This window comes from Sphaerochaeta sp., from assembly GCA_022482495.1.
Classification (GTDB): Bacteria; Spirochaetota; Spirochaetia; order Sphaerochaetales; family Sphaerochaetaceae; genus RUG023.
Genome location: JAKVPA010000004.1, coordinates 114,368 through 172,038, shown reverse-complemented (window position 1 = coordinate 172,038; position 57,671 = coordinate 114,368). Strand labels below are relative to the sequence as shown.

Below are 57,671 nucleotides of genomic sequence, written 5' to 3'. Positions count from 1 at the left end.
ACACCAGAGCCACCATTTTCCAAAGAGCAAAAGAACCGCTACAATATCCCCGTATGGAAAAACCGGGACGCATCCGCTATCTCCTCGCTTCTTTTCTGGTCTTCCTCCTGTGGTACCTGTTCGCCCCAGGAGTCGCACGCCTGATGCGCGCCCTTCCCCTGCCGGAACCCTACCACACGTACCTGGCATCCATGGTTCCGTCCCTGGTGATGGCATTGGGCGTCTGGGGCGTCTCCCGATGGTTTCTCCGCGCCCCCCTCTCCGGTTTGATCCGGACGGATGGTCCGCGCCCATCCCTGCTGTTTGTTCCCTTGGCTTCCTATTTCCTCGTTGCCCTGCTTTTCTTTCTTGCCTTCAAAGCGACAACCCCATCATTGTACCAAGCCACCCATCCCGAACCTGCCACGTACCTCCTGATGCTGGTGCTCATCATCCCGTTGACGACGATCCAATGTTCCGCAGAGGAGTTCATGATGCGGATCATCCCCAGCCACACCGTCACCAGCCACCTCATCTCCTCCCTGCTGTGCATGGCATTGTTCGTCATCCCGCATCTGGGAAACAATGAGGTTACCCAAGGGGCCAGCGTCGCGCTGGTCCTCCTGTACTACGCCCTCTTTGGATTCTTCGGCACTTGGGCCAGTCTGGATTTGGGAGGCTTTGAATTCTCCCTGGGCATCCACATCGCCAACAACCTGTTCATCGCCCTGGTCTGCAACTATCCCGTCACCCCGATGCAGACGGCGGCCCCCTATCTTTCGTTGGAAAAGGTGGGAGGATGGAAGGACCTTGCCGTTCTTGCCACCGCCCTCGCGCTCTCCTACCTTGTGGCACGAAAGGCCGCGCGCCGCTGACCCCTCTGTGCAAGAGCCCCGGTTCCCCCTATACTTTTGCCTATGGCGAAGCGAACACGTACATCACAGAAACGGAAAACGATCGGAAAGAAACTCCTGATCATCGTCTTGGTCATCCTGGCCCTCTGGCTGGTCCTGGTGTTGCTCACGCCACCGCCGGAGCCAACGGCCACCACCGACTCGGCAGGCTGGCCGGTGGGGATCGAACTGCCCACCCCGGTTTCCGGAGAACAGATCATCCAGCACACCGGGTACACACTGAGCTACGATGAACCGTACGAAGTGGCTTCGTACGTCGCCTACCAATTGACCCGGGACGAGGTCAACGGCGCGCTGGACCGGACGGATGATTTCCGTCCCGACCCTGCCGTCACCACCGGCAGCGCCACGTTGGATGATTACCGTGGCAGCGGCTATGACCGCGGCCATTTGATCCCCGCGGCGGACCAGAAATGGAGCGCCCAGGCAATGAGCGATTCCTTCTACATGAGCAACATGACCCCGCAGGTCGGATCGTTCAACCGGGGCATCTGGTCCAGCCTGGAAGCCATGGTGCGCACCTTCGCCAACGACAATGGGGCCGTCTACGTCGTCACCGGTCCGGTCCTGACGGACGGTCCGTACCAGACCATCGGAAAAAACAAGGTCGCCGTACCCAAACAGTTCTACAAAGTGGTGTTGTTCTATGATGGGACCAAAGCGAAAGCGGTGGGGTTCCTGCTTCCCAACGAAGGATCCCAGAAACCGGTACGTTCCTTCGCCGTCCCGGTCGACCAGGTGGAGCAGGTCACCGGCCTGGATTTCTTCCCCGCTCTCCCGGACGATCTTGAAAACACCGTCGAGGCAACGTGGGACCAGAACGCCTGGGATTGGCGCGAGTTCACCGCCGGGGATGGCCCGAAGATGGTGGTGGAAGGCACGATAGAGCGCCCTCAGACGGCCATCATCCGGGAGACGCTGTACCTGATGGTCGATGCGTTCCGTACCCAGGTGCTTCGCCTGGTACGCTCGTTATGACAGCGAAGACGGCGTGATGAGAAAGCTATAGCTGATGTCCTTGTCCGACGGGATGTGATACTGCGGTTCGACATCTGCTCCCCAGCTGTTGATGCCCCCGACGCCACGCACCGCGCCCAGCAGACAGAGCACCGTCCGGCGAGCCGGAGGCAGTTCCTCCTGATGGGTTGCGCTCTCCAGCTCCAATGCCGTATACGGCAGGGCGCTGAAGGCGAACCGTGGGCCATGCTTACGGAACTCCAACGCGGCACGTTTCCCATCGATGGTACGAAACACCTGAAGTCTATCGGTTTCCATATGCATACCGCATTCCTGGGGCACCAAATATGGAGTGACCGGAAGGCTGTCCACATGGTACGTTCCACGAACCCCACCTGCCATACGGTCAGGATAGGTTTCTCCGCTCAAGCCTTGGTAGGTGAATCCATCCGCCACTGTCGGCATGATGAACCTGATCCCGAAGACCGGCAGTTCCGGCAGTCCCCGTTTCCCCTGGTAGCTCACCGACACCTCAATCGTGCCATTGGAACGCACCAGATACCCCACCACCACATCGGTGGATGGCGTGGTACACGTAGCATAGGTGTACCGCGCTTCCACGGTACGCGGATGCCGAAGCGGGGAATCGACCAAACGGTTGTTGTCCGGGGCAAGAAATCCCTCCACCGGCTCCCCATCGGCGAAAACCTCCACCTGCTTCGTACCGATGAACAGGTCGGCGCCCATCCACATGCTGCTTCTCTCCGGGAAATGATTTCCCCGGTCATTGCAGGTCGTCGCCCGCCAGAACGTCGGCTTGGGAGCACGATACAGCCACTCCATCCCACCGACGACGAACGACACCGGGCCTCCTTCCTGGTACGAGAAGAGGTAATCGAACCCCTTGCCATGGACGCCCAGGACGACATCACCGAATACGACGTTCATAATAATGCCTCACTTCCTGCGCGCAGGGTTTCTCTTCCCTGGTGGCGAACAGAATTCCGTCTCCGGAAAACGCATAATCAGAGGGACGGTCGTCAAAGTCACCGCCGTAGCGGAGCACCATCTTTCCGGTCACCGGATCCTTGACCCAGAGCGCCTGGTCGATGAAATCCCAGATGAATCCGCCCTGGTAGCCGGGGAATTGGTCGAACAAGGCATCGTACGCCCCCATCCCGCCCACCGAGTTTCCCATGGAATGCATGTACTCACAAAGCAAAAATGGTTTGTCGGGATTGTGACGCAGATACGCCTTGATATCTTCCGGCGTAGCGTACATCCGGCTCTCCACATCGGAGATCGTCGCTTTGTACTCCGGCCTCTGGAACACTCCTTCATAGTGAACCAGACGGGAATCATCCACTTCCTTGAAGTAATCGTTCATCGCCCGGATGCACTCCCCGGCGTACGATTCGTTGCCCAGAGACCAGAACAGGATGGACGGATGGTTCTTGAATGTCTCGAAGTTGGTGCGGGCACGGTCAACCACCAGGTCCCGCCATGCGAGATCGGAACCGGGGACGTTCCAGCTGGGCTCCACGGCACCCATCTTCTGCCACGACCCATGGGATTCCATGTTGGTCTCCGCCATCAGATAAATGCCCGCTTCGTCACACAGGTAATACCAGGGGATCTGGTCGGGGTAATGGCAGGTGCGCACCGCGTTGATGTGGTTGCGCTTCAGCGTCTGGATGTCGGAACGCATCTCCTCCAACGTGATGGCCCTGCCGGAGGTGGCGCTCCACTCATGCCGGTTCACCCCGGCGATCAACAGGCGCTTGCCGTTCAGGCGGATCACGTTGTTCTTGATCTCGATGTTCCGGAAGCCGATCCGATAGGGCACCACCTCCACCACCTTGCCATCCGCTCCGGTCAGGGTGATGAGAAGCGTGTACCGATACGGATCCTGATGGGACCAGGGATGGACCTCTCCGACGGACCGCTGGGCAAACTCCAGGGTAGCGACGGATTGGTCGATTCTTGCCTGATCCAGGCAAATCGTATCACCCGAGGCGTCACGCAGGGCGAAGGAAATCTCACCGGAGAAAGGATGCTGGTAGCTCAGCTTGAGCTCCAGACGGAACGTCCCTTTGTTTCCGGAGAGCCCCGGATGAGCCCAGAAGTCCTCCACATGGGCTTCGGGCATGGCGTACAGCGTCACCGGCCGGAAGATGCCGGAGAACCGGAAGAAATCCTGGTCCTCCACATAGGCGGCTTTGGACCGTTTGTACACCTCGACGGCAAGTTTGTTCCCCGTCGGTTTGATCCACGGTGTCAGGTCGAACTCCGAGGGGGTGAAGCTGTCTTCGGCGTAACCGACAAAAGAACCGTTGAGGTACAGGTACATCGCCTCCTCAACACCTTCGAACCGGATGGCCACCCGTTTGCCCCGAAGATGCTCATCCAGGTCAAACCATTTCACGTAGCCCAGTACCGGATTGTCCACCGTGCTGATCATCGGCGGCCGGAGCGTCTCATGGCCTTCCCACGGATACATCGTGTTGATGTACTGGATCTTTCCGTATCCGCACAGCTCGGCATGGGCCGGTACGGGAATCTTCCCGAACCGATCCTGGGGATAGTCCATTCGATAAAAATCCTTCTCCCGTTGTTTGGGATTGGGAGCCCACAGGAAATCCCACTGGCCGTCGAGTGACTGGTACAGCTTTCGGGAATCCGCCTGATAATCCTCCATGTCCTCGTAGTGGAAATGGTCCGACCGGGCAGGCATCTGGTTCACCCGGAACACCGCGGGATCGGTCAACCAAGACAAACGTGGTGTCATGGCACCTCCTCTCATTCCTTCACCGCTCCCGCGACCACACCGGCGAGAATGTATTTTTGGAAGAACACGTACAGCAAGATGGTCGGGAGCATCACGATGATAATCCCTGCGGAGAGTTTCTGCCAAGAGCCCTGCTGGGAATTGGCGAAGTTCATCAAGAAGGTGGTCAACGTCCTGAGCTGATTGCGGGGCATGTACAGGTACGGGATGTACATGTCGTTGATGATGTTGATCGACTTGATGATGCACACCGTCGCCGTGGCGGGGGTCAGCAGCGGAAAGATGATCTTCTGGAACAAACCAAAGTATGAACAGCCATCCAGGATCGCAGATTCATCCAGAGAGACGGGGATGCGGGAGATGAACTGGCGGTAGATGTACAACTGCATCAGGTCGCTGGCGATGTAGATGACGATCGGGGCACCCAGCGTGTTGTACAGGTGCAGTCCGGAGATGATCTTGAACCGGGCGATTTCCGTAACGAAGCTGGGGATCAACATCCCCATGAAGAACAGGCCAACGACCAGTTTCTTCAGACGGAACTGGAAGCGTTCGACGACGAACGCCGTCACCGTGCCGAACAGCACGTTGAAGAACAGGCTGACGATCAAAATGACGAACGTATTGCGGAAACCGATGAACAGGTACTTGTCCTTCCAGACAGCGGAGAAGTTCGCGAAGGTGATGCGCGAGGCGGGCGGAAGCCACAACGGGGATGTCCGCACCATGTCCGCCTTGGTCTTGAAGGCGGCGAACAACGTCAGGAGGATCGGGGCGAGCACCAGCGCCACCATCCCCAGACAGAGGATCTGTTTGAGGAGCTGGGTGAAGAACGCGCGGGGATGTTTCATCATCTGCCCTCCCGGAGGATCACCCGGTGGATCAGGAAATTCTGGATGAAATAGATGATGATGATCATGAACATGATGGCCACTGCCATCGTCGCTGCCAGACCAAAACGGGAGAACTTGAACGCTGTGTTGATGGTATACAACGTAAACGTGGAGGATGCGTATCCCGGACCGCCGTTGGTCATGACGAACGGGATGTCGAACACCTGAAGCGCGCCACGAATGTTGTCGAACAGGACGAAATCGACCATCAGCATGATGGATGGGATCTGGATGTATCGGAACCGTTGCCACGTATTGGCGCCGTCGACCAACGCAGCTTCGTAGATGTCCTGGGGAACGGACTGCAACGCCGCCATGAACAGGATGACATGATAGCCACTGAACCGCCAGAGGGACACGGAAGTGAGCACATAGTTGACGATGCTGGCGTCGGAGAGCCAGCTGCGGATGAACCGCTGCATGTGCAACGCCTTCAGGATGGCGTCAAACGCGCCGTTGATCGGCGAATAGAAGTAGGAGAACGCGTAGCTGATGGCTACGCCGTTGATGATGTACGGCATGAAGACCATCGTCTTGTAGAACCGGGCGCCTCTCAGTTTGCTGGTCAGCAGCACGGCGAAGGCAAGTTCGACGGGGATCATCAACAGGTGGATGAAGAAATACACCGAGTTGTTCTTCAGAGACAACCAGAGATCCTTGTCATGGAACATCGACACGTAGTTGTCCCATCCGATGAATTTCATGTGTTTGGACAAGCCATCCCAATCGGTGGCGCTCAGCCGGAACAAATCCAGACCTGGCACGACGACGAAGGCGACCAGCAACACCATCGGAACGAGAAGCGAGATGACGATGAACTGGGTTTTCTGTTTCTCCAACAACCCCATGCATTCCCCCTTTTGGCTTCAAAGAGCCGGCAAGGCATGCCGACAGGCACACCTTGCCGTATGAAAGAAACGGAACTTATTTGATACCAAGCTTCGCCCGAGCCGCGGCCCATTTCGCATTCAGATCGGAAAGGGTCTTGTCAAGGTTGAATCCCGGAGTCAACATCTGCGCACCGAGCTTCTTGTAATCGAACGAGGTCTCGTTCTGGATCGCCGTAAACGCGTCGCCGCCACCATCGTACATCACCAGTTTCTTGCCAGGATTGTTGGTGTCCGACTCTGCCAGAATGGGGTTCTTCTCCTTGGGGAAGGTCGACATGGAAGAGGCGGAGGAAACGTAGTTGATGTAGTCAGGATACCAAGCGTCGGAATAGAACCATTCAACGAACGCCTTGGCCAGCGCAGGATTCTTCGAGTGGGTCGTCACGCCCATGAAGCTGTCACCCTGCACGATGACGTTGTACGGATCACTGGTGGTCTCACGGACCGGCAGATAGAACGTCCCCAGCTGGGAAAGATCATCCGTACCGTTGGAGATGTTCTGCAACGACCAGTCGCCGGAAGCGAAGATCGCCACATCCTTGACGGCGAACAACGAGGTGATCTGGTCATTGCCCAGACCAAGCGGATCTTTGCCGAGAACGCCACTGGTGAACAGGTCATACACCTTCTTGTAGGCGGTGTACACGTCGGTTCCCTTGGAGAACGGCGCATCCTGCGTGGCCATGGTGTTCCAGTTCTGGCCGTTGCCGGAGATCAAGGCAGGCATGAATTCCATGAACGGATAATCAGGCCACTCGTCCTTCAAGCCAACGCCCAGGGCGATGAAATCGGGATTGTCCTTTCCGTAGAACGCCTGGAGTTTCTTCGCCGCGGCGACGAAAATCAGGCCATGTGGTGGGAACTTCCACCCCTGCTTTGGCGAACAGATCCTTCCAGTAGTACACGTACTCGTACCCGGAGGTCATCGGAACGCCAAGAATCTTGCCGTCGATGGCATAGCCGGAAGCGAGCATGTTGTTCTTCGCCGCCTGGGTGTCGGACAGATCAATCAGGAAATCCTTGAAGCGGGAGAGGGTGAACGGCTTGTTGAACATGACGTCCGGCAATTGGTTCGCCGACGCACGCATCTTCATCGAGTTCCAGTACTCGCTGTCGTCCTTGATCTTCTCCACTTCGACGGTGGCGTTGGGATACGCTTTGCGGAATTTCCCCACCATGTCGTTGGATTCGATGAAATCATTGAGGTTGTTGTCCCAAATGGTGAACGTGATGGTCCCGGACAGGCCATCAGACGCCTTCTCTTCTTTGGTTCCGGCTGAGAACGCAGCGGTGAGGCTGCATGCCAGCAACACGACCAAAGCAACTGTGAAATGTCTCTTTTTCATCAGAGCACCTCCCTTTCGATACCATCAGCTTAGGGGTCGTTTCGCAAAACGCGCTATAGCTATTACGTCACAATTCTTGATGTTTCGTCAGTTTCTCCCGGAGATTCTCCCGATTTATCCACGCTTTTTGTTGTTGTATCTTCAGAAATCTGGTCATTTCGATAGTGATGGGGACTCATCCCCACCTCTTTTCGGAAGATGCGGTTGAAGTGCTCCGCATTGGCGTACCCTACCATCTGTGCCACCTCATACATCTTGAACGTCGTGGTGCGGATCAATTCCTTCGCCTTCGCGATACGCAGCTCGGTGACGTACGACTGGAACGTCTCCCCGGCCAAGGCGGAGAATTTGGTGGTGAAGTATTTCTCATTCAGTCCGACATACCCGGCAACATCCCCCAGGGAGAGATCCGGCCGCATGTAGTTGTCGGCGATGTACCGTTTCGCCTTGGTGACCACGTCCTGTTGTCCGAGATCCAGCGTCCCCACCGCGTACTCGAACACTTTGGTGATGAAGTTGTTCAGCCAGAGCGCCAGAGAACGCACGTCGGCACAGGATTCGATCCGCTGGACAAACGGCACGTACCGGCCGAAGGCATCGGAAAGATCAGCGAGATTCTCATGGAAGCGACGGGAACACGCCAGCACGAACCCCAACACCACCACCTTCCCCTGTGCCAAAGAACCATCCCGAAGCTGGGCGGAAAGCGCCTCTCTTGTCTGGGCGACCGTTTTCTCATCGGCGATGTACAGGGCGGCGGCAGCCGCGTGGAACGCGTCCGACTGGGACAGAATGAGATCAAAATCCGGCCTGCTGTCTAACGAAAGGATGGAATCCTGGCCATACAGCGGAAGCAACACCCGTTTGCGGGACAGATCAGCCAACACCGGACGGAACGTCTCCCATCCCTCTGTCGGAGCGGAGATGATCACCGAGACATCCACACCGTACTCCTCGTTTCCCGTCTTCACCACCATCTCCAACATTTCCTGAAGCTTGTCCCGACGCAAGGCGCGATCGATCCGATAGTAGGCAACCAAGAATCCCGGCTCGATGGTCGCAAGCGTACAGCGAAGCGCAAAACGAGGGATGCGATCAAAGCTTTGGGATATTGGAGGCTTTCCTTCCCAAGTGGCTTTTCCGCCTTCAGGGACGGTGATCACAAAGCCGATCAACACATACGGGTCGTGGAAGAAATCAACTCCCCGTTCACATGCTTCCTTCGGGTCATCCTTGCCATCCACCAGATCCTGCAGGACCATTTCCGGGGTGCGGGCCCTCTCCCGCATCCTTACCTGGTGCTGGTAATCGGTGATCAACGCCTTGATCCGCCGCACCATGGCGTTGAACGAATGGATCATCGCCCGGATCTCCCCGTTTCCTTCCGGGGCGATGTGCGTCTCCAGATCTCCGTCCTCCACCTGTTTCATCCCTTCCCGCATCCGGGCGATGGGGTTGATGATGTTCTTCAGGAAGAACAGGGAGAACAGGAAGAAGAACAGCAGGATGGCGAACACCACCAGGACGATGACCAGAGCGACGGTATTGAAATCACGGGTCAGATCCCCTGTTCGGACCAACGTGGCAAGCTCCCAATCCGCTCCAGGAAAACTCACCGGAGAGGTCAGGAACGTATATCCTGCCGGAATGGAACCGGAGAGGGCGGAACGCAGCAAATCCCGGTCAATTTCACTGGCATACTGGACAGCCCCGCTTGTCTTGTCCACCAAGGCAGTACACCCGAGGCTGTTCTTTCCCGCAAGGTACGCTTCGTCGTTGCGTTGGATGATCCGTGAAATGGTGGAAAGCTCGTACAGGGTGATCAACCCGATGCGCTCTGAACGGTCCGCCCGCACATCCGGAACAAAGCCCGCCACCAACATCAACGCCCCGCCCGCCGAGCCGGTGTAGATGTTGTGGTACTGGTCCGTGTTGAAGCCTCCGACGCCAACGATGTTGGGATGTTGCGTCGCGTACTGGTACATCGCTGTTTTGGTAAGGTCCTTCCATGCGATGTTCACCTCGCTTTTGTACATGACGGTACGTCCCGATTTCATGTAGAACCCGACGGAGACGATGTCGGACAGAGGGACCAGCGCAAGCCGGGAGGCTTCATTCAGCCGGCTGGTGTACCGGTATCGCTCATCCGCGTCATCCGTATCCGTCCCCGCGGCGAGATTGAGGATCTCGTTGTCGTTGGTGTAGATCAAATGGGACAGGCGCATCGACATCTCGGCGACCTCTCCGGAGAGGTTGGCGATGATGTTGGACTGGGCCAACGTGATGTTCTCAATCGCCTGCTTCTTCACGATGGAATGGATGACCGGCAACGAGATGACGAACACCGCCAAAATGGGGAGGACGACCAGGCCGAAAAACGAGGTGAAATAGACACGGATCAGGGATGCTTGTTTGCGGATGCCCATGCATCCATCCTACACCCTTTTCCCCGATTTTCCCACGTCACGGGATGACGAAACTCGCAGAAGTGGGTCGTGATATCAAGCGTCTTGGCTTTTCCCCTGCTGTTTCATCAGCCTTGACGCCAATGTTTCCATGTCGGGAAGCAGTTCGTCAAACAGGCGCTGGTAGCTTTTGCAGAAGCGGAACGTCCCGTCTTTGCCACGGAACCGTTTGCATCCACCCCGACAGAGATTCCGATATCGGCAGGTAATACATGACTCAGATGTATTCTTACTGGCAGTGATGAAGGAAAGCTCATCCCGCTGGGCATCAATCGCCGCCAACGATGTCGTGGTGATGGATCCGAGATACCAGGGATCGGTGCTGTAGAAATCACAGGGATAGGCCGCCCCGCCCCCTTCGATGACGTATTGGACGGAACAGACGCCACGCATGTCGCATTCCTCCACCGGAAAACCGCAGAGCATTGCCATGAAATTGTCGAAGAGCCGGATGGAGACAGGTTGCCCGGTTGAGAATGAGGTAATCCATTTCCTGCCAAGATTGACCAGAAACTCCCCATAGGCGTCAGCGTCCAGATAGGTGTCCTCCTCTCCGATGGGATCGATGCAGGGAATGTACTGCTGGTACAGGAATCCTTCCGTCCGGTAGAATTCCCAGATTCGGTCCAGATTGTTCGCCACGTCCCGCGTGACGACGGTCAGGACATTGAACGGGACATGATGACGTCGCAGGATATCGACGCCCTTCATGGTGGCATCGGCGCTCCGCTCCCCGTTTTGGGTTCGCCGATGCAGGTTGTGGAGCCGGGGAAACCCATCCAACGATACGCCGACAAGGAAGTGGTTCGTGGCGAAGAAATCCCCCCATGCGTCATCCAGCAGCGTCCCGTTGGTCTGCAGGGCATAGGATACCGGGATATGGCGGGTATTTTTCTGTTCCACCGAGGCGACGAAACGCTCGAACCAGGGAAGGCCAACCAACGTCGGCTCCCCCCCCTGGAACGCATACGCCACGGCATCGGAATCCGAGAGGCTTTTCTCCAGAAGCGCGTCCACCACCATCCCATCCATCATCGGATGGCACGGGACGTCCCGGTGTTCCGCTTCATCGCGATAAAAGCAGTAATCGCAGGCAAGATTGCATGCGCTTGAAGCCGGTTTGATCAAAAAAGAACGGTTCATGCTGATACGGAAAGGGCCGCATCACTGCGGCCCCCGGTTTCCGTTACTGCGAGATAAGCATTGTCTTGGGATCCAGGTCCACACCCATTGGCTTGGACAGATCCTCCCCGCCCTTGCGCACGCAGGTCATGATGACTTTGTCTTTCTTGTCATCATACTTCAGACCGATCAGGACGTCGATCAGCCTGACGTACTTCTGCATGGTGCTGGGAATGCCATATTCGTCGATCACCACATCCGGGCGAACCGGCGAGACACTGAACCACACTTCCAGATTCATATCCTTGGCGAATTGTTTGATCGCCTGCACATCCTCTTCCGCGGCGATGGTCAGCTTGTATCCATCAAACAGGACCGCATCAGCCTTGAACGAACCGTGTTTGATCAACGTCTCCAGACTGGACAGTACCTTTGCGACCGGAACATCGTCCTGACTGAAGTTCATCACCACACGATTGGAAAGAATGTTGTTGTATACCGCTGCAGCGTCATCAAGGCTTCTGCCTTCCGACACTTCACGGAACACTTCCTTGTACCAGTTGATCACATGTTCGACGTTGCCGTTGAAGGAAACATGAATCACATGCTCCCCGCGAAGCAACTTGTCGGTGGCCAAATGCACCAGGCACGCCGTCTTTCCGACGCCCCTCCGTGAAACCAGAACTCCGAGATTCCCACGTCCGAGACCTCCTCCGATTGACTCGTCGAAGACTCTCAGTGGGCTCAATGCGTTCAACTCTTGGATCTCCATGTGCGCTTACCTCCATTCAATGGATAGAACCTGTTACACCTCTAGTATACCATGATTGCTCAGCTCTTCCAAATAAAAGCGTACGTCTGGACAAAAGGAAAGCCGCACTGGAAGATCCAATGCGGCTTTTTGACCATCAGAGAACTGCTTATTTCTGTTTCTGGGCGGCTTTCTTCTCGTCCTGGAACTTTTTCTTCAGCTCTTCCGCGACACTGACAGGCACCTTGCCGTACTTGGCGAGCTCCATGGTGAACTCTCCTTTCCCTTGGGTAAGGGAGCGAAGCACAGTGGAGAAGCCGAACATTTCGGCGAGCGGCACTTCGGCGTCAACGGTGCTCATGTTGTGATCCTCAGTGGAACTGATGATCACGCCACGGCGCTGGTTGATGGCGGCGAACATGTTGCCCTGATACTCCGTCGGCGCGGTCATCTCAACCTTCATGATCGGTTCCATGATGCACGGTTTGGCTTTCTCGTATCCTTCACGGAACGCGCCGATCGCAGCGGTCTGGAACGCGATGTCGGAAGAGTCGACCGGGTGCCAGGCACCATCGTTGATCACACAGCGCACTCCCATGATGGGGAATCCGATCTGCGTGCCCTTCTCCATGGCCTTCTGGAAACCTTTGTCGCAGGACGGGATGTATTCGTTGGGAATCGCGCCGCCCTTGATCTCATCGACGAACTCGTAATCCTTCCGCTCCTCACCTTCGGCGGGATCAGGGATCGGCTCCATGTATCCGGCAACCCGGGCATACTGGCCGCTACCACCGGTCTGCTTCTTGTGCGTGTAGTTGAACTCAGCCCGCTGGGTGATCGCCTCACGATAGGCAACCTGAGGCTGCCCGGTGGTGACGATGGCGTTGTACTCACGTTTCATCCGTTCGATGTACACGTCCAAGTGCAACTCACCCATACCGGCGATGATCGTCTGGCCACTCTCCGGATCCACATAGCTGTGGAACGTCGGGTCTTCCTTGAGGAAGCGGTTCAGCGCCTTGCCCATGTTGTCGCCGGACTTCTTGTCCACCGGCGTGATGGCCAGCTCGATGACCGGATCAGGAACGTACATACTGGTCATGGAGTAGTTCAGCTTCGGATCGCAGAACGTATCACCACTGGCACATTCGATACCAAACAACGCGGCGATCTCACCACAACCGGCTTCGTCCAGATCTTCCATCTTGTCGGCGTGCATCTTGATCAGACGGCCGATGCGGAACTTCCGCTTGGCGCGGCTGTTGTACAACTCATCGCCCTTCTTGATCTTCCCCTGGTACACACGGATGTAGGTCAGCTGGCCATACTGCCCGTCTTCCAGCTTGAACGCCAGAGCGACCGGCGGCATATCCTCGTCCGCCTTCAGAATCACTTCCTGCTCGTGGTTATCAAGATCAAGAGCCTTGTTGGTGACCTGGGTGGGATCCGGCAGGTAATCCACTACAGCGTCGAGAAGCGGCTCGATGCCTTTGTTCTTGTACGCGGAACCCATGAAGACAGGGCAGAGCTGCAGGGCGATGGTCGCCTTGCGGACCGCCTTTTTGATGATCTCCGGCGTAACCTTCTCTTCCAGCATCGCTTCCATCAGCTCATCGCTGCACAACGAGACGCCATCCAGCATCTCCTCACGCTTCTTCTGCGCCTCATCCACCAGTTCGGCGGGAATCTCCGCCGCACGGGCATGAATGCCATCGGCACCGGAATCGAAGTAATAGGCTTTCATCTCCACCAGGTCGACCACGCCTTCCAGCTTGTCCTCAAGCCCGATGGGGATCTGCATCAACACGGCGTTCAAGCCGAGTTTCTCGATCAAATGCTGCTTGACACGGTACGGGTTCGCACCGGCACGGTCACACTTGTTGACGAACGCAAGCCGGGGTACGTGGTACCGCTTCATCTGACGGTCGACGGTGATGGACTGACTCTGCACACCAGCGACGGAATCCAGCACCAGAATGGCGCCGTCAAGCACACGAAGGGCGCGTTCCACCTCAATGGTGAAGTCGACGTGTCCCGGAGTGTCGATGATGTTGATCTCATCGCTCTTCCATTGCACGTTCGTCGCGGCGCTCTGGATGGTGATGCCCCGTTCCCGTTCCAGATCCATGAAGTCCATCGTGGCGCCGACACCGTCTTTGCCATGGACATCGTGGATCGCATGAATCTTATTGCAGTAGTAGAGGATACGTTCCGAAAGCGTAGTTTTGCCCGAGTCAATGTGGGCTGAAATACCAATGTTCCTCATGTGTTGCAGGTCAACCATACTGTTTTCCTCTCTCAAAATATAGAATACAAAAGCTCATTTCCTTGATTGCGTGCCGCCGTGGGTGCGGCCGACTGCAAAAAATGCCACCCAGCGGGTGAACCGAAGTGATAATAGAACAATTTGGTCGGTTTATGCAAGACGTGGAGCTGCAAACTGTATGCGTGATAAACACTTGACGCACAATCCCCCAAGGTTTCCTGTTTTTTTCGCATCTGCGCCTTCCATCGCTCTCCGCAAAGAGAGGTTTCCGCTTGAGGTTCCCCGCCATTGGTTATAGAATACAAACTGAGGTGAACGTATGGAAAAAACGGTGTTTTCCCGCATCATCGATGGGGAGATCCCATCGGTCAAACTCCATGAGGATGACCAGTGCATCGTCATCCTGGACATCAACCCGGTTGAAAAGGGCCACGCGTTGGTCATCGCGAAACATCCGTATCCGACTTTCTCCGACTGTCCTGCCGCAACACTTTCCCACATGATGGAAGTCGCCAAGCAGGTGGACGCGATGGAACGAAAGATACTGAAGTGCGACGGCACCAATATTTTGATCAACAACGGCAAGGCAAGCGGCCAGGAAGTACCCCACCTGCACATCCATGTGATCCCCCGTTACTTCAATGACGGGCAGAGCTTTGGATTTCACAAACAGACGTATCAAGACGGCGAAATGGCCGAACTGGGGGGGAAGCTTTCCTTCTGATACCATGAGAACCTGTCATTTCTGCCATGCTCCGATCGATGACGACCTGTTCATCGGCCCGGAAACATTATGTGAGAAATGCCACATGCCGCTGCATTCCTGCGTGAACTGCACCTACTATGAACCCGGGGCATACCACGATTGCCATGAAGGTGTGGAGGAAGAGCAGCCGGACAAGGAAGAAGAGAACTACTGCGACAGTTTCCAGTTCGGGGACGGCGGGTCCCAAAGCCGGAAAGATCCCAAAGCCGCCAAAGCGAAGGCGGAAGCCTTGTTCAAGTTTTAGGAGTTGTATGAAGAAGCACATTGTCCTGTTCCTCCTCTGCACCCTCTTTTTGTTCTCCTGCGCCCATTACACCGGGCAGGAGGGGCTGAAGAGAATCCAACCGGAAGCGCCGTCCACCACGGTGACCAACTACACCATCCTCACCCGTGAGCCGGAAGTTCCGGTGGACAAGGACAAGGTGATCACCACCCTCCAGACGGAGAACACCTCGCTGAAGAATGAAAACACCACGCTGAAGGCGTTGAACACCGACCTCTCCGCCACGGCCAAGGAGGTCTCCACCCTCCGGACGACAAACGCGTCCCTTACCGAAGAGAATGCCGCCCTGAAAACGCAGAACGAACAGCTTACCGCCACGAACGGAGACCAAGCCTCACGCATCGCCTTCTACGAAAGCAGGATCGCCACGATGACCAACGATCTGGTCACCCTGCAGGCACGCTCTCGCTTCCTACACATCCAAAGAAACCAAGGAGAAGGAAGCCCAGACTCAGGCTCAGGCGGAACGCGCCACCCTGCCACCCTCTTGCGTCCCTTTCGTATCCCAAGGTGTATCGGACAGGAACGCCCCTGCAAAGCGGTATTACGGACAGAATCAACGTGCTGCTCATCCCCCTCGGCCAAGGTCTCCTACTCGGAAAACGAAATCTCCGAGATTGCCGGCTCGGTGGCGGACATCAACGCCCAGATCTTGCTGGTGACCGGCAGCAAGGAGAACGTCTACCTGCTGGCCAAAACGATCAACCGCAGCGCGGTGTTTACGGAAATGGGCGCGGTGATCAGCGACTACGAGCTTTCCGGGGATCCAGACGCCTGGGGCGTGCGCCTGAAGATCGATTCCCAGCGTACCGTCCGGCTCGCCGTGGCCGAAATGCCGGAATATACCGTTTTCAAGACCTTCCTTGCCGGCGGAGACTGGAAAGCCAGCGTCAACGCGGACAAGGAGAAGCGACTCTCCACCATCAAGGACCTGCTTTCCAAAGACAGTCCTTCGGAAGCGTCCGTCGTAGGCGCGTCGCTGTATGAACCTGCGACCAGCGACTGGAGCACGTTAAGCCCGGTGGATTACCGCAGGCTTGACTACAGCTGGCCGTTGGCCGATGCCGTACTGAACGGCGGGTACCTGGACACCTACCGCCAGACTCATTTCAGTGAAGCCACCGACGCGGGGGATACCTTGATCGAACAGACCCTGAAGGAACGCACCGACTACCTGTTCGCCAAACGGGTGCTGCCGCTTTCTTCCAGCGTCATCACGCTGGGACCGGCTTCCGTAGAAAAAGACGGATACGCCCGTATGGGAGTGCTGGCAAGCTATCTGATCCCCTGAGCCCCCTCTGTACAGGGATGTTCCAAATATGATACTACCCCTTCAGAGGTGTACGGTATGCGCATGGGAATGGTACGGAAAGACACACGGACCCACTACACGGGGACGCTGTACTGCACGAAGGAAGCGTTTGACGCCAACCGGGCGGAGCTGAGGGACATCACGGACAAACAGATTCCCGAGACAACCCGGGAGAAGAGCATCGCACGGGAGAAAGGCGACCTTCGGGAGAACAGCGAATACGACGCAGCCAAACTAAAACTGGCCCAGCTGTACGCCCGTCAACGGGAAATCGCCGAACGGATCAAGAACGTCGCCGTAGTGTTTGAGGAAGCGATCCACACCGACGTGGCAGGTTTCGGCACCCATGTGACGCTTCAGGCTGAGGATGGATCGAAGAGCGGCATTACGTTGGCCGGAGAGTGGGATGACATGCCGGAAGCGAACATCATCAGCATCGCTTCCCCGCTGGGAAAGGAAATCCTGGGAAAGAAAGTCGGGGATTCGGTGACGTTTGCAGGACACACCTCACACATCACTGCCATTGAAAAAGCCAAAGATTTATTCGGTCACTACCGGGAACACCATCCGGTACACGTGGAGGAGCAGGAACAGGCCAAGGATGCTTCACCAGCGACACCGGTGATCTCCCCCAACCAAGCCATCGAAACGGCATTCTCCATGATGGTCGCAGGGAAAGAGAAAGACGAGGTGTCGGCGTTCCTTTCCGGCTGCGGTGTTCCGTTCAAGACGATCCAGCCACTTGCCGTGGATTACCTGGTCGCAAAAGCCTCGGATGATTCCGTCCGGAGCGCCGCCATCATGACGCTGAACGTCATCAATGACGGGCTGAGGATGGAACAGGCCTGATCACTTCTTCTCGTCAAGCACTTCGACGTTGGTCGCCAAAAACTCTTTGTCCAGCTTCCGGACACGGAACGCCCAGAAGAACAGCGCCAGCCCGGAGACGACCAAAATGCAGGCGATGACCGCTGCGATCAATTTTCCGGTTCCGGAAGGGAAGACAAACAGGACGACGGCGATGATCAGCGCGAAGACGGCATCCGTCACCAGACTGGAAACGGGGAACCCGGTCGTCCGTTTGACGATGATGGCATCGTACAATCCAATCAGGGCGGAGACCGCCATTTGGGCACCCATCAGATACATCAACACCTTCAGGCTTTCCTTGCTGTACAGGATGGCGACGATGCCCAACAGGATGGAGACCAAGGATTTGACGATGGCCAGCGTCCGTGCCTTGCCGGCGAATTTCACCTGGGATTCCTTCAGATCCCGGCTGAGGGAGAAGAGCACCTCCAAGGTGGACAGACCGCTGAACACCAAGCCGATACCCATCAGAATGACGAACAACCGGCCTCCGGTCGTCAGCATGGCGATGCCGAAGATCACCAACAAGACGCCAAGAGTCATGGTTACCACCAAATGTTTCTTCAAAAATGACCGTTCCGACATGAATCTCTCCTTCGCTACGAAACCGGTACTGTACAGGATGAGCTCTTTTGGCGAAACTATCCTCTATGTACACCTATCTGCTGTTCGACTGCGACAACACCCTGCTTGATTTTGACCAAGGCGAACTCTTGGCGTTCCAAGCGCTCTGTCAGGATTTTGGCATCGACGCCGGTTCGTATCCCCTGTATCATACCCTCAATCAGCAATGTTGGAAAGAACTGGAGCAGGGAAAGCTCGACCAGCAGGAACTCCGTGCCGAGCGGTTCCGAAGATTTCTTCCGTTGGTAGGATGCGCCGTCTCGCCTCAGGCAGCAAGCGACCGGTTTCTCCAGGAACTGTCGCGCCAAGGGATCCCGTACCCCCAGACGAAGCCTTTGCTTACGGAACTCCGGAAGCGCGGATACGTGCTGTACCTTGCTTCCAACGGCATCGCCTTCGTCCAGAGGGGACGGTACCAGGCGTGTGATCTGCTCTCCTATCTGGACGGTGCCTTCGTCAGCGAGGATCTGGGTTTCCAGAAACCGGACCGGAGATTCTTTGATGAAATGCTCCGCCGCATCGGCGGCCCCGACCGAAAATCCTGCCTGATGATCGGTGACAGCCTTTCCAGCGACATCGCAGGCGGGAATGCCGCTGGCATTGACACCGTCTGGCTGAATCAGGAGGGAGAAACCATTCCGAAAGTTCAGCGACCGACCTACGTGATCAAGAATTTGACGGAGGTATTGGCATTGCTACCGCCACGATCTCAATCTCAATGACCAATGCTTGATTGGGACCGATCACCCCATTGCCCTGCGCGCCATACGCCAATTCCGGAGGAATCCATAGCAGGTAGTGCCCGCCTGGCCGCATCATCTCCAATCCCTGTTTGACGATGTCCTCCGTGATGTCCGACACTTTGACCGTTTCGGTGTGTCCCCGTCTCCAGGTGCTTTCCACCACCGATCCATCGATCAACGAGACGGAATAGTTGACCGTCACCACATCATCTTCCGTAATCAACGGGCAACTGGCATCACCCGGGGAAATCACTTTGTACTGCACCCCGTTGTCCAATGCGACCACCCCATCAGCCGTTTTGTTGGACTCCAGGAATGCCGTGGACGCGGCAAGATTCTTTTCTGCCTGTTGTTTCTGTTCCTCGTTGGCCTGGGCGAGCATCCGTTCCTGCACCTGCTTGAGGATCGCCGTCATCTCTTCCTGGGTGAAGAACGCAGAGCCACTTACGGCATCCACCGCGCCTCGGGCAAAATAGGAACCATCCAGATTGGAGAACTGGTTCTTCAACGTGAGGAACAACATGTATCCATAGGTGTAGCTGAACTCATCGGTGAGTGTGGTCGGTTTCTGCAACTGTGAGATGGCGTTGAAGCCCGTTGCCGCGTCATCCGACGGGGCGGGGGCAGCCGGCGTCGTCACCTGCGTGATGGTGGTTTTCTCCACCGTAACGGCAGCACTCGTTTTTGTTTCCTGTTTGTGGCAGGATGCAAGCAACGCCAACAAACACATGGGGTACAGCAACCCATACGCAAACAATCTTCGCATACGTCTCCATCAATCCGCTACGGTCCGGCGTCACCCCATGCCACGCGGACGTTGATCGGTTGTTTCATTGGTCATGGTATCGCTGAAACGCACGAACGTCCAGTAAAAAGATCAGAAATGAAGGAACAACCGCCGTACGGCAGCCATCAAGCCCAGCCCGGTGGCCCCTCCGATCGCATCGGCGGCCACATCGGCCAGTTCCAGATACCGGCCAAACTGAGGCTGCACCAACTCAAGCAACACCCCAAACGCCACGACGCACACCAAGGAAACCGCAAAGCCCTTCCATCCCCGCGTCCTCCACATACCAATGGAAAAGCCCAAGGCGCAGTACGCCACGGCATGGGAGCCTTTGTCAGCGAACGGAATCCAGGAAATGGACGGCACGGAGGAGGAATCCTCCAATGAAAACAGGATGATCAACAGGACGACGATGACCGTCAAACCGATTCCGACACTCCTGACGACCTTATCCACAACAATCTCCTTGGACGGTATGATCTTCCTCCATTTTGGCGCGAAGCGCGTCGACAAACGCATTCTTGCTGATGAACTGCCGTGGCGCAGCCAGGCGATGGGACGGCGTCTCGCAGACGAAGCGTTCCACCACCATTTGGGGAGGGATATGGCGAAGAAAAAGTTCCGTCGCCTCCAAGTGCCGGGCCGCCGAAGCCACGGCAACCTCCCCCTGAAGAAACTGGTCGTACAGCATTGTGCCCCCACAGATATCCAGGTTATGGATCTTCACCGCCTCACTGTCAGCCTGGCTGACAACGCGCGCCGTCTTCAGATACTCCGGGAACCCTTCTCCGGGAAGCCCGAGGATCACATGGGTGCAGACGGAAAGACCATAGGAATGGAGGAGCCGGGCCGCCTGCAGATACTGGGCGACGGTGTGCCCCCGATGGATCCGGGAAAGCGTCGCGTCATTTCCGCTCTGCAGTCCCAACTCCACCCAGACGCGGGAAACCTTGTTCCGATACGAAGCGAGAAGCGCCGCCTTTTCGTCATCGATCTGATCCGGGCGGGTGGATACGATAAGTTCACAGAACGGCATGACATCCAGCGCCGCATCGTACACCGCCTTCAATTCGTCCACCGTCCCGTAGGTATTGGTCCATGCCTGGAAGTACAATGATACGTTCTCTGCATGGTAGCGGCGGCGGACAAACGCGTTTCCCCTGAGGATCTGGCTTCGGATGGAAGCGATCCGCTCTTCAAGCGGGACGCGACGCCACAACACCACCGTGCTTGCCGACGCGTCAAACGCGTCGCTGTGGGCCAGCTTTCCTTCCGGACGGAGATACGCCGCCTTGCTTCCCGTCCCATCGCAGTAGATGCAGCCCCCGCTTCCATCCGGATTGCGGTTCGGACAAGAGAACAGTCCATCCACACCGATCCGGTACACCCGGCATCCGTAGGTCTCCTCCAACCAGGAGCCATACGAGGAGAACGGACCGTCGCTCAATCATACACTCCAATGACCAGGGAGAACTTGCCTTTCACGGAAAGCCCCAGTCCAACGCCGTAGTTGCCCAGCGGCGTCTCGAACGCCACCCCGCTGAACGCTCCAACATCCCAATCGATTCCTGACGAAAACACTCCGGAAGAAAGCACGGAATCCTGGAACGGATCCTCCGGATTGAACAGACCACCGGAAAGGGATTCGACAATGAAGAACGGACTGCCGAATATCGTCCCCAGGCGAAGATGCCAGGAAACGGAAGCTGTCAACGAATCCTGCCGGAACGTCGCCAGACTGTAGCCGGGGATGCCGCACAGACCGCCAATATCCACGTACGAAGCGCTTAATTCCGGTTGCATCCGCATATGGTTTGCCGACAGGGCCCACCGAAGCCCTTGGTGTTCCGGCTTCAGGACGACGTCTTGACGGATGGAGACGCGTGACTGATACCGATTGGTTCCTTCTCCACCCCACCCATAAGAAGCCAAGACATCCAAACGGATGCCTTTACGGGTGAACGCTTTCTCTCTGGCAGTATCCATCACCATACCGACGGACAGATACGGCATGAACAGATGCGATCCACTTTGGTTGACATACACCCACTGGAGCCCGCCGTCCAGATCAACCCCAAGAATATCCGCATACCGGTAATTGGCACCGGTTTTGATGTCCACCCCTTGGTCCAACGACGCATACCGATTTCCATAGGCATAGTTTGTCTTCAAGGAAAGGCCGCCGTACTTCAGCTCCACGGAAGAATGCATTCCAAACGACTGTCCGCCCTTGGAGAAGAACGGCAGGGTGACGCTCGCTCCCAACGCACTTGCATTCTCCTGGTGGAACCACAATCGCACATTCAGTCCCTTTTCAGTCAGGCTGGTGAGATCCAGATTGAGCATGGCGTCAAACAGGAACCACCCCACCCCGCCCGGGGTATTGTTGGAAACTCCTGCGCTGGACCAGCTTCCCAAGGTCAACCGATATTGCGGCACCTCAAAGGTGTGGTATTCGATGTTCAGGACGATATGCTGGGAATCCGACCCCATCGTCACGTTGTACGTGATGGAAGAGAGTTGGTAGCTGACCCGTATCCGGTCCAGATAGGCGGTCAATTCCTTCCGCTCCTGGTCATCAAACGATTTTCCGATGAAGTTCTGGAAGTTCGCTTCGGTCGGGGCTTGTTCTGTTGTCGTAGTGGAACGATTCCGCACCACCACCTTTTCCACCGTCCGGGGAGCGATGGTGACGTACGAACCGGTACGTTGCGGATCCTTGACCTCCAGCGTTCTCCCTGCCGCCTCCACCTCCTTGGCAAGATTGCGGAACGCCTCGTCATGGGCATCGCAGATATCACGGCCTTTCTGCAGGATGTACTCGTACCGGTCAAAGGCAAGCGTCCCGACATCCCCTACCTCGGGGAACAACAGGATGTCGGCGTATTCGTACTGGGAAAGCGAATTGGTCTGGGTAACCAACACCAGACTTTGGATGGCGACGGCGCTGAACGTATTCATCTCTTTGGGCGTTAGCCGTTGCAACGCGTTGACGTCCATGGCGACGATGAAGTCCGCGCCAAGCTCCTTGGCCAGCTCAATGGGAAGATTGTCCGTCAGACCACCATCCATCGCCAGGCTTCCGTCATCCTGAGGATATGGCGCAAACACCATGGGAAGCGAAATGGAAGAACGCACCGCCGTCACCAGCGAGCCATGGTCATAGACGATCCGCTCTCCGGAGATGGCGTCCGTCGCCACAGCGCGGAACGGTACGGGAAGCTGGTCGAAATTGGTGATGCCTTCCACATTGGCATATAATTCATTGAGCAGGGCGAGCAGTTTCTGGTCCCCCAGCACTCCGGGGGAGCTTCCGATCCCATCCTTGGAAAAGCCCAACGTGAAGATGTTGTCACGGCGAGGGGCGAACGCCGAGGGCAACGGAAAGGGATCCTCAACCGGCGCCTGCAGCAGGATATTGGTAAGGTCGTAGCTCCTCACCAGCGCATCAATCTCCCCTGGCGTGTAGCCCACGCTGTACAGACTCCCCAGCAAAGCACCCATGCTGGTACCCAGCACCATGTCCACCGGGATGCCATATTCCTCCATCTTTTCGAAGACGGCAAGCTCGGCGAATCCTCGGGCTCCTCCACCGGAGAGCACCACCGCCACTTTTCCTCCCGCTCCGAACACGGAAGCGGCCAACAGCAGAACAAGAAGCGTCACAAGGGCGCGTTTCATTCGGTAGGACCTCCCAGACGGGATCCCACGATCGCGGCATCCCCGTTGACGAACGAAGCGGCGTCCATTTCGTTTTTCTGCTGCCGCTGCAGCCGGGTCACCCAGAGGATTCCTTCCCCGGTGGCGATACCCAGTCCTTTGGTTTTGTCTTTTGCGAACACCGTTCCCGGAGCAACGCCTTGGGGGACGGGCATCATCCAGTCGGGATACACTCCACAAAGAAACAGCGTGCGTCCCTGATAGCTGGTATATGCTTTGGGCCACGGAAACAAGGCCCGCACCTGTGCGTTGATCGCCCGGGCGCTGTTGTTCCAATCGATCAGGCCATCCTCCCGTTCCACCAGACGGGTGACGCTCACCGGTCCTTCCTGGGGGTGGGGGTGCAGCGGGGAAGCCAGCGTGGTGACGGCCAGATCCGCCGCCAGCCGGGATACGGCTTGGGACAACGACTCGGTCGTCTCATCCCCCTGAAGCGGAATATGCGTCTGCGCCACGATATCCCCGGCATCCATCTCCAACGCCAGCGTCTGGATGGTGATGCCGGTTTCCGGCAACATCCGGAGAATGGCGTTCTGGATCGGCGCGGGACCGCGGAGCGCGGGAAGCAGGGACGGATGGATGTTCAGCGCGGCGTAGGGGAACAACGAAAGAAATTTGGGGCCGAACAGCTTGCCGTAGGCGAAACAGACCAACGTGTCGCATCCCCACGATGAGATGACACGCCGCTCCTCCCCCCTGAGATGTTCCGGCTGGAACACGGGAAGCCCCAACGCCAGCGCCTCCTGTTTGACCGCCGAAGGCACCAACGTCTTCCCACGTTTGCCTGGTTTGTCCGGGCTGGTCAGCACCCCGGCCACGGTATACCGTGCGGCCAGGGCGGCCAGCGTGGGGACGGCGATCTGAGGAGTGCCTGCGAACAATATTCTCACGTCACACCTTTCTTTTCTTCTTGTCCTTGCGATGCTTGCGCTGATAGCTTTCGACGACCTTCTCTTCCTCCGCCTTGTCCAGATGGTCGATGAACAACACCCCGTTGAGGTGGTCATACTCATGCTGGATGGCCCGGGCATACAGCCCGCCGGCCGTGACGGTGAACGGTTTGCCGTCCACATCCTGCGCCTGCACGGTGATCTTCTCCGGCCGGGTGATGTCGTGCCAGATTCCCGGAATGGAGAGGCATCCCTCCTCCATCACGCAGGTCTCCACCGACGTCTGGATGATCTGGGGATTGATGAACACCTGTTTCACCTCGTCCCGTATTTCAATGACGAACAGCCGTTTCAGCACGCCGACCTGCGGGGCGGCCAATCCCACGCCGTCCGCTTCAACCAGCGTCTCGAACATGGCGTCCACCAACATGCGCAGGGCATTGTCGAACGTTTCCACCGGGGTGCATTTCTCTTTCAGCACCTCATCGCCTAAGGTAATGATATCCAACATGCCATCAATGATACCAAGAGAGAATCAGGCGGTCAACGGAACGCCCTACAGCATCTGCAGGGGATCGATGTCCACCTCGATGTAAATGCCACGGGGAGGCTTGTATTGGGAAAGGGCCCGGGCGGCAAGCACCTGCACCGCCGAGGGATCCTGGCTCTCCAGAAGCAGGTGGTAGCGGAAATACTCCCGTTTCTTCTCGATGGGGCACTCCCCGTTGCACATCAGCTGGAGCGACCCCTTGGACGGGATGGTGGGGATCAGAGATTCGATCACCTGGGCAAGCTCGTCACAGGCATGAATCACCGTCGCCTCGCGGTGTCCCCGCACCACCAGGTTGACCAGTCTGCTGTACGGTGGGAACCCCGTCATCTCCCGGTTCTCCAGCTCCATCCGGTAAAATCCTTCCAGATCCCCCTTTTGGGCGGCGATGATGGCGGCGTTGTCCGGATGATACGTCTGGATGACCACCCGTCCTTTGTCGTTGTACCGCCCGGCCCGTCCGGAGACCTGGGTCAATAAGGAAAACGTCCGCTCCTGGCTCCGGAAATCAGGGATGTTCATCCCGCTGTCAGCGAGTACGATGCCCACCAGCTCCACCCCAGGAAAGTTCAATCCTTTGGCCACCATCTGTGTCCCCAACAGAATATCCGTCTGTCCCTGCCGGAACGCCTCCAGCACCGGCCCCATCGTTTTCTTGTCCACCACGGTGTCGGCATCCAGCCGGGAGATCGACGCCATCGGAAACTGCGCCTTCACCGCGTCCTCCACCATCTCTGTTCCGAAACCGCTGTAGCCGACATCCAGTGAGTGGCATTCCGGGCAGACATGAATCGGCCGGGTATGGTAGCCGCAGTAATGGCAAACCATCTCGTTCTTGTCCTTGTGATAGGTAAGGGAGACGGAACAGTGGGGACAGCGCATTTCATAGCCGCAACTGCGGCAGTGGAAATAGTAGGAGAACCCACGCCGGTTGAGGAACAACACCACCTGCTTTCCTTCCCCGAGCACCTGGCGCATCTGGTCTTTCAGCTCATCGCTGAGCACCCCTTCCTTTCCCTTCATGTCCACCACCTGGATGCGGGGCAGCGTTCCTCCCGCCACCCGGCGCGGCAAAATGAGCAGTGGCATTTTTCCATCCTGGGCAAGCTTCCACGCCTCCAGGGAAGGGGTGGCCGACCCCATCACCAACGTCGCCTTCTGATGATGGCACCGCCACTGGGCAACCTGACGGGCGTGATAGCGCGGCGTCTGGTCAGCCTTGTAGCTGTTCTCATGTTCCTCATCAATGATGATCATCCCCAGCTTGTCCGCCGGGGCGAAGACGGCGCTCCGTGCCCCGATGACCAGATCCACTTCGCCGCTTTTGATCCGTCTCCACTGGGTCATCCGCTGACTCTCCGTCAACGCGCTGTGCAAAATGGCCACCCGGTCATGGAACCGACGGGTCACCAGCCTGGCAAGCTGGTGGGTCAGCGTGATCTCCGGAACCAGGTAGATCACCTGACGCCCCTGGGCGATCACCGCCTCGGCGGCACGGAGGAACACCTCGCTCTTGCCGCTACCCGTCACGCCGTACAGGTAGTACATCGGCGCGTCATGCGAATTGATCCGCTCCACCGCCGCTTCCTGTTCCGTCGTCAGCGTCTCCACCCGGTCGGTCAATGGATCTTCCTCGACATCCAAAGGCGGCATGCCGCTGTCCCGTTTTCCTCCGGGGATCATCAGGCTGATGGCCTCACCGGCGCTGCAGAGGTAAAACCTGCTCATCCACTGGGCAAGGTCGATCTCGTTCTGTCCGAACACCGGCTCCTTGTCGATGACCCGCTTGATGGGAAGGATTTTCAGTGTGGGATCAGCCTGCTCTTGCACCTCCACCACGTACCCGGTCAATTCGGTGTGGCTGAATGGCACACGGACACGCATGCCGACCTCCACCGTCTGGTCATCCGCAATGGCATAGAGAAACCCCTGCTTCAAGGGTCTGTCCAACAGTACCGTGGCGTACATCACTTCTTCCCTAAAATCGGAAGATCCAGCATATGGGCGATCCGCTTCATATCCTCCCATACCGGCCTGCGATACTCAGGATTGCGCAGCACCCCTGCGGGATGATAGGTCACCACGACAGGAATCCCTTCATAGTCAAACGTCTGCCCACGCAGTTTTCCAACGCCTTCAGGACGACGAAGTATGGCATGGGCTGCCGTGGATCCGGAGAGAAGAATCAGTTTCGGCTGGACCAGTTCGATTTGCCGTTTCAGGTACGGCAGGCACGCCTCAATCTCATCCGGTTCCGGCGTACGGTTCTGCGGAGGCCTGCATTTGACCACATTAGCGATGTAGACGTTGGTATCCCGGGACAAGCCGATGGGCGCCAGCCATTTGTCCAGATACTGTCCCCCACGCCCGACAAACGGGCGTCCGCTTGCATCTTCCTCCGCTCCCGGCCCTTCCCCGATGACCATCACCAGCGGATGGAGCACCCCTTCCCCGAAGACGGTATGGTGCCGCTCTTCACAGAGGCGGCATTTTCTGCAAACAGCAACCTGTTCCTGCACTTCCTTCCATGGATCGGCCGGAGGCGAAGACAGGCGGACCGCCGCCTGGTGGAAATCCAGCTCGGTGTGGACGTACGGCCCTCCGCCGACCACCGCTTTCGCCTGGTCGCACAGATCAGAGAACTGCCGCATCAATGCTTCCCGTTCATTCGTTTCCATGAGCATCCTCAAACCATTGGTATTCCTCAGGATCATAACTGATCCTGGTCAGGTACAGGCCATGCGGGCTGGCCGTCCTGCCGCATTGCGAGCGGTCCTTGGCATCCAACGCCGCCTGAAACGCTTCCACCGGCCGTTGTTGCAGGGCAAACTCCACCATTGTACCGACCAGGGACCGCACCATGTGGTACAAGAACGCGTTGCCGGTGATGCGGTAGCGGAGGAGGTCATAGCCGAAGGGATCCTTCATCATCGTCCACCCGCTTTCATAGATGTCCCGCGCCTTGGAAGGACACTCGTCCTTGCTGCTGCAGAACGTGGTGAAATCATGCGTCCCCGCGATACACCCGGCGTACTCTTGCAACAGCCCAAGCGGGGGAAGTTCCTTCAGCGCCCAGACATGACCGCCATCGAACGCCGTCATCTGATCGATCCGCTTGATGAAATAGGTGTACTCCCGCGCCATCGTGGTGAACCGGGCATGGAATGTACCATCCACTTCCGCGGCATCCATCACCCGGATATCCGCAGGCAGCAGGCTGTTCAACCGAGGACGGAACGCCTTGGCCGGAACGGCGGAGGTGATGTCCACATGGCACACCTGCCCGATGGCATGCACTCCGCTGTCCGTCCGGCCGCTCCCTTGGACGGAGACAGGGGTTCCCAGCATGGCAAGGAGCGCTTCCTCCAGCTTCTGCTGGACGCTCACCCCATTGTGCTGGGTCTGCCACCCCTGGTAATGAGCGCCATCATAGCTTACCGTCATCCGGATCCGCCGCATCCCCGGAGGAAGCGGCTGCAACGCCGGACGCTTCCAGTCACTGCGGGCCATCAGAGCCGTCCTGGAGCAGGACAACGGCGATGGCCACCGGATTGTCGTGGGAGATGGAAAGAAGAATCTTCTTTTCCCCTACCATGTGTTTCACTTCCCCGTACACGGTGATGTACGGTCTTCCGTTGGCGTCATTGGCCGTGTTGATATCCACCGGAGAGAGGCCGAGCAAGCCACATCCCAACGCCTTTCCCAACGCTTCCTTGGCGGCGTACCGCCCGGCAAGGTACTGGTTACGCGCCGAGGACACCCCGGACGAGATGGAGAGTGCCGTAGCCAATTCATCCGAATGGAACAGCCGGGAGAGCGCCCCGCTGGACAGCTTGGCCATCCGGTCGATGTTCACCACATCAATACCGATTCCCTCAATCATGTTCCCTCCCCGTTCGCCTCTACGAACAACACACGGAAACTGGACGGCTCCGCCTCAAGGGTGATGCCACCGTTGATGAACACCTCTTGGTTATACCCCAGCTTGACCGAGGAAATGGCGATTCCCGGCCCCTGGACGTAGGAGAAGTCAACGGTCGCCGTAATGTAGGTCGGGTCGACCAGATAAATCACATCGTCATCCCCGCGGATACTGACCTGCACGGTGCTGGGGAGCGTGGAACCCGCCAGCACATTGGTCGGAAGTTTCACATCCACCGGGATGTTGACGATCCGGGTATCCAGATTGGAATACGCGCCGAACAGATACAGGAGCAACGCAAGGATCAGGGCGCAGATTTTCGCCGCCCAGTTGTACGTGATGGTCTGAAGCACCTTATTCCGCCTGATCATCGCCACCCTCCTGCTGCAGTTCATCCGGCGTGATGTCATGATAGCTGAACAGCGCCATCACCAGCCGTTTGATCGTCGCATCATCCATGTCGTAGTACAGGTTCGCGTTGTACGCCAAGGAAATGGCGCCGGTCTCCTCGGAGACGACGATCACCACGGCATCCGATTCCTCCGCCAAGCCCAAGGCGGCACGGTGCCGGGTACCGAACGACTTGCGGATGTCCGTCTGCTCGGAGAGGGGCAGATAACACCCGGAAGCGACGATCCGTCCATCCTCGATCACCATGGCACCGTCATGAAGCGGCGTGTCATGGTCAAACACGGTGAGGATCAAAGAGGTGGAGATATCCGCGTCCATCCGTGTGCCGGTATCAATGATGTTCTTGATGCCCATTCTCCGGGGGAAGACGATCAACGCGCCTCGTTTCTTGTTGACCAGCACGTTGCAGGCGTTCAGCACGCTGTCCAGCTGGTCGCTGGTGGTCGTCTGGCCACCAAGGTGGAAAAGCCGTCCGTGCCCGCTCCACAGCTGGGAGAACGCACGGCGGATTTCCGGTTGGTAGATAATGCAGATGAACACCCACAACGGAATGAAAACGCCCCGCAACACCCATGTCAGGACGGAAAGCCGGAGCGTGTAACTGACGGCATACAGCGCCGCATACGTTACGATCACCCGGACGATCTGCTGCGCTTTCGTCTGCACCACCGCCTCATAGAACTGGTAGAAGACCCATGCCAGGAATCCCACCTGGAGCACCATCTTCACGTAGTCCATCGGCGAACTCATCGTCAAACCCATCGGGCCACTCTCCCTTCCCTTACGGTGTGTCTCCACTCTTCCAGCCCAGCGTCCGGCTCACCGCTTTCCGCCACAACCGGATCTTCCGCTGTCGGTTCGCATCATCCATCTTCGGTTCCCATCTCCGCTCTTCCTGCCATTGCTTCTGCAGTTGGGTGAAGTCCTGGAACACCCCGACGGACAAGCCCGCGGCATACGCAGCGCCCAGCGCCGTAGTTTCCACTATCTTAGGACGAATCACAGGGATTGCCAACAGGTTGGACTGGAACTCCATCAACGGAGTACTGTTGGTCAGCCCCCCATCCACCTTCAGCGTCCGCATCTTGATGCCGCTGTCCATTTCCATCGCCTCGAAGATGTCGTTGACCTGGAATGCCGTAGCCTCCAGGATTGCCCGGCACAGGTGGGCACGGGTCACATATCCGGTAAGGCCGGCGATGACACCGCGGGCGTCACTGCGCCAGTACGGGGCGAACAGACCGGAGAAGGCCGGGACGATGTACACCCCGCCGCAATCCGGCACGGACATGGCAAGCTGGTCCAACTCCTGGGGGGAGGAGACGATCTTCAGATTGTCCCGGGCCCACTGCACCAGCGAACCGGCCACGGCGATGGAGCCTTCCAACGCATAGCGGGGTTTCTGTCCCGCCATCTGATAGGCGACGGTGGTGATCAACCCCATCTTGGAGGTGACTTTCTTCTCCCCGGTGTTCACCAACAGGAAGCACCCTGTCCCATAGGTGCTCTTGCCCATCCCTTCGGTGAAGCAGGCCTGTCCGAACAACGCGGCCTGCTGGTCCCCCAACGTCCCGCATACCGGCACTTCCCCCATGCAGGGCCCGTCCAGAATGGTTTTTCCGTACACCACTCCGCAGGAAGGCACGATCTGGGGAAGCGCACGGCGGGGAACGCCGAACAGGTCCAGCAGTTCATCGTCCCAACCCAGCGTATCAATGTTCATCAGCATGGTGCGGGACGCGTTGGTCACGTCGGTGACCAACGTCTTTCCCCCGGTGAGGTTCCAGATCAACCAGCTGTCCACCGTACCGAACACCACCTCCCCTTTCTGGGCCGCCACCTTGAGACCCGGCACATTCCTCAGAAGCCAGACAATCTTGGACGCGGAGAAATACGGGCTGATGCGCAGCCCTGTCTTTTTCTGCATCCACTCGACGGACACCTTTTTCTCCACGTCCTTGACGATCTGGCTGCCACGAAGGTCCTGCCAGACGATGGCGTTGTGATAGACGTTGCCGTTGTGGGGGTTCCAAGCGATGATCGTCTCCCGCTGGTTGGTGATGCCGATGCCCCGCAGGGCGCTTTTGGGCACTCCGGACGACTGAAGCGTGGCAGAAATGCAGGTACAGGCGTTGGCCCAGATCTCGTAGGGATCGTGCTCCACCCATCCCGGCTGTGGATAGATCTGCCGATGCTCCACCTGGTGGCTTGCGACAATCTCTCCTTGCTGGTCGAACAGGATGAAACGGGTACTGGTCGTACCTTGGTCCAATGCGCCGATGTACTCCATGGGAACCTCCGGATGCCCCCAGTATAAAGCAAAAGTGTCCAAACGAACAGAAAAAACCGGTAAGGGATTCGCGTGTCCGTTGTTGACAACAACCCCCAAGCATGGTATTTCGATTTTGTGGGGAGAACCATATGAGCATCAAACTGCCACCGTTCTGCAAGGGAAGGCTTTGCAAATACTACGTGACGCTGGGAAGCACACCGTTCTGTACGGTCAATCGCGCCCGGCAATCAAACTCCGTCATCCCGCTTTCCGTGATGAAACAGGAGAACTGCCATTACCAGGAACCAGAAGGCTTGTCGGACAAAGAGAAGAAACGTCAGAACGTCATGGCCTCGGAGACCTATTGGAAGATCATTGAAGCAGCAAAAAAACGGACAAAGGACGCCCTTGCCTACGACGGGAATCCCAAATACGTCGACATGGTGGTCGACCAATTGACCGATGACCTGCTGGATGAGGACGAGAGCAATTGGGAGACGTACACCGAGGCGAACATTGATGAGATCATCCGGGAAGTCCAGCATGAGAAACAGATGGACTCGGCATTCCAGAAGATGAACCGTGAGGATGACGGGGACGCGGTGGATGACGACCCGGTGGATGATGATGACGATGATGGGGAAAAAGACGATTCGTCGTACGGAGATGGCCCTGATGAGGACGAGGAAGAGGAACCGTACGAGGATTCCGACGTCTGAGCCGGCTCCTTCCCTCCGTCAGATCTGACGGATTATGAAACCAGGGAAAGAACCTGCTTGGACCAGATCATCGAGACGACGGCCGCATTGGCAAGGATCAACAGGAAACGGGTCACTTTTGATTTGTTCATCGAAGCGGTGACGTAACAATATCTTGTCAGATAATACGATGCAAGCGTTTGCAAAAAGATCATGCTCGTTACTCCTTCTTCTTCCAAGATAGGAAAAAAGGAAATGACCGGCAACCTTGTTTTCCTTTTTTGTTTTCGCTAAGGTAACAATCATGGAAACGGTGCGGGATATCGGATTGGTGTTTGCCGGGGGTGGCGCCAAAGGCGCCTACCAGATCGGCGTATGGAAAGCAATCCGGGAATTCGGTCTGGAAACCTACATCACCGCGGTGAGCGGAACATCCATCGGCGCGATGAACGGATGTCTGTATGGCTATGGAAGCCTGGAAAAGGCGAACGAGATGTGGGGACATATCTCCAAGGACGACATCCTGTATTTCGACAAGGAAGCCCTCCGCACACTCCGGGAACAGATCAAAGTGGAACTCCCCGCGCTCAGGCCGGGCAGACAGGGTGAAGGGAAATGGCTTGGACCGACGAGAACGCAGATGAGCCTGTTCAGCCGACAGCGGCTGGAGAAGATGATCCTCACCGCCCTGACCGACCCCGTGCTGGAACACAGCCCGGTGAAGTGTTACGCCACCTGCTGGGGCAGCAGGACCCAACGGCCGTACACGTTTCTGCTGAACCATCTTTCCCGCACCGACGGCGTCCAGATCCTGACGGCCACCAGTGCCATCCCGCTGGTCTACACCCCGGTGGAAATGGAAGGGGAGAGTTTCTTCGATGGAGGCCTGGGGGACAACGTCCCCGTACGGCCGCTGTATGAGCGGGGCTACCGCAATTTCATCGTCGTCTATCTGGCGCAGCGGGACTACGTGGACAAATCGGCATTTCCCGGCGCCCACTTCGTCGAAATCGTTCCTTCGGTCAGTCTGGGGGATTTCTTCTCCGGGACGCTGAATTTCGACCAGGAAGCGATTGACGGGCACGAGCGCCAAGGAGAGGCGGATGCCGTTGCCATCTTCTCCAAATACCACAACGTCGGGGAACTGTTCCTCGGGGAGCGGGGATCCCAGCCACTGGACACGGAACTCAAGCTGAAGAAATACACCAAGATGTTGATCGGGCACGCCATCAAAGAGATCGTCAAGCACTGAGGAACCGTTGCGAAAAACCCCAATGCACGATACGCTGAAGTCATGTTGCTGAAGGATATCATTCGCCTTGTCCAAGGCACCTCCCTGACCGGGGATCTCCACGCTGAGAAGGAGATATCCTTGGAGTACACCACATCGATGATGAGTTCCGTGCTGGTGCTTTCCCGCTTTGATGCCTTGATGGTCACCGATCTGTGCGGCATTCTGGTGGTTCGCACCGCCCTGATGAGCGACATCCCGGATATTCTGATCACCGACGGGCACCAGCCCACCGCGGCGATGATCGCCCTGGCCAAGGCTTCCGCCATCTCCCTGGCCACCACGGCGATGGATCTCTCTTCCGTCACCGACCTGCTCTCCAAGAACGGTGTGAACAGCCTGTATCACTGACCGGTTGTTTTTCTCACATCATCTCTGTTTCGTGCTATACTTCTTTCCATGAAATTCCGTGAAGTCATCCAGGTTACCGGAGCGAAACTGGTGTGCGGACAGTCCCACCTTGACCAGGAGGTGCGGCTTGGGTTCGCCAGCGACCTGATGAGCGATGTGCTGACCCTTCTTGAGGACGACATCCTGCTCATCACCGGGTTGTCCAACAACCAGAGCATCCGCACGGCGGAAATGAGTGACATCGCCAACATTCTTCTGGTCAGGAACAAGTTCCCCAGCCAGACGATGATCGCGATGGCCAACGAGCTGGACATCGCACTTGCCTGCACCCCGTATTCGGCATTCAAGTCCAGCGCGCTTCTGTACAATGCGGGATTGAAGCCGGTGTATTGAGATGCATGCGGAATATGCGGTACCGGCGAAAGACTTCTCCGTGGCAGGTGCGGCGGCAAGCGCCATCAAGCAGATCCTGAAGAAACTGGGCATCAACCCCCTGGTCATCAAACGGATCGTCGTCGCCACGTTCGAGGCGGAGGTGAATGTCATCGCCCACAGTTACGGGGGAAAGGTGGTGCTGGATGTGGATGAGTCCGGCGTGACGGTCCAGGTGATCGACACCGGACCGGGAATTCCGGACCTGAACCTCGCCATGCAGGAGGGATGGTCGACGGCAAGTGATGAAGTGAGGGCGTTGGGATACGGGGCTGGCATGGGGCTGCCCAACATCAAGAAGAACGCCGACAAGCTGGACATCGTCACCAAGGCGGGCGACCATACCCATATCACGATGTTCTTCAAGATTGCCTGAAGGAGGAAATGATGCATCATAGTCTGACCATCGACCAGGATGTGTGTTGGGGATGCACCCACTGCATGAAGCAGTGCCCCACCCAAGCCATCAGGATCCATGACGGCCATGCCCACGTGCTCTCCGGACTGTGCATCAACTGCGGGCAATGCCTGCACGCCTGCCCCCATGGGGCGATCCGCATCGAACAGACACCGTTCGGAGAGGTCACCCGCTACGCGCGCCGGGTGGCCATCGTCCCGGCCATCTTCTTCGCCCAGTTTCCCGACACGTACACCATCCCCCATATCTGCCAGGCGATCCGACAACTGGGATTCACCGACCTGTACCTGGCCGAAAGCGGCGTGGATGTCCTGAACCAGCTCTCTCCCCGGATCATCCCCAAAACAGGACTGACCATCAGCAACTACTGTCCGGCGGTGATGAAACTGATCCAGATGCGCTATCCCCTGTTGCTTGAGGATCTGACCCTTCGCAGGCCCCCGTCGCAGATCATGGCGATGTTCGCCCGTGCCGAGATCCTTGCCGAAGGTGTGGACGCCCAGACCATCGGGGTATTTTATTTCACCCCCTGCGCGGCGAAAATCGCCCAGATCAAGACCACCGGCAGCGATGAAAGCAGACTGTTCCAAGGAGCCATCAACATGGATACGGCGTACAACAAGGTCAGGGAATACCTCTCTTCCCACAAGACCCCGGATCCTTCCCTTCCCGATGGCTTCACCTTCCCCGGATGCACGGCATCCGCACTGCTCTGGTCCACCGTCAAGGGGGAATGCATTGGCGTCACCGAGCGCGCCATGGCGGTGGATGAAATGCACAACGTCATCGACTTCCTGGAACAGCTGGAGGAAGACGAGAACACCAACCTGAATTTCCTGGAACTGGACGCCTGCGCCGAGGGATGCGCCGGCGGCGTGCTTACCGTACGCAACCGGTTCCTGGCCAACGAACGGCTCCGCCACTGGGCGCAAAGCCTGCCGTCCGAACTGGATGACGCGCTGCAGGAGCGGATCGACCAGTACCAGGACATCATCAGAAACGACATGGAGATGGAACGCCCCATCCCCTCGGAGGCACTGGTCTGGGACACCGACACGTCCAAGGCGATCCACAAGATGGAGAACTCCCGGATGATCGCGAACGCGCTTCCCGGCATCGACTGCGGACTGTGCGGCGCGCCGACCTGCAGGACGCTGGCCGAAGATATCGCCCGCAGCGAGGCATCCATCCGCCAGTGCGTCGTCCTGAAGCTCAAAGATCCCAAGTTGATGAACCAACTCTCCAAAATCTGGGGCGATCGTTCCTTGGGAAAAGGACTTTACAACGGAAGCGACGTCAGCTGAGCGGGGAACGCGCCATCCTTCTGCAGCATCTTGCGGGAGGTGAACACCACCAGACTCCGCTCGGCGTCCAACTTCGCCAGCAGGCTTTCCGCCGCCTGACGAAGCATCGCGCCGTCCACGGAAAGCAACTGTCTTCGCCGCGCCTCGCGCATCACGTCATCGTACCGCATCAAAATCCGCTTGAATGAAATCGTCGCCGCCTGACTGGGGCCCAGCGGCTTGAGTTCCAGGCCGATCAACGAAATCTTGGCGTTCTCGATCTCTTCCTGGGAAGGCTCCTCTGCCGCATACCGTTGCAACACCGTCCGGTAATCCTGGAAACTGCCGCTGATGCGGGGATCCCGGTAGGTGATGAACTGGAACAGCTGGTCGGACAGATTGGTACGGGCATCCACCCCGTACGCCCCGCCTTTCATACGGACGCTGCTCCACAGGTCATTGGTCGTCATGATCTGCCCCAGCACCATTTCGGCAACCTGGAGCGGGCTGGAGAGGGGATCACTGCGATGCACCAGGGCGCAGTAGCTGACGTTGCTGGGAAGCGAGAACGCCCGGTACCGCACTTCATCCGGAGCGATCAACGGCTGGGTGCGACGGACTGCCGGCACCTGCCTGTCCGGAAAGGAACCAATGAACCGCTCCATGGAGGGAAGCAATGACACGGGGTCATCCCCGGTGAGGTGGAAGACCATCCTGCTGCGGGATGCAAGTTTCTCCTGGAGCCTGCCCATCATGGCGGAGACGGCATCCAAGTGTTTCAGGCCGGTGAGGAACTCCCACTGGCTCACGCCACCCACCTCCTCGCTCTCCCACCCTGCCTGGGTGAACGGAGCGGACGCGTACAGGCTGGCGAAACTGCTCGCCCCATAGGTGACGCTGTCACGGTAGTCCCCTTTCAGATCCCCCAACGCCACATGGATCCGCGCCTTGTCGGTGACATGGGCGGAAAGCCACAGGTCGGTGGCGAACGCCAACGCCTCAGGCAGATCCTTCTTCAGCATCTTCAGCCGGACCGTCACCGTGGCATGAGACTGATGGTCCTGCATGTCGCTGTCACTGTCCACCAGAATGGCCACGCCCCCAAACAGCCGTTTCATCGTCAGCGCCGCCTCTCGGTCATTCAGTTTCCCCACCCCGGTCTCCAGCAACAGCCGTGTGTACAGGGAAAGATACCGGAACTCCTCGTCGGGCAGGTCGTCCACCAGGACGGCGATGGAGAGGTAGACGATGCCGTTGCAGAACTGCTGCATCGTATACACCGGCCGATCCAGACAGAGGTGGGTCTCATACCGGTTGGGTTTGATGTCCACCGGCAGGTCGGCGATGGACAGACGGGGAACGCTCCTGTGGGCTTCTTCACCATCCGGCGTATTCTCGTATTCCAGAAAATGGCGGCTTTCCTCGTCCAACGTGGCGTCGGCCGTCACCGCTTTCTCCGCCTGTTGGGCAAGATACTCCTGCTGGTGCTTCAGGTACGCTTCATCAGGGTACAGCGAGATGACGACCCGTCGGGGATTGTCCAGCAGGTTTCGTTCGATCCAATGCTCAAAATACCGGGGATCTTTTGCCAATTGCGCATCCAACGCGTCCAACGCCGGCCCCACCTGCATGGTGGAGAACGGACCTTTGCCGTTCATCCAGCCTGCCATGGCGCGGTCCATGATCCTCAGTCCCTGGGGAACGGAGCCCGCGATCTCCTGCTGTTTGAAGCGGGAACGCTTCATCCTGCCTTGGATGGCTTCCTCCCCGATTCCTTCCTTGACGATGGAGCGGAGCGTCCGGTCCACCAGCTCCACCACTTCGTCTTCCTTTCCCGGTTTGATGCCCTTGAAGCCGGCCATGAACGGCATCTGGGGAAAATCGGCCACCATGCCGGACTCCGGGGAGATGTCCTCCCCCAATCCGGATTCCAGCAACGCTTTGTACAACGGGCAACTGGGATCATCCAGAAGCAGGTCGGAGAGCGTGTCCAAGGTGGTCACTTCCAAGGGATCGGACGCGTCGGTCGTCCGCCACGCCACAAGGATCGACGCGCCGTTCTCCTTGCCTTTCCCTTCCAATGGTCCGGGAACGACCTTGCTCGCGCCATGCCAGGCGGGATCCAAGGAAACCGGAGGAAGCGTCACCCCCCGTTGGTAGTCTTTCAGATAACCGTCCTGCAGGAAGGACAACAGGGCGGGAATATCATTGTCCCCGTAGACCAAAAGCCGGCAGTTGGAAGGATGGTAATGGGAACGATAAAAATCCAGATACCCCTGGTAGGTCAGATGAATGATGGAACAGGGGTTCCCGCCGGAATCAAAGCGATAGCAGTCATCCGGATACAGCGCTTTGATCACCTGACGGGCAAGCACCTCGTCATGATCGGCTGCCGAGCCCAGCATCTCGCTGAACACCACCCCTTCCCAGCGGACGCCTTTGGCATCCTTGACCAGACGGATCCCCTCCTGCTGGAACGCTTCCTTGCGAAGCAACGGGTGGAACACCGCGTCGGTGTACACGGAAAACAGGTTGGAGAAATCCTTGGAGAGCGGGGAGGCGGCAAGATAGATCGTCTTGTCCGGATAGGTCATCGCGTTGAGATAGGTGTTGGTCGACCCTTTCTCCAAATCCATGAATGGATCATGCACCGGGTACTTCCTGCTTCCGGAAAGCGTGCTGTGTTCCAGAATGTGGGGCACTCCGGTGTCATCGGTGGGGATGGTCCGGACGATGTAGCTGAAGAACTGCTCGGAATCCTGGTTCTCCACAAAGCAGACTTCCATACCGGTGACATCATGGACGAACAGGTATCCCTTCGCCTGGTAATCGGGAAGGTCGCACACCTGACGCAACGTGAACTGGGAAACCGAATCCCCTTCTTTGAACTGCTGGTCACTCATACCGATCCAGCATATCGTTTTTCCCGGGAAGAAGGAACAACGTACCGTGAGAAGTTGTCCTTTCCCTTCTGAGACAGTATCATACAGGCATGGTATACATCGGTTGTCACACCCACATCGCGGGAGGGTTGGAGAACGCCGCCATCCAGGCGCATGATCTGGGGGCCAATGCGTTCGCCCTGTTCACCAAGAACCAACGGCAGTGGACCGTCCCCCCGCTTACGGAAGGGCAGATCACCGCGTTCCGTTCCACCGTGGAGCAATTGGGTTTCTCTCCCAAGGCGATCCTCCCCCACGACAGCTATCTGATCAACCTGGGCAGTCCGGTGGAAGAGAAACTGCGTTCCGCCCAAGCGGCGTTCCTTGAAGAGATGCGCCGGTGCGACGCCCTGCATCTGGAAAAGCTGAACTTCCATCCGGGTTCCCATCTGAACCAGATCAGCGTGGACCAGTGTCTCCGCCTGGTCGCCCAGTCCATCGATCTTGCCATCGAGCAGGTCCCGACCGTCATGCCGGTCATCGAGACGACGGCGGGGCAAGGCACCAACGTCGGATCGACGTTCCAGGAGATCCGGGACATCATCGGATACAGCAACCACCCTGAGGCGATCGGCGTGTGCATCGACACCTGCCACATTTTCGCAGCGGGATATGATATCCGAACCAGGGAAACGTACGAGAAAACGTTTGAGACATTCGGAGCGGTCATCGGGTTTCCCCGCCTTGCCGGCATGCATCTGAATGACGCGATAAGCGCCTTCGGCAGCCATGTGGACCGCCATGCAAGCATCGGGGAAGGAGCCATCGGAAAGGAACCGTTTTCCTGGATCGTCCAGGATCCCCGTTTCCAGGACATCCCGTTGATCCTGGAAACCCCGGATGAAACAAAATGGAAAGAAGAGATCGCCCTGCTCTTCTCCGCCTGCCATGCGGATCACGCCTGATCATTTTCTGCTGTTCGGACACCGGGGATGTCCGAACGAGCATCCGGAAAACACGCTGCCGTCGTTCCAGGCGTGCATCGACCACCACATCCCCGGCGTCGAACTGGACGTACACCTGACCCGGGATGGAAACCTGGTCGTCGCCCATGATTTCTCCCTCGCCCGCACCGCGCATACCGAGCTGCTCATCGAGGAACAGGATCTTTCCACCCTGCAGAAGGTGAATGTCGGCGCCTACCAGGACCGGCAGGAACGCATTCCCCTGTTGGATGAGGTGCTGGAACTGGGAAAAGGCAAGCTGTACTTCGACATCGAGATCAAGGACAACAGCCTGCGTGGCCGGGGTCTGGAACCCCTGCTCTGGAAAGCCATCCAGACCCATGGCATGGTCGATTCCGTCCTGGTCAGTTCGTTCAACCCGCTGTCCGTCCGGCGTTTCAACCACGCGTCAAAAGGCAAGTTGGATACCGCGGTGATCTACAGCTCAGAAAAAGGGATCCCCAAGATCATCCGGAACGGAAGATGCCGCCACGTCGCCCGGGCAACCTACCTGAAGCCGGACTGGCGTTACGCACGCCCGTGCCATCGCTATCCGATGGTCGCGTGGACGGTGGATGACCGTTCTTCCCTCCAGGCGATGCTTTCGCTGGGCGTCCGGGGAATCATCTCCAACGACGCCCCTGGCATCCTACAGATACTCAGAGAAGAAGGAAGCGGCTACCGCGGCAATCTGTGAGAACGCCGATTCCTGGTCCTCTCCCGTCGCTTTGATCTCCGTCGTGTCGATCACCACGTTGCCGGTGGCAAGATCATACAGACGCATCTGTCCGCTGGCCACCACCAACCTCGTCTGTCCGACCATGGGGTATTCCACCACCCCAACCGTTCCGTACAATAAGTATGGACTGTCAGGATAGCGCGCACGTATTTCCTTTGCCAAATCCACGCCATCGTTGGTCGCGCTGGTGTCAATGAGGGAAGTGATGCCTTCCGTCGTGAGATACGACACCATCTTGTCCTGAACCTCATGGCGGTCAAGCAACGTTCCGTCAATGGAATACTCCTGGATGTTGACCACCATGGGATGAGAGGCATAGGGAGAAACAAACGCATAGGAGAATGAAACGGAATGGGCTTCCACCGCATCCACCAGGCTTTGGTACACATCAGCGGAAAGCACCGGCTTGAGTTTCTCCAACCGGTCCTGGATGTCGATGACGAATGATATCTCCCCTGCGTTGATGATGCTGGAGATATACGGATGGAATTGGAATATCCCACCGCTCCCTGAGTTGAACAACAGGCGGTCCTCAAACCGCCCTTCCTGCAGATTTTCGCTGAGGAATCGCGCCGCGATCGGGGCGTTCCGCACCTTGGGGGAGAACAGCAGGCGTTTGCGGTCGACACGGACTGTCGCCGTCGCATGGGCCGGATCCACCGAGGAAAGCCGGAACCGTATCGCGTCAATGTACTTGAGAGAGCGTTTGAGCAACGTGTCGGCATCGTAGGAACTTGGCTCCGTCACGGCGGCATACAACGCATCCAGCCCGTACTGGATCGCCTGGACGTCCTGGTTGTCCCGGTATGCCTGGTCAGTCTGGGAGAGCAGGGATGCGATCAAGGCGTCCTGGGCGTTCCGTTTGTTGACCAGATCGGTTCGTTGGGCGGCCAGAGCCTTGGCGTCTCCTTCAGCCATCAGATAGGTGATTTCCTCCACCCTGGCTTCCCGGACCACCGTCACTCCCAGCTCCGCGATGGCATCCGTGGTGGTGAACTCACGGTAATACCGTTCCTGGACATCCTCCCCAACAGAACTGGAAATCTGTTCCAGAATGGAATGCATCGCTTCCAAGCGCGCATTGAACGGATTGGAATCCGTCCCCTGACCGACAAACGTCTCCTTGCCGGAACGGACATCCGGTTGGGACACCCAGAGCGGTACGCCCTGCAATCCCGTCTTCACCAACGTCTGGAAATCAACGCAGGAACAGAGCAAAAGGAGGCAAAGCACCGTAATACCCGCTTTTTTCGCTACCATGTGTACCCTCCTCCCACCAACAGCAGATAGCCGCTTTCCATCTTGGCTCCTTCTGCAAGGGTCGCCTGATACATCCGCCTGCCGGCGATGGCCAGATGAATCCGTGGCGTGAGCATGTACCGGAATGTCACCGTCGCGTCCGCGCCGATGGTCGCCGGCAACAAGCCAACCGAAGCGCGAGCCGAAACAGACAAGGAACTGTTCTGCAGAAACCAGCCCTTCCCCACAAGCGAGAGGGGCAGTACGCCTTCAATCCCCAACGAAAGGAACGGACGACTGGAAAGCCAGCTCACCGCACCAACCAAGCGGAACGGAGATGGATGGTTGAGGTATCCCGCGATCTCCCCACCCCAATACGAAGAGCCGCCGTACATCAGCAACCCTTCCACCTGGATGCCCTTCGCCTTCTCCAACGATTGTCCTGTGGCGATGCCATGATTACTGTACACGGACAACAACGCGACATCAGAGAGGATGGTATTCACGGAAAGCAACCCTACAGCCCCATCCCCGCCGTGGGCAAAGAACAGATCCCCGGTACGAAGGCCATCCTCACGTTCCATGGCATACTGGCCACGATACCCACTGCCAAGCACCCGCTTCCCTGAGGGGGGGGAGCAATGTCAGAAGGTCATGATCCAGCATGAGGCCCAGTTGATCGGCGAAACGTTGACCCAATCCCTTTCCGGAGGAAACCGCCAATTGTTCCTCAATCCTACGATCCTGATACGACAGGGACACCACCAATGTCGCCACCTGTCCATCATCCTGAAAGGAGGAAATGGCCAAGGAAAACGCTCCATCCGGTTCATCATCCAGACGGATGCGGCGTCCAAGCCGCTGGACCGCCGTCCGGGTGATGGCGCTGGTGGTCTCCGGGTCGATGTCATCAGCCTGCACCGCCACCGCCTGTCCGAACATGGGCAGCACCATCAGGAGGATCAACATGGATGCGAGGGTACGCTTCACCCACGCGCTCCGATCTCAATGATCCGGGAGACCAGCTTGACGCTGTCTTCCATCGCAGGCAACGCAGCCCATTCATACACCGAGTGGAGATTATGCCCGCCGGTGAACAGGTTCGGGCAAGGGATGTGCCGTTCATTGGCCATCCGCGCGCCATCCGTACCACCACGGATCAAATTCTCGAACAGCGGCATGCCCAGTTCTTTCCCTGCCTGCCAGATGGATTGCACCACCGCGGGATGCTTGTTCGCTTCCTCCACCATGTTGTAGTACTGGTGTTTGACCACCACGTCGATGGTGCAGCCATAGGCCGATTCCATCGCGCCGGCGATGCCCTTGACCACTTGGATCCGTTTCTCCAGATTCTTCAGGTCGAAGTCACGAAGCACAACGTTCAGCTTCACCTCTGCCAACGCGCCGCTGACTTCCAGCGGGCAGTAGTAGCCGAAACGGCCGTCCGTCGCCTCCGGGCTCTCCGCCTGGGGAAGCGCGTCGATGATCATGCCGGCCACCTTCACCGCGTTGATCAGTCTGCCCCGTCCGGCACCCAGATGATAACTCACCCCATGGATGTCCAGCCGGACCACGGCGGCGTTGAAGCATTCCGTCTCGATGCAGTACCGCTCTCCTCCATCCACCGTGTAGCAATAGTCGCAATGAATCTTGTCATAGGGGAAATGATCCATGCCGCATCCCGTCTCTTCATCCGAGGTGAAGTACAGCTCCACCGGTCCATGAATGCAGGATGGATCATGGAGCAGACGGTCCGCAACCGTCATGATCTCCGCGACACCCGCCTTGTCATCACTTCCCAGAAGCGTCGTTCCATCGGTGACGATCAACGTCTGGCCAACGTACTTGGGAAGTTCCGGGTTGTCAGAGACCTTCAGCGTCACCGTTTTGTTCAACAGGATGTCTTTCCCGTCATAGGAAGGAATCACCCGGGGTTTCACCCCATTGCCCTGGCAATCATCCGCCGTATCAACATGGGCCATCAGACCGATGGTCGGCACCTTCTTCGTGGTGTTTGCCGGAATGCGGGCGATCAAAATTCCATGCTCGTCCATCTCCCGGTCGGTCACACCCATCGCCGCAAGTTCCGTATCCAACAAACGGAGCAGATTCCATTGGATTTCCGTCGAAGGATGGTTTGTTTCGGCGAGCGCTTCATCGCTCATCGTATCCACCTTCACATACCGCAGGAACCTGTCCAGTAATGCATCCGCCATTTCGTACTCCTCCCTGCCATTAAACCACACCGCGGGAAACTGGGCAAGAAATGACGGGCGTGCCGATCAGAAACTGAAATCGTACTTGGTCAACAGCGGTTTCACGTCATCGATGACTTCATAGATGGCGAACACGCAGATGATGATCCCCGTCACCACCGGACTGCGCTTGGCCGCCGTGCCGATGGAAATGATGCTGGTAGCCAATGCATAGGCGCTCTTCGGCTCCGTCGTCACACTGGTCAGCCATTCAGAGAACGATTCCCCTTTGTCACCACCGTACTGGTAGTAGCGGATGATGCTCATCAGAGTGGAGGCAACCACTCCCGCAGCTACGGAAACAGCCGCCGCCGCGGCGATCTTTCCCCACCAGACGGCATAGGGGACCATGGCGTACACCACCCCGGCGGCAAGCAGCACGGTGCTCTTGACCACCAGTTTCTGCATGTCTTTCCAGAAGGCCGCCCTCTGGCTGGGTCGGAGCGCCTTGGCAACATCCTCCGCCTGGGAGAGCAACAAGGCCTTGTTGTCGGCAAGCTTCGCCTCCAATGCTTCCATCTCCGCTTCCGGGAGCAGATCACGGGCATACTCCAGCACCGCCGACGCGTCTTCATCCGTCGATCCGTTCTGCACCATGTAGCAGAATTCCAGGTATTCCCTGCCGTTTGCTTCAGAAAGCGCGCCCTCCACCACTTGGGAACCTTGGAAATCAAGATCGCCTTTCAGCCCAAGATCATCTCCGACATACGACGCGATGACATCCCGCTCTGCGTCGATGATGCCGGTGACGGCAGGCAACAGCTCTTCGTCGCTGATCATCTCCCGTCTCCGGACAGCCAGCGCCTGGTCACATCCGGAAAGCGCAAGCACCAACACACCGACGACCATGACATTGGCCACATTCCTCATGTTCATCTTCCCAACCCCTTCCCCGCATCCATCACTCCGTCCGTGGTTCCGACGGTGAAGCGGAGGCGAGGAACTCCCACCCTACCAATACGGAAAGACGGACCACAGGATAGTCCCCCAACGCATCCTCCAGAACGCCATACTCCGTGGAAAACACTCCGCTGGGATCCCGAACCTGCAGTTTTGGCTCGATGAACCAGTGGGGTGTGACGTGCCAGGTGTATCCGACGTCCAGTCCGTTGAGCAGACACCCTTCCTCTTCCGGGCGATCCTTACCCAGGAACCAGCCCCCTTCGACAACGCCAAAGCTCACCACGAGTCCATCCCCGAACGGATAATAGTCCAGGGACAGTCCCGCCGTGAGCATGGAGACGTCATACGCCCCCAGTCTCCGTACCCAGGAGACCGGGAACCGTATGCCAAATCCATCGTCTAAGCGCACTCCCGTCTCTGCGCGAAGAGTCAACTGGCCACTCCAAAGCGCATCAATAGCCATGCTGTCCACGGCAACCCACGGCGTCACCGCAGCAAGCGGGAAACACAAACCAAGGGAGCACAGGCATATCCATACAAAGCGTCTCATGGCATCACGCTACCATGAGACGCACCGGGTTCCCATTCCCTGAAAAGAGTAGTTATTTTTCTGAAGGAAGATCTTTGAACGATGGAGCATCTGCGGCGGGACCGCCCACCGTCACATCCATCGGTTTCTGTGGAATCTGCGACCAGCCCAACGCTTTGAGAATATCTTGTTTCCGTTTTTTCGCGGAGAAGCTTACGAATCGGACATCCCCGTCATCCAGATAGAAGATCAAACCGGAATAGCGGGAAAGCACCTTGCCAAAGCCAAGGCTCCGCACCTGGGATGTTTCCAGGCGCCAGGCGAGCACACAGGATCCTTTTTCCGAACCTTCCGCCCGCCGATACAGTTCCAACGCCTCCGGGGTAATGACCAATCTGCCACGCACCAGATCCCCACTGCCGGAACGGGGAACCATCCCCACCTGCAGGGAAAACGAAAAAGGATGGGAACAGACGCCGCGCACCATTTTTTCAGATACGGCATATCCCACATGAAACCACACCCAGACGCAAAGGAACATCACGCCAAACAGACTGAAATACAGCACCGTCCCGATCTTCGCAGGAGTGAAGAACGTAACGGCGAACACGCAGACCAACAAGATCGCTTTGGCAAGAGTTTTCATGGGTTCCTTCCTCTTGTATCATGGACGGTAAAAAATCTCAAGCATCCACACAGGTTTGGTGGTAGTGGGATCGGAGGCTCACTATGACACGAAACAAACGCTTGCGAACAGCCTTGGCGCTTTTCGCCCTCACCCTGCTCGTCTTCTTTGGATGCTCATCCGAAGTGGAGGAGCGTTCGACGCTGACCCTGCACATGGAAACCAGTGCGTATTCAGCGAAAACGATCGCTCCGTTGGATGTTCCGCTGGAAGTCACCCAGTTTGTAATACGAGGAAACGGACCAGACAATTCACGTTTCTCCACCACGACCACCAAACCATCGGTGACGGTCAGCGGCCTGTTGATCGGCCAATGGACGATCACCGCCGTGGGACAGAACGAAGATGGTGTGGACATCGTGGAAGGATCGACCATGTTGCAACTCAAACCGGAAGCGACCACGGCGACGCTGACGCTCGATACACTGAAAGGTACCGGAGCCATCGACCTGACGATCAGTTGGGACGCTTCGTTGATCAGCAATCCGGGATTTGAACTGACCATCACCAGCCAAAATGGCGCCACCACCGTACCGACACTGGACACCTCGACGCTGGAGAGCGGATACATTCGCTTCCTCAGCACGACGCTGGCAGCCGGTTCCTACCAGGTATCAGGGAAACTGTACTCGGGAACCCAGAAGATCGCAGGGTTCGCCGAAGCGGTCAGAGTGGTGGATGGAGTGAGTGCCGTCGCGGAAATCACCGTCAACCTGCAGAAGACCAACAACGTACCATCAACCATTACGCTGGTCAACCAAGCGGGGACGCCGGTGGAATGTACCATCTCTGGCATCGACAGTGAGATGGCAGCCGGCGTTCCGGTGACGGCAACCGTCAACGCCACCGGTGACGAACCGCTGGACATCACCTGGTTTCTGGACGGAGAGACGGTAGGAACGGGTTCCACCTATACGTTCACCCCGGAACTCGGCCCCCATCGGCTGGACGTGATGGCCAAGGGTGCTTTGCTGGGATCCACCGGTTCGGCAGGCATTGAATTCAACGCCGTACTGCAGGGAACCACAGGAGCGCCGGTCTTGATGAAGCAGATCGCCAATGGGACAGACAATCTGAAGATCGGCGGCAAAACCCAAGCGGCATTCCTCTCCGACGGAAAGTTCCTGGTTTGGTCTGAAGACACCAACACGTTGCAGCTCTGCCAGCTCAACCGCAATGATGTCCAGGTAGTCACCACCTATTCCGCCTCGAACAGCACCTTCACACTGACCAACATCGTGGACATCGCGGTGGATACCGACCGGGATTACGTGTACATTGCCGACAACAACGGTCCCAAAGTCACCAAGTATTCCTATTCCCCAACCTCGTCCACGCTGACGAAAATCTGCGAGTCCAACAACAACGCATGGGAGTATCCAAACAGTACCGGACCGTTTGATACGATTGTGGAACTGGGACGCATCGCCATCGACCGGAAAGATGGTTTCGTCTATCTTTCCACACCAAACACCACCCCGGCAGAGCCCAATGTCACCACCGTCTATCATCCGGACGCAACGACCACAGAGACGATGTTCTATACATCCGCCTATTGGGCAAAAGACGTTTCCAATGTGGACAAGACCCAGACGATGCGGCCTTCATCCTTTGATGAGGTGAATGTATCCGCGGACAACAACTTTTTGACCGCGGTGGACACCTCCAAGGACCTGGTGATCGTTTCCAAACGGTACGAAGAAATCCTCTCCCTTCTGTTGCAACCCCTCTCCACCTTCCACAACGGACTCCTCGGTCTGGAAGACATTACGGTGGCGACGATGGTCGACTCCACCACGCTCCTTGTAGGAACCGAAACGACGTTGACGATGATTAACGCCGATTTCTCCTCCCCCATTACGGGATTCTCCAATGGAAATCTCTATATGGGTGGAGATTCCGAGCTTGGGGGCCAAGCCCTGCAAGGGGTCACCCAACTGCTCCAGACCCCGGATGGAGAAACACTGTATGTCCTGGCAACCGGCAGCGGAAACCTGCTGGCATGCAGGTATGCCAACGGAGAGCTGGGATTCCTTGGTTCCATCTCACTCGGCTCATTCGTCCCCAACGAAATGGTGCTCTCCGCCGACCAATCGGTCATGTTGCTCACCAGCGACAGTTCCGACACCCTTTGGGTGCTCCGCATCCCAACGGATTCCGAGTAACACCTCAGTCAGCGTGATCAAAAAAGGGGCTGCCGATCGGCAGCCCCAATATCTTGCTTCTTTCCTGTCACGCTTTGTACACAGGCACCTGTTTGTATGCCGTGTGCAAATACTTCTCGCTCAACTCGGAAAGCGGAGCGCCCAGGAACTCCTTGTACAGCTTCTTGATGGAGGGGTTGTCATGGCAGCAGCGTACCGGATCATCCGTATCATCCTGATACAGACCCGCCGCGCGCTCCTTGCGCACCTCATCATCCGCACCGTACGGTTGTCCGCCACCAGCCACACATCCACCACGGCACGCCATGAATTCCACGAAGTCATACGGCGCCGGTTTGCCGGCTTTCTTGCACTCCCGCACTTCCTCGAGGATTTCCTGGGCATTTACCATGCCATGGACGACCGCCACCCGAACCTTCCGTCCCTTGATGTCCACTTCGCCTTTCTTCACTTCCTTGATGCCACGTACCGAGGTGACGTTGACGTCCTTCAGGTTCTCTCCGGTGACGGCGTAGTACGCCGTGCGGATCGCAGCCTCCATCACACCACCGGTGGCTCCGAAGATCGTGCCTCCGCCAGAGTATTCCCCAAGCGGATCATCCGCCTCGGTCTCCGGAAGATTGTTGAAGTCGATTCCCGCCGCCTTGATCATCCGGGCAAGCTCCCGGGTGGTCAGCACCAGATCGGTATCCTGATACCCGCTGGAATACATGTGATCATCCCGCACCGCCTCAAATTTCTTCGCTGTGCACGGCATGATGGCCACCGTATAAATCTTCGCGGGATCGATTCCCTTCTGTTTGGCGAAATAAGTCTTGGTGATCGGCCCCTGAATCTGCATCGGGCTCTTCGTCGAGGAAAGGTTCTCGATCAAATCGGGATAGTACTTCTCCGCGTAGTCCACCCATGCCGGACAGCAGGAGGTAAACTGGGGAAGCACGCTTCCCGGAGTGGTCAGCCGATGCACCAGCTCGTACCCTTCCTCCATGATGGTGACATCCGCGCCGAAGTTGGTGTCTTCCACGTAATCCACCCCAAGCCTGCGGAGCGCCGTGTAGATCTTCTTCGTCGAAAGCGTTCCCGGCCTCAAGCCGAATTCCTCGGAGAGGCTGACACGGACGGACGGCGCGATCTCGGCGACCACGATCTTCTCGGGATCGGCGACGGCGGAGATCATCTTGCCGGTGTCATCCTTTTCATAGATCGCTCCGACCGGGCAGTGCGCGGCGCACTGTCCGCATTTGATGCACGGGCTGTCATTCAGCGAAAGCATCGCTGCCGGCGCCATCACCGTGTTGGACCCACGACCGATGAACTCCAACGCGAAGGTTCCCTGCAGGTCCTGGCAGACCTGGACGCACCGACCGCACTTGATGCACTTCTTCGGATCCAGCACGATGGACGGGGTTGAGTCGTCCACCGGCGCCTGGATGTTCACCCTGGGCTGGTACGGCTGCTCGCGGATGCCAAACTCCGCCGCCATGTCCTGCAGACTGCATTTCCCGTTACGGATGCAGGTAAGACAGGTGGACGGATGGGTGGAGAGCGTCAACTCCAGGATCGTCTTCCGTACAGAGTACAGTTCCGGATCGTTGGTGATGATGGACATCCCTTCAGCAACCGGGGAGGCGCAGGCGCGAAGGATCTTCGAGTTGCCCTCCTGTTTCACGATACACATGCCGCAGCTGCCAAACGCCTTCAGGTCCGGATGGTAGCAAAGCGTCGGAATTTTCGCACCTGCCTTCTTTGCGGCGTTCAATACACTGGTGCCCTCTTCGACTTCGACGGGAACACCGTTGATTTTCACATGCACACTCATTTTCTTCCTCCCACTACTTGACCAGGATCGCGCCGAACTTGCAGGTCTCACGGCAAGCGCCACAGCGGATACATACCTTCGGATCGATCACATGCTTTTCCCGAACGGCGCCGGCAATGGCTCCGACCGGGCACTTGCGGGAACAGGCTCCGCAACCGATGCACTTGTCCGGGTTGATCACATAGGTAATCAACTTCTTGCACTTGCCCGCAGGGCACTTCTTGTCGATGATGTGCGCCCGATACTCCTCAGGGAAGTTCTTCATGGTGGACAACACCGGGTTGGGGCTGGTCTGACCCAACGCGCACAGCGAGCCACGCTGCATTGCGTGCCCAATCGTCTTGATCGCCTCCACATCGTCCATCGTTCCCGCTCCGTTGGTGATCTTCTCCATCAACGCCAGTATCGACTTGCCGCCGATACGGCACGGCGCGCACTTGCCGCAGGACTCATCCACGGTGAACCCAAGATAGAACTTGGCCACATCCACCATGCAGTCATCCTCATCCATGACAATCATGCCGCCGGATCCCATGATGGAACCCAACTTGGTCAGAGCGCCGTAGTCGATCGGGGTATCCAGATATTCCTCGGTGATCACACCGCCGGAAGGACCTCCGGTCTGCACGCCCTTGAACTTCTTGCCATGGGCGATACCGCCGCCGATATCGAAGATGATCTCACGGAGCGTCGTGCCCATCGGGACTTCCACCAGGCCGCTGTTGGCGATCTTTCCGGTAACAGCAAACACTTTGGTTCCCTTGCTGTCCGCCGTCCCGATCTTTGCGAACCATGCGCCACCCTTGTCGATAATCACCGGCACGTTGGCCCATGTCTCGACGTTGTTGATCACCGTCGGCTTGCCCCACAGACCTTTGGTCGCAGGAAATGGCGGACGAGGCTGCGGCATGCCACGCTTGCCCATGATGGACTGCAGGAGCGCCGTCTCCTCACCGCAGACGAACGCGCCTGCGCCCAAACGGATCTCGATGTCGAAATCAAAGCCACTGCCCAGAATATCCTTGCCCAGCAAGCCGTATTCGTGGCACTGCTTCATCGCCACTTCCAGACGATGAATGGCAAGCGGATACTCGGCGCGGATGTAGATGTACCCCTGATGGGCTCCGATCGCCTTGCCACAGATGATCATCGCTTCCAGGACGCTGTTCGGATCGCCTTCCAGCGTGGAACGGTCCATGTACGCGCCCGGGTCCCCTTCATCCGCGTTGCAGACGACGTACTTGACGTCTCCCGGCGCCTGTTTGGTGAAGTTCCACTTCATCCAGGTGGGGAAGCCCGCGCCGCCACGGCCACGCAGTCCGGAAATCTTCATCTCGTTGATGATGTCATCCGGAGTCATGGAGAACAATGCCTTCTCCAACCCCTTGAATCCATCACGGGCGATGTACTCGTCGATGTTCTCCGGGTTGATGAACCCGCAGTTGCGAAGCACGATGCGGAACTGCTTCTGGTAGAACTTGATGTCCTCCACCTTGGCATGGGCCTGGCTCTGCGACTTGTCATACAGAAGCCGCTTGACCTCACGGCCTTTGATGATGTGCTCGCTGATCAACTCCTTGGCATCCTCCGGCTTGACATGCACGTAAAACGCTTCCTCGGGGAGAATCTTGACGATCGGCCCCTGCTCGCAGAAACCGAAACATCCCGTCTTGACGATCTGGACCGCATCCGCGACCCCCTGCGCCTTGCTCTCATCCACCAGTGACTGGTAGATCTGGTCTGAGTGGCTGGATTCGCAACCGCTGCCACCACACACCAGAATATAGTTTCTGAACGCCATTCCTTGCCCCCGTTACTTTTTCATGATGTCGGCAGCTGGCCGGTCATAGATATGATCAGAGATCAACTGCTTGCCAATGATATGCTCGTCGATGATCTTGTCGACCATCGCCCTATCCACTTTGCCATAGATCACATCAGGCATTCCCGGAACGATCACTTCCACCGTCGGCTCCACATAGCAAAGCCCCATGCACCCCGTCTGGGTGACGGACACGTTGGAAATGTTCTTCTTGTCCAATTCCGTCAGAAAGGTATCAAGCACCACTTTCGCCCCGGCGGCAATCCCGCAGGTGCCCATACCGACGATGACCTGGACATCCTTTCCACTGGTGTCCCGCTTCTCCATCGCCTTCTGCTTGTCCTCACGCAACTTTCTCAATTCCTCAAGCGTCATCTTCTTGTCTCCTCTTTTGTTTCCCATTGTTCCAGCGGATGATCCACCATGTACGGTTTCAGCGCGTCTTCCTGTGATTGCAGGAACTGCCGAAGCAATACCAGCGAACCACTGTCCGTCAAACTTCCCAACGCCTCGACCAGCTCCCCTCTGCCCACCTGGTACGACCCGGAACCCTTCACCGTGGAGAGACTCCGTTCCACGGAAAATTCCTTGGCACCTGGATGATTGAACAGCAGAAGCAACGTTCCCGGCAGATCCCCCATCGGCGGGGTGTCCACGTTGTCAAGATCGAACACGAACCTGACCACCGTCCCCTTGCCTTCCTTGGATTGCAGATCGAACGTCCCTCCCGTCTCAAGTACGGTCTGGGAGAGAAACGGCAACCCAAGCCCGACGTTCCGCTTTGCGTGCTTGATCCCGTCCGTATAGAACGGATCCAGCACCCGCTTCTGCACCTCTTCGCTCATCCCCTTCCCGTCATCCTTGACGGTGCAATCCAGAAACTGGTCCGATTCCTTCAGGACCAACGTGACATGGACGGCTCCCGCTTCAAAGGAATTCTGGACGATGTCCAGCAGGAAGTCACAGATGAAGACGTGCATGCATCGTTCAGCTGTATTTTGCCAGGATGCCTGGAAGCTGGTCCTTGGTCACTTTGCCGTACACCTCTCCGCTGATGGTCAAGCATGGCGCAAGCCCACAGCACCCCAGGCAACGGACGGCATCCAAGGAAAACAGACCGTCATCCGTAACTCCACCCACATCCAGATTGATCGACGATTTCAGCTCATCGATGAGAATCTGGCTGCCCTTCAGATAGCAAGCAGTCCCCAGACAGACCTGGATGTTGTGCTTGCCGGGCTTCGTCAACTTGAAGAAATGATAGAACGTGATGACTCCCCAGATCTTGGCAAGAGGCACGGAAAGCATCTCGGAAACCTGGTTGGCGGCCTCCCGAGAAATATATCCCTGCTCTTCCTGGACCTTGTGAAGCACCATGACCAGATTGCCCGGTTTGTCTTTCCAACTGTTGATGTAATTCACCAACACTGGAGAGAACTTTTCTGCAGTGTTTTCTGACATGAAACCTCCCAATGCGATACTACACGGTTTTGTGGTAGTATATCAAAAACAAAACGGTTTTGTACACTGATTTCCGCCTTCATATTTTCCTACAGCGAAATAACTTCGAATTTTATTGACCGTTTTTTCAGTTTCATGTAATATGATTCACATAAACAGGAGGCAAGAACGTGAATAACGAGCAACTTGTACGAATCACCCGATACTACAGGGCCCTTAATAGACTCCGGACCATCGGTCTCGAAAAAGTGTTTGCGCATAACCTTGCCGACGCCGCAGGCGTCAGCCCCGCCATTGTGCGCAAGGATTTCTCCCAATTGTCCATCCACGGACAGAAACGGGGTGGGTATGAGATCCCCGAACTGGTCGCCGTGCTGGGCAAGATCCTGGGCAAAGGCAAACCGCAGAACTGCATCATCATCGGATGCGGACGCATTGGAAAGGCGTTGATGCACTACGCCGGGTTCGAGCCGGATGGCATCCGAGTCGTCGCGGGATTCGACAACGATCCCAATGTATATACGGATGCATCCAGCCCGATCCCGATGTACTCTCTGAACCGTCTGGAAGAGATTGTCAGCGCGTTGAAGGTCCAGGTGGGGATCATCACCGTTCCGGAGATCGCAGCCCAGGAAAGCTACGACCGTCTGCTGAAAGCCGGCGTCCGTGGCGTGCTGAACTTCAGCCCGGTGACCCTCAAACCGGAAAAGCAGGAAGATGGCAGCGTACCGGTCGTCCACAACATCAACATCGCGCTGGAACTGGAGCAGATCTTCTACGAACTGAAGTTCCCGCCGCAGGCGTCTAAGTCCCGATCAATCGAATCCTGATGGGGAAATGATCGCTGTAGCCGGACAGGAGCGTCCTGTCCCAGGCAAACGGCGTTCCATCAGCGTTGCACACCAGAGGCTGGGAGAGAATGGAGAAATCCAGGAAATCCCAGCCTTTACCGTCAAAAAGCGCTCCCTGCCCCAGCATCTGGTCGAACCGGTGCCAGACGGACTGGTAGACGTAGGAGCCTTTCCCCAGATCCAATGAGGAATCCAGATACGGACTGTACCACACCGGCCCGGAAACCCGGCTCCGGTTGCCGGTCACGGGGAGCGACCCGTTTTGGGTGTACAGCGCCGTGGAAGGAAGATCCAGCAGCACCAGCGCCGTCTGCTCCCCTGCCGTCCGTGAGACATCCGGATCCTCATTGAAATCCCCGCAGACCACCACCAGCGCGTCGTTCCACTCTGATGCCGCCGACGCCACGGTCCGCGCCATGTCAATCCTCGCCTCCTCCGTATCCGTCCCAATCTGGCTCTTGCCATGCACCCCGTACAGGATGATCCGCTGCCCCCCCACGGAAAAGGAAGCCTCCAGTATCGGGCGTCCAGTGTGCCCATGATGGGAGCGGACGAACTCCGGCTCAACCTTGCTGGCGATGCCGATGCCGATCGGAGAGGAGGGATCCTTGACCACGGCAAAGTACGTCCATCCAGAGCGGGAGAGATGGAGGCGCATCAGATCTTCCATTACGCCCCGATGTTCCACCTCCTGGAGGACCAGGACGTCGGCATCACGGATTTCCGATGTGCGAAGCACCTGGGAAAGACGGGACAGGCGCGCCTTGTACGCGGCATCCGTCCACCCGCCATCCGGGGTATACTCGGAATACTCCGTTCCATCCAGATGGGCGTCCATCAGATTCTGGACGTTGTACGAAACGATGGTGAACAACTGCGGCGCCGGGGTTTCGGCGCCACAGGAGAAGAACAGGGAGCAAAACAGGGCAAGCAGCAACAGACGCATGCATTCCCTACCACCGGATTCCCCCAGCTGGTCGTTCAGGCGGAATGGGAGTTCTTTTCCAATGAATAACAGAAGTACAGTTCGGCAAGCGCGTCCTGCACGTCAAACAGGGCGATATCCATCTCCCGCGCCTTGAGGAGTCCCTTTCTGAGGTTCTCGAACCGAGGATTATACGTGACATCACAATCATCCAGAAGAGACAGGCAGAAGGTACGCACATCCATCCAGTTCTCCGTCTCGAACATCTCGAAGATATCGTTGTAGTGCTGGTCGATGGCGGACAGATCCCGCGCGTCAGTGAGGAAATCGGAGAGGAAGTCATCCACGTCCCCGTTGTTCATCAACTCATACAGGTAGGCAAGCCGGGGGGAGCCGAACTTCAGGAAACTGGCGAGGACGGCGTACCGGGTCTGACGGAACGTCGCGCTGCGCTGTTGGGTGACGGACAGGAAGAAATCCTGGTAGAACGTCCCCTCCTTGTCGATCTCCCGCTTGGCGATCAGATAGTCGATCTCTTCATCGATGTGACGGGTGTTCAGGGAAAGCCTGGTGATGATGTCCAGATACCGGGAATCCCCGCCGCTCTGGCGGGCCAGGGAACGGCTGGCCATGGAGCGCACCGACGACCAGTGGCCTTCCAGAAGTCCTTCCAGCGCGGTACGGGCTTTCGGTCCACGATACGACCCCAACGCGCCGATGGCGTTCAGCTGCACGTAGGAATCGTCATCCTCGGCGATCCGTATCAAATCGTCCAGCAACGCAGGCCGGGGCTTCTCCCCCAAGCTTCGGATGGCATCCTCCGTATCCGGGGAAAACGGATTGGCCAGGATTTCCCTCAGCTCGCTGGTGGCCAGGTTGTTCAGGTTGCTGCCCAACGAAAGCAACAGTTCCCGTCGTTTGGTCGGATCCTTGGTCTTCTGCAATCGCTCGATCATCGAGACGGCCTGGATCCCATGCAGGGAGAAGACCACCCCGGCGGCATCCTTGGTGCTGTACGACCCCACCTCCTGAAGCCGGGTGGAGATCACCACCACCACAAGATCCATCACCATGGCGAACAAAAAGACCAACGTGTAGGGGTTCCCCGCGCTCTTGCCACCCAGCACGAATATGTTCTCCGCCAAGGAGGAGAAATTGGCCATCAATCCGGAAAGGAAACCGGCCGCCAAGGCGAACAGGGCGATGACGAAGTTGACCATGGCGTTGAACGGCACGGCATCATCATCCGGCATCACCTGGGCGATCAGGCGCACCACCAGCAGGTTGACCGACGAAAGGAAGAAATTGGTGACGAACCCCAGAAAATAGTACCACAGAGGGTCGACGTTCACCGGAAAAACCGCCCAGAGGAACAGGCAGAACAACGACGCCACCCCAGAGATGAAGACCAGCGGTTTGGAACCGATCCGGTCGGCCAGATCCTTGGTGGCAAGGCCGGCACACACCACGGCCAGCCCCAGGGTGACCGAATAGAACATTACCCAGCTGGAGGAGAGGTGAAGCACCACCCTGAGATACGGCACGGTCATGTTGAATACGATGATCGCCACGGTGGAGAACCACCGCAGGAACAGGCGGCGGCGCAGCGAAGGATTCCGCATCGAGGCACGCACCTGATAGGTGACGCCATGGCCTTTGGTGTACTGCACCGTACTGCGGCACGGAATCTTTCCGACGAACCGGGAGGAGACCAGGTTGGCCGCCACGCCGAACATCTGCAGGCTGACCATGCCCAGCACGGTGGCGAAAAACTGCAGGGTCAGCACCACGCTGGTGATCAAACGAAAGAACATGGAGGAAAGCTGGTAGGCGATGTTCACCTCGGAGACGACACGCCCCCGGTTGGAGACGGATGAGATGCTCTTGACGGTAAAGTCGTTGAACGCGATCCCGATCATCCGGAACACGCAGAACAACGTGAAGACCACCAGCAGGACGATGCGCGCCCACTGAGGATTGAGAAACAGGACGGCAAGGTACCCCAGCGAGCAGAGGGAACGGGCGTACCAGGCGAACGCCTGGCATTTGATCTGGTTCTTTCCCTGGAAGATCAGCGGGACGATCGGCAGCACGATGCCGCCGATGTATGCCGCCGAGGAGATGTATCCCAGCGCGAAGTTCCCCGCTTGGAACGCAACGGCCAGCAGGTAGACCAACGTGTCGCCGAGGAGCGGGAACGCGATCCCGTTGATGCTCTCCTCAATGACCATGCACCTGCGGCCGTACTGCTTCTCGGTCTCGCTGAGATATTTGGTGAACGGCATGGACTCAGGCCAGTTCCGACCTGCTTGTGATGATGTGTCCTACCAAACCATAGGTCAGGGCCTCTTCGCTGGTCATCCAGTGATCCCGTTCGGTATCCTTGGAGACGACGGAA

The 57,671-nt window shown here is 57.5% G+C and carries 56 protein-coding genes and 1 pseudogene (1 of these 57 cut by a window edge); 17 read left to right on the top strand and 40 right to left on the bottom strand.

Going from position 1 to position 57,671, the window contains the following annotated elements; all coding sequences use genetic code 11:
* Window positions 1-53 precede the first annotated feature (53 nt).
* Together LKE28_06235 and LKE28_06230 are read left to right on the top strand one after the other, a co-directional pair.
* On the top strand, window positions 54-854 hold the full coding sequence (locus LKE28_06235) for a hypothetical protein (protein ID MCH3907838.1): 801 nt from the start codon (window positions 54-56) through the stop codon (window positions 852-854).
* A 42-nt stretch (window positions 855-896) separates the two neighbouring features.
* On the top strand, window positions 897-1,871 hold the full coding sequence (locus tag LKE28_06230; protein MCH3907837.1) for a DNA/RNA non-specific endonuclease: 975 nt from the start codon (window positions 897-899) through the stop codon (window positions 1,869-1,871).
* Here LKE28_06230 and LKE28_06225 read toward each other — a convergent pair.
* From LKE28_06225 to fusA, 9 genes and pseudogenes are all read right to left on the bottom strand, one after another.
* Window positions 1,866-2,798, bottom strand: coding sequence for a beta-galactosidase small subunit (locus LKE28_06225; GenBank protein MCH3907836.1), 933 nt, complete (start codon window positions 2,796-2,798; stop codon window positions 1,866-1,868). The two genes, LKE28_06230 and LKE28_06225, sit on opposite strands and share 6 nt — an antisense overlap.
* On the bottom strand, window positions 2,779-4,638 hold the full coding sequence (locus tag LKE28_06220) for a hypothetical protein (protein ID MCH3907835.1): 1,860 nt from the start codon (window positions 4,636-4,638) through the stop codon (window positions 2,779-2,781). Before LKE28_06220 ends, LKE28_06225 begins: the two co-directional genes overlap by 20 nt.
* An 11-nt stretch (window positions 4,639-4,649) precedes the next feature.
* Entirely contained in the window at window positions 4,650-5,492 is an 843-nt protein-coding gene (locus LKE28_06215) for a carbohydrate ABC transporter permease (GenBank protein ID MCH3907834.1), read from the bottom strand.
* The gene (locus tag LKE28_06210) at window positions 5,489-6,379 is read right to left on the bottom strand and encodes a sugar ABC transporter permease (protein ID MCH3907833.1); all 891 of its coding nucleotides are present in this window, start codon (window positions 6,377-6,379) and stop codon (window positions 5,489-5,491) included. The genes LKE28_06215 and LKE28_06210 overlap by 4 nt, the downstream gene beginning before the upstream one ends.
* A 76-nt stretch (window positions 6,380-6,455) precedes the next feature.
* A pseudogene (locus LKE28_06205) lies at window positions 6,456-7,599 on the bottom strand (ABC transporter substrate-binding protein).
* Between the two features lie 230 nt (window positions 7,600-7,829).
* Window positions 7,830-10,193: a helix-turn-helix domain-containing protein gene (locus LKE28_06200; GenBank protein ID MCH3907832.1), complete on the bottom strand. Its 2,364-nt coding sequence runs from the start codon at window positions 10,191-10,193 to the stop codon at window positions 7,830-7,832.
* Between the two features lie 75 nt (window positions 10,194-10,268).
* On the bottom strand, window positions 10,269-11,375 hold the full coding sequence (locus LKE28_06195) for an SPASM domain-containing protein (protein MCH3907831.1): 1,107 nt from the start codon (window positions 11,373-11,375) through the stop codon (window positions 10,269-10,271).
* A 43-nt stretch (window positions 11,376-11,418) separates the two neighbouring features.
* On the bottom strand, window positions 11,419-12,126 hold the full coding sequence (locus LKE28_06190; GenBank protein ID MCH3907830.1) for a hypothetical protein: 708 nt from the start codon (window positions 12,124-12,126) through the stop codon (window positions 11,419-11,421).
* Between the two features lie 148 nt (window positions 12,127-12,274).
* Window positions 12,275-14,389 carry an elongation factor G gene (fusA, locus tag LKE28_06185; protein MCH3907829.1) on the bottom strand — a complete coding sequence of 705 codons (2,115 nt, stop codon included), beginning with the start codon at window positions 14,387-14,389 and terminating at the stop codon, window positions 12,275-12,277.
* Between the two features lie 301 nt (window positions 14,390-14,690).
* Here fusA and LKE28_06180 point away from each other — a divergent pair, with 301 nt between their 5' ends.
* Genes LKE28_06180 through LKE28_06165 form a run of 4 tightly spaced genes read left to right on the top strand, consistent with a single transcriptional unit; the run spans window position 14,691 to window position 17,581 of the window.
* Window positions 14,691-15,095 carry an HIT family protein gene (locus LKE28_06180; GenBank protein ID MCH3907828.1) on the top strand — a complete coding sequence of 135 codons (405 nt, stop codon included), beginning with the start codon at window positions 14,691-14,693 and terminating at the stop codon, window positions 15,093-15,095.
* A gap of 4 nt (window positions 15,096-15,099) precedes the next feature.
* On the top strand, window positions 15,100-15,381 hold the full coding sequence (locus LKE28_06175) for a hypothetical protein (GenBank protein MCH3907827.1): 282 nt from the start codon (window positions 15,100-15,102) through the stop codon (window positions 15,379-15,381).
* A 7-nt stretch (window positions 15,382-15,388) separates the two neighbouring features.
* Window positions 15,389-16,711 carry a hypothetical protein gene (locus LKE28_06170; protein MCH3907826.1) on the top strand — a complete coding sequence of 441 codons (1,323 nt, stop codon included), beginning with the start codon at window positions 15,389-15,391 and terminating at the stop codon, window positions 16,709-16,711.
* 57 nt (window positions 16,712-16,768) lie between these two features.
* Complete coding sequence (locus tag LKE28_06165) at window positions 16,769-17,581, top strand: GreA/GreB family elongation factor (protein ID MCH3907825.1); 813 nt, start codon at window positions 16,769-16,771, stop codon at window positions 17,579-17,581.
* Here LKE28_06165 and LKE28_06160 read toward each other — a convergent pair whose 3' ends face one another.
* The gene (locus tag LKE28_06160) at window positions 17,582-18,187 is read right to left on the bottom strand and encodes a DUF308 domain-containing protein (GenBank protein ID MCH3907824.1); all 606 of its coding nucleotides are present in this window, start codon (window positions 18,185-18,187) and stop codon (window positions 17,582-17,584) included.
* 65 nt (window positions 18,188-18,252) lie between these two features.
* On the opposite strand from LKE28_06160, the gene LKE28_06155 reads away from it, so the two are divergent.
* The gene (locus LKE28_06155) at window positions 18,253-18,948 is read left to right on the top strand and encodes a YjjG family noncanonical pyrimidine nucleotidase (protein MCH3907823.1); all 696 of its coding nucleotides are present in this window, start codon (window positions 18,253-18,255) and stop codon (window positions 18,946-18,948) included.
* Here the strand turns inward: LKE28_06155 and LKE28_06150 are convergent.
* The 13 genes from LKE28_06150 to glpK form a co-directional block, all read right to left on the bottom strand.
* The gene (locus LKE28_06150) at window positions 18,893-19,735 is read right to left on the bottom strand and encodes an FKBP-type peptidyl-prolyl cis-trans isomerase (protein MCH3907822.1); all 843 of its coding nucleotides are present in this window, start codon (window positions 19,733-19,735) and stop codon (window positions 18,893-18,895) included. The genes LKE28_06155 and LKE28_06150 overlap by 56 nt on opposite strands.
* Before the next feature lie 111 nt (window positions 19,736-19,846).
* Window positions 19,847-20,212 (bottom strand): VanZ family protein, encoded by a 366-nt coding sequence (locus tag LKE28_06145; protein MCH3907821.1) that lies wholly within the window; start codon window positions 20,210-20,212, stop codon window positions 19,847-19,849.
* Entirely contained in the window at window positions 20,205-21,203 is a 999-nt protein-coding gene (locus LKE28_06140) for a TIGR01212 family radical SAM protein (GenBank protein MCH3907820.1), read from the bottom strand. Before LKE28_06140 ends, LKE28_06145 begins: the two co-directional genes overlap by 8 nt.
* Window positions 21,200-23,437, bottom strand: a complete 2,238-nt coding sequence (locus LKE28_06135) for a patatin-like phospholipase family protein (GenBank protein MCH3907819.1) — start codon at window positions 23,435-23,437, stop codon at window positions 21,200-21,202. The genes LKE28_06140 and LKE28_06135 overlap by 4 nt, the downstream gene beginning before the upstream one ends.
* Entirely contained in the window at window positions 23,434-24,366 is a 933-nt protein-coding gene (gene fmt / locus LKE28_06130) for a methionyl-tRNA formyltransferase (protein MCH3907818.1), read from the bottom strand. The genes LKE28_06135 and fmt overlap by 4 nt, the downstream gene beginning before the upstream one ends.
* Window position 24,367: 1 nt before the next feature.
* Complete coding sequence (def, locus tag LKE28_06125; protein MCH3907817.1) at window positions 24,368-24,877, bottom strand: peptide deformylase; 510 nt, start codon at window positions 24,875-24,877, stop codon at window positions 24,368-24,370.
* Between the two features lie 45 nt (window positions 24,878-24,922).
* Window positions 24,923-26,884, bottom strand: coding sequence for a primosomal protein N' (gene priA / locus LKE28_06120; protein MCH3907816.1), 1,962 nt, complete (start codon window positions 26,882-26,884; stop codon window positions 24,923-24,925).
* Complete coding sequence (locus LKE28_06115; GenBank protein MCH3907815.1) at window positions 26,884-27,594, bottom strand: uracil-DNA glycosylase; 711 nt, start codon at window positions 27,592-27,594, stop codon at window positions 26,884-26,886. The genes priA and LKE28_06115 overlap by 1 nt, the downstream gene beginning before the upstream one ends.
* On the bottom strand, window positions 27,581-28,426 hold the full coding sequence (gene truA, locus LKE28_06110) for a tRNA pseudouridine(38-40) synthase TruA (GenBank protein MCH3907814.1): 846 nt from the start codon (window positions 28,424-28,426) through the stop codon (window positions 27,581-27,583). Before truA ends, LKE28_06115 begins: the two co-directional genes overlap by 14 nt.
* A complete protein-coding gene (gene acpS / locus LKE28_06105; protein ID MCH3907813.1) occupies window positions 28,413-28,799 on the bottom strand; it encodes a holo-ACP synthase in 387 nt (128 codons plus the stop codon). Before acpS ends, truA begins: the two co-directional genes overlap by 14 nt.
* Window positions 28,796-29,209, bottom strand: coding sequence for a hypothetical protein (locus tag LKE28_06100; protein ID MCH3907812.1), 414 nt, complete (start codon window positions 29,207-29,209; stop codon window positions 28,796-28,798). Before LKE28_06100 ends, acpS begins: the two co-directional genes overlap by 4 nt.
* Window positions 29,193-30,011 (bottom strand): diadenylate cyclase CdaA, encoded by an 819-nt coding sequence (gene cdaA / locus LKE28_06095; GenBank protein MCH3907811.1) that lies wholly within the window; start codon window positions 30,009-30,011, stop codon window positions 29,193-29,195. Before cdaA ends, LKE28_06100 begins: the two co-directional genes overlap by 17 nt.
* 19 nt (window positions 30,012-30,030) lie before the next feature.
* On the bottom strand, window positions 30,031-31,539 hold the full coding sequence (gene glpK / locus LKE28_06090; protein MCH3907810.1) for a glycerol kinase GlpK: 1,509 nt from the start codon (window positions 31,537-31,539) through the stop codon (window positions 30,031-30,033).
* A 131-nt stretch (window positions 31,540-31,670) separates the two neighbouring features.
* Here glpK and LKE28_06085 point away from each other — a divergent pair, with 131 nt between their 5' ends.
* Window positions 31,671-32,240 carry a hypothetical protein gene (locus LKE28_06085; protein MCH3907809.1) on the top strand — a complete coding sequence of 190 codons (570 nt, stop codon included), beginning with the start codon at window positions 31,671-31,673 and terminating at the stop codon, window positions 32,238-32,240.
* Window positions 32,241-32,272: 32 nt separating this feature from the next.
* Here LKE28_06085 and LKE28_06080 read toward each other — a convergent pair whose 3' ends face one another.
* Complete coding sequence (locus LKE28_06080) at window positions 32,273-32,434, bottom strand: hypothetical protein (protein ID MCH3907808.1); 162 nt, start codon at window positions 32,432-32,434, stop codon at window positions 32,273-32,275.
* 89 nt (window positions 32,435-32,523) lie between these two features.
* Here LKE28_06080 and LKE28_06075 point away from each other — a divergent pair, with 89 nt between their 5' ends.
* Genes LKE28_06075 through LKE28_06055 form a run of 5 tightly spaced genes read left to right on the top strand, consistent with a single transcriptional unit; the run spans window position 32,524 to window position 36,015 of the window.
* Complete coding sequence (locus LKE28_06075; GenBank protein ID MCH3907807.1) at window positions 32,524-33,471, top strand: patatin-like phospholipase family protein; 948 nt, start codon at window positions 32,524-32,526, stop codon at window positions 33,469-33,471.
* Window positions 33,472-33,513: 42 nt separating this feature from the next.
* Window positions 33,514-33,861 carry a hypothetical protein gene (locus LKE28_06070; GenBank protein MCH3907806.1) on the top strand — a complete coding sequence of 116 codons (348 nt, stop codon included), beginning with the start codon at window positions 33,514-33,516 and terminating at the stop codon, window positions 33,859-33,861.
* 48 nt (window positions 33,862-33,909) lie between these two features.
* The gene (locus LKE28_06065) at window positions 33,910-34,254 is read left to right on the top strand and encodes a DRTGG domain-containing protein (protein ID MCH3907805.1); all 345 of its coding nucleotides are present in this window, start codon (window positions 33,910-33,912) and stop codon (window positions 34,252-34,254) included.
* A 1-nt stretch (window position 34,255) separates the two neighbouring features.
* A complete protein-coding gene (locus LKE28_06060; protein ID MCH3907804.1) occupies window positions 34,256-34,669 on the top strand; it encodes an ATP-binding protein in 414 nt (137 codons plus the stop codon).
* Window positions 34,670-34,677: 8 nt separating this feature from the next.
* Window positions 34,678-36,015 (top strand): 4Fe-4S binding protein, encoded by a 1,338-nt coding sequence (locus LKE28_06055; protein MCH3907803.1) that lies wholly within the window; start codon window positions 34,678-34,680, stop codon window positions 36,013-36,015.
* On the opposite strand, the gene LKE28_06050 is transcribed toward LKE28_06055, so the two are convergent.
* Entirely contained in the window at window positions 35,991-38,897 is a 2,907-nt protein-coding gene (locus LKE28_06050; GenBank protein ID MCH3907802.1) for an insulinase family protein, read from the bottom strand. The genes LKE28_06055 and LKE28_06050 overlap by 25 nt on opposite strands.
* Window positions 38,898-38,986: 89 nt before the next feature.
* On the opposite strand from LKE28_06050, the gene nfo reads away from it, so the two are divergent.
* Window positions 38,987-39,841: a deoxyribonuclease IV gene (gene nfo / locus LKE28_06045; GenBank protein MCH3907801.1), complete on the top strand. Its 855-nt coding sequence runs from the start codon at window positions 38,987-38,989 to the stop codon at window positions 39,839-39,841.
* Window positions 39,825-40,577, top strand: a complete 753-nt coding sequence (locus LKE28_06040; GenBank protein ID MCH3907800.1) for a glycerophosphodiester phosphodiesterase — start codon at window positions 39,825-39,827, stop codon at window positions 40,575-40,577. Before nfo ends, LKE28_06040 begins: the two co-directional genes overlap by 17 nt.
* On the opposite strand, the gene LKE28_06035 is transcribed toward LKE28_06040, so the two are convergent.
* The 7 genes from LKE28_06035 to LKE28_06005 form a co-directional block, all read right to left on the bottom strand.
* The gene (locus tag LKE28_06035; protein MCH3907799.1) at window positions 40,530-41,879 is read right to left on the bottom strand and encodes a hypothetical protein; all 1,350 of its coding nucleotides are present in this window, start codon (window positions 41,877-41,879) and stop codon (window positions 40,530-40,532) included. The genes LKE28_06040 and LKE28_06035 overlap by 48 nt on opposite strands.
* Window positions 41,873-42,442 (bottom strand): hypothetical protein, encoded by a 570-nt coding sequence (locus LKE28_06030; GenBank protein MCH3907798.1) that lies wholly within the window; start codon window positions 42,440-42,442, stop codon window positions 41,873-41,875. Before LKE28_06030 ends, LKE28_06035 begins: the two co-directional genes overlap by 7 nt.
* Entirely contained in the window at window positions 42,432-42,827 is a 396-nt protein-coding gene (locus LKE28_06025) for a hypothetical protein (GenBank protein MCH3907797.1), read from the bottom strand. The genes LKE28_06030 and LKE28_06025 overlap by 11 nt, the downstream gene beginning before the upstream one ends.
* Before the next feature lie 17 nt (window positions 42,828-42,844).
* Complete coding sequence (gene pepT, locus LKE28_06020) at window positions 42,845-44,074, bottom strand: peptidase T (GenBank protein MCH3907796.1); 1,230 nt, start codon at window positions 44,072-44,074, stop codon at window positions 42,845-42,847.
* Window positions 44,075-44,140: 66 nt separating this feature from the next.
* Window positions 44,141-44,989 carry a hypothetical protein gene (locus LKE28_06015; GenBank protein MCH3907795.1) on the bottom strand — a complete coding sequence of 283 codons (849 nt, stop codon included), beginning with the start codon at window positions 44,987-44,989 and terminating at the stop codon, window positions 44,141-44,143.
* A 25-nt stretch (window positions 44,990-45,014) separates the two neighbouring features.
* Window positions 45,015-45,566, bottom strand: coding sequence for a hypothetical protein (locus LKE28_06010; GenBank protein ID MCH3907794.1), 552 nt, complete (start codon window positions 45,564-45,566; stop codon window positions 45,015-45,017).
* A 52-nt stretch (window positions 45,567-45,618) separates the two neighbouring features.
* A complete protein-coding gene (locus tag LKE28_06005) occupies window positions 45,619-46,191 on the bottom strand; it encodes a hypothetical protein (GenBank protein MCH3907793.1) in 573 nt (190 codons plus the stop codon).
* An 83-nt stretch (window positions 46,192-46,274) separates the two neighbouring features.
* Here LKE28_06005 and LKE28_06000 point away from each other — a divergent pair, with 83 nt between their 5' ends.
* Window positions 46,275-48,395, top strand: a complete 2,121-nt coding sequence (locus tag LKE28_06000) for a hypothetical protein (GenBank protein ID MCH3907792.1) — start codon at window positions 46,275-46,277, stop codon at window positions 48,393-48,395.
* Window positions 48,396-48,462: 67 nt separating this feature from the next.
* Here the strand turns inward: LKE28_06000 and LKE28_05995 are convergent, their stop codons facing one another.
* From LKE28_05995 to LKE28_05975, 5 genes are read right to left on the bottom strand one after another with little or no spacing between them, the layout of a single operon-like run.
* A complete protein-coding gene (locus LKE28_05995) occupies window positions 48,463-50,214 on the bottom strand; it encodes a [FeFe] hydrogenase, group A (protein MCH3907791.1) in 1,752 nt (583 codons plus the stop codon).
* A gap of 13 nt (window positions 50,215-50,227) precedes the next feature.
* On the bottom strand, window positions 50,228-52,015 hold the full coding sequence (locus LKE28_05990; GenBank protein ID MCH3907790.1) for an NADH-quinone oxidoreductase subunit NuoF: 1,788 nt from the start codon (window positions 52,013-52,015) through the stop codon (window positions 50,228-50,230).
* 12 nt (window positions 52,016-52,027) lie between these two features.
* Window positions 52,028-52,411, bottom strand: coding sequence for a (2Fe-2S) ferredoxin domain-containing protein (locus LKE28_05985; protein ID MCH3907789.1), 384 nt, complete (start codon window positions 52,409-52,411; stop codon window positions 52,028-52,030).
* Complete coding sequence (locus LKE28_05980) at window positions 52,408-53,016, bottom strand: ATP-binding protein (GenBank protein MCH3907788.1); 609 nt, start codon at window positions 53,014-53,016, stop codon at window positions 52,408-52,410. Before LKE28_05980 ends, LKE28_05985 begins: the two co-directional genes overlap by 4 nt.
* A gap of 7 nt (window positions 53,017-53,023) precedes the next feature.
* Window positions 53,024-53,497 (bottom strand): NAD(P)H-dependent oxidoreductase subunit E, encoded by a 474-nt coding sequence (locus LKE28_05975; GenBank protein ID MCH3907787.1) that lies wholly within the window; start codon window positions 53,495-53,497, stop codon window positions 53,024-53,026.
* Between the two features lie 170 nt (window positions 53,498-53,667).
* On the opposite strand from LKE28_05975, the gene LKE28_05970 reads away from it, so the two are divergent.
* A complete protein-coding gene (locus LKE28_05970) occupies window positions 53,668-54,327 on the top strand; it encodes a redox-sensing transcriptional repressor Rex (protein MCH3907786.1) in 660 nt (219 codons plus the stop codon).
* Here LKE28_05970 and LKE28_05965 read toward each other — a convergent pair.
* The 3 genes in view from LKE28_05965 to LKE28_05955 are tightly spaced (at most 35 nt apart) and all read right to left on the bottom strand, a layout consistent with a single transcriptional unit that may run on beyond the window.
* Window positions 54,302-55,294, bottom strand: a complete 993-nt coding sequence (locus LKE28_05965; protein MCH3907785.1) for an endonuclease/exonuclease/phosphatase family protein — start codon at window positions 55,292-55,294, stop codon at window positions 54,302-54,304. The genes LKE28_05970 and LKE28_05965 overlap by 26 nt on opposite strands.
* A gap of 35 nt (window positions 55,295-55,329) precedes the next feature.
* On the bottom strand, window positions 55,330-57,558 hold the full coding sequence (locus tag LKE28_05960; GenBank protein MCH3907784.1) for an MFS transporter: 2,229 nt from the start codon (window positions 57,556-57,558) through the stop codon (window positions 55,330-55,332).
* Window positions 57,559-57,562: 4 nt separating this feature from the next.
* Window positions 57,563-57,671: the 3' end of an ATP-dependent Clp protease proteolytic subunit gene (locus LKE28_05955; protein ID MCH3907783.1), read on the bottom strand. It continues 470 nt past the right edge of the window; the window shows 109 of its 579 coding nt (coding positions 471-579); its start codon lies beyond the right edge, outside the window; it ends in the stop codon at window positions 57,563-57,565.

Coding starts and splice junctions, on each gene's coding strand:
- LKE28_06015 (MCH3907795.1), bottom strand. CDS start 44,989: ATGAACATGAGGAATGTGGCCAATGTCATGGTCGTCGGTGTGTTGGTG.
- LKE28_06030 (MCH3907798.1), bottom strand. CDS start 42,442: ATGGAACGTGAGGATGGCCTTCGTACCGGGGATCTGTTCTTTGCCCAC.
- LKE28_06075 (MCH3907807.1), top strand. CDS start 32,524: ATGGAAACGGTGCGGGATATCGGATTGGTGTTTGCCGGGGGTGGCGCC.
- fusA (MCH3907829.1), bottom strand. CDS start 14,389: ATGGTTGACCTGCAACACATGAGGAACATTGGTATTTCAGCCCACATT.
- LKE28_05960 (MCH3907784.1), bottom strand. CDS start 57,558: ATGCCGTTCACCAAATATCTCAGCGAGACCGAGAAGCAGTACGGCCGC.
- LKE28_06010 (MCH3907794.1), bottom strand. CDS start 45,566: ATGAGACGCTTTGTATGGATATGCCTGTGCTCCCTTGGTTTGTGTTTC.
- acpS (MCH3907813.1), bottom strand. CDS start 28,799: ATGATTGAGGGAATCGGTATTGATGTGGTGAACATCGACCGGATGGCC.
- LKE28_06060 (MCH3907804.1), top strand. CDS start 34,256: ATGCATGCGGAATATGCGGTACCGGCGAAAGACTTCTCCGTGGCAGGT.
- LKE28_06100 (MCH3907812.1), bottom strand. CDS start 29,209: ATGATCAGGCGGAATAAGGTGCTTCAGACCATCACGTACAACTGGGCG.
- LKE28_06040 (MCH3907800.1), top strand. CDS start 39,825: ATGCGGATCACGCCTGATCATTTTCTGCTGTTCGGACACCGGGGATGT.
- LKE28_06160 (MCH3907824.1), bottom strand. CDS start 18,187: ATGTCGGAACGGTCATTTTTGAAGAAACATTTGGTGGTAACCATGACT.
- LKE28_06225 (MCH3907836.1), bottom strand. CDS start 2,798: ATGAACGTCGTATTCGGTGATGTCGTCCTGGGCGTCCATGGCAAGGGG.
- LKE28_05990 (MCH3907790.1), bottom strand. CDS start 52,015: ATGGCGTTCAGAAACTATATTCTGGTGTGTGGTGGCAGCGGTTGCGAA.
- LKE28_06005 (MCH3907793.1), bottom strand. CDS start 46,191: ATGAAAACTCTTGCCAAAGCGATCTTGTTGGTCTGCGTGTTCGCCGTT.
- LKE28_06235 (MCH3907838.1), top strand. CDS start 54: ATGGAAAAACCGGGACGCATCCGCTATCTCCTCGCTTCTTTTCTGGTC.
- LKE28_06215 (MCH3907834.1), bottom strand. CDS start 5,492: ATGATGAAACATCCCCGCGCGTTCTTCACCCAGCTCCTCAAACAGATC.
- LKE28_06000 (MCH3907792.1), top strand. CDS start 46,275: ATGACACGAAACAAACGCTTGCGAACAGCCTTGGCGCTTTTCGCCCTC.
- LKE28_06025 (MCH3907797.1), bottom strand. CDS start 42,827: ATGTTGATCCTCCTGATGGTGCTGCCCATGTTCGGACAGGCGGTGGCG.
- LKE28_06175 (MCH3907827.1), top strand. CDS start 15,100: ATGAGAACCTGTCATTTCTGCCATGCTCCGATCGATGACGACCTGTTC.
- def (MCH3907817.1), bottom strand. CDS start 24,877: ATGTTGGATATCATTACCTTAGGCGATGAGGTGCTGAAAGAGAAATGC.
- LKE28_06220 (MCH3907835.1), bottom strand. CDS start 4,638: ATGACACCACGTTTGTCTTGGTTGACCGATCCCGCGGTGTTCCGGGTG.
- LKE28_05980 (MCH3907788.1), bottom strand. CDS start 53,016: ATGCACGTCTTCATCTGTGACTTCCTGCTGGACATCGTCCAGAATTCC.
- LKE28_05985 (MCH3907789.1), bottom strand. CDS start 52,411: ATGACGCTTGAGGAATTGAGAAAGTTGCGTGAGGACAAGCAGAAGGCG.
- LKE28_06230 (MCH3907837.1), top strand. CDS start 897: ATGGCGAAGCGAACACGTACATCACAGAAACGGAAAACGATCGGAAAG.
- LKE28_06170 (MCH3907826.1), top strand. CDS start 15,389: ATGAAGAAGCACATTGTCCTGTTCCTCCTCTGCACCCTCTTTTTGTTC.
- LKE28_06165 (MCH3907825.1), top strand. CDS start 16,769: ATGCGCATGGGAATGGTACGGAAAGACACACGGACCCACTACACGGGG.
- priA (MCH3907816.1), bottom strand. CDS start 26,884: ATGTACGCCACGGTACTGTTGGACAGACCCTTGAAGCAGGGGTTTCTC.
- LKE28_06055 (MCH3907803.1), top strand. CDS start 34,678: ATGATGCATCATAGTCTGACCATCGACCAGGATGTGTGTTGGGGATGC.
- LKE28_06080 (MCH3907808.1), bottom strand. CDS start 32,434: ATGATCTTTTTGCAAACGCTTGCATCGTATTATCTGACAAGATATTGT.
- LKE28_06085 (MCH3907809.1), top strand. CDS start 31,671: ATGAGCATCAAACTGCCACCGTTCTGCAAGGGAAGGCTTTGCAAATAC.
- LKE28_06050 (MCH3907802.1), bottom strand. CDS start 38,897: ATGAGTGACCAGCAGTTCAAAGAAGGGGATTCGGTTTCCCAGTTCACG.
- nfo (MCH3907801.1), top strand. CDS start 38,987: ATGGTATACATCGGTTGTCACACCCACATCGCGGGAGGGTTGGAGAAC.
- LKE28_06070 (MCH3907806.1), top strand. CDS start 33,514: ATGTTGCTGAAGGATATCATTCGCCTTGTCCAAGGCACCTCCCTGACC.
- LKE28_05995 (MCH3907791.1), bottom strand. CDS start 50,214: ATGAGTGTGCATGTGAAAATCAACGGTGTTCCCGTCGAAGTCGAAGAG.
- LKE28_06150 (MCH3907822.1), bottom strand. CDS start 19,735: ATGCGAAGATTGTTTGCGTATGGGTTGCTGTACCCCATGTGTTTGTTG.
- LKE28_06190 (MCH3907830.1), bottom strand. CDS start 12,126: ATGGAGATCCAAGAGTTGAACGCATTGAGCCCACTGAGAGTCTTCGAC.
- LKE28_06035 (MCH3907799.1), bottom strand. CDS start 41,879: ATGGTAGCGAAAAAAGCGGGTATTACGGTGCTTTGCCTCCTTTTGCTC.
- cdaA (MCH3907811.1), bottom strand. CDS start 30,011: ATGGGTTTGACGATGAGTTCGCCGATGGACTACGTGAAGATGGTGCTC.
- LKE28_06210 (MCH3907833.1), bottom strand. CDS start 6,379: ATGGGGTTGTTGGAGAAACAGAAAACCCAGTTCATCGTCATCTCGCTT.
- glpK (MCH3907810.1), bottom strand. CDS start 31,539: ATGGAGTACATCGGCGCATTGGACCAAGGTACGACCAGTACCCGTTTC.
- LKE28_06115 (MCH3907815.1), bottom strand. CDS start 27,594: ATGGAAACGAATGAACGGGAAGCATTGATGCGGCAGTTCTCTGATCTG.
- LKE28_05965 (MCH3907785.1), bottom strand. CDS start 55,294: ATGCGTCTGTTGCTGCTTGCCCTGTTTTGCTCCCTGTTCTTCTCCTGT.
- LKE28_06200 (MCH3907832.1), bottom strand. CDS start 10,193: ATGGGCATCCGCAAACAAGCATCCCTGATCCGTGTCTATTTCACCTCG.
- LKE28_06180 (MCH3907828.1), top strand. CDS start 14,691: ATGGAAAAAACGGTGTTTTCCCGCATCATCGATGGGGAGATCCCATCG.
- truA (MCH3907814.1), bottom strand. CDS start 28,426: ATGGCCCGCAGTGACTGGAAGCGTCCGGCGTTGCAGCCGCTTCCTCCG.
- LKE28_05975 (MCH3907787.1), bottom strand. CDS start 53,497: ATGTCAGAAAACACTGCAGAAAAGTTCTCTCCAGTGTTGGTGAATTAC.
- LKE28_06195 (MCH3907831.1), bottom strand. CDS start 11,375: ATGAACCGTTCTTTTTTGATCAAACCGGCTTCAAGCGCATGCAATCTT.
- LKE28_06065 (MCH3907805.1), top strand. CDS start 33,910: ATGAAATTCCGTGAAGTCATCCAGGTTACCGGAGCGAAACTGGTGTGC.
- pepT (MCH3907796.1), bottom strand. CDS start 44,074: ATGGCGGATGCATTACTGGACAGGTTCCTGCGGTATGTGAAGGTGGAT.
- LKE28_06135 (MCH3907819.1), bottom strand. CDS start 23,437: ATGAAACGCGCCCTTGTGACGCTTCTTGTTCTGCTGTTGGCCGCTTCC.
- LKE28_06155 (MCH3907823.1), top strand. CDS start 18,253: ATGTACACCTATCTGCTGTTCGACTGCGACAACACCCTGCTTGATTTT.